General features: G+C 39.3%; 60 protein-coding genes, 1 pseudogene and 1 riboswitch (1 of these 62 cut by a window edge). Of the genes and pseudogenes, 4 read left to right on the top strand and 57 right to left on the bottom strand.

Features of this window, described 5'->3' with window-relative positions; translation table 11 throughout:
- Positions 1-100: 100 nt before the first annotated feature.
- The 30 genes from aroA to CEF19_RS17215 all read right to left on the bottom strand — a co-directional run bounded on the left by aroA (position 101) and on the right by CEF19_RS17215 (position 27,376).
- Positions 101-1,390: a 3-phosphoshikimate 1-carboxyvinyltransferase gene (aroA, locus tag CEF19_RS17360; RefSeq protein WP_100407222.1), complete on the bottom strand. Its 1,290-nt coding sequence runs from the start codon at positions 1,388-1,390 to the stop codon at positions 101-103.
- Positions 1,391-1,399: 9 nt separating this feature from the next.
- Positions 1,400-2,497: a prephenate dehydrogenase gene (locus CEF19_RS17355; protein ID WP_100407221.1), complete on the bottom strand. Its 1,098-nt coding sequence runs from the start codon at positions 2,495-2,497 to the stop codon at positions 1,400-1,402.
- Between the two features lie 67 nt (positions 2,498-2,564).
- On the bottom strand, positions 2,565-3,668 hold the full coding sequence (hisC, locus tag CEF19_RS17350; RefSeq protein ID WP_100407220.1) for a histidinol-phosphate transaminase: 1,104 nt from the start codon (positions 3,666-3,668) through the stop codon (positions 2,565-2,567).
- 39 nt (positions 3,669-3,707) lie between these two features.
- Positions 3,708-4,511: a tryptophan synthase subunit alpha gene (gene trpA / locus CEF19_RS17345; RefSeq protein WP_198510311.1), complete on the bottom strand. Its 804-nt coding sequence runs from the start codon at positions 4,509-4,511 to the stop codon at positions 3,708-3,710.
- Entirely contained in the window at positions 4,501-5,703 is a 1,203-nt protein-coding gene (trpB, locus tag CEF19_RS17340; RefSeq protein ID WP_100407219.1) for a tryptophan synthase subunit beta, read from the bottom strand. The genes trpA and trpB overlap by 11 nt, the downstream gene beginning before the upstream one ends.
- The gene (locus tag CEF19_RS17335; protein ID WP_319830082.1) at positions 5,684-6,340 is read right to left on the bottom strand and encodes a phosphoribosylanthranilate isomerase; all 657 of its coding nucleotides are present in this window, start codon (positions 6,338-6,340) and stop codon (positions 5,684-5,686) included. Before CEF19_RS17335 ends, trpB begins: the two co-directional genes overlap by 20 nt.
- Complete coding sequence (gene trpC / locus CEF19_RS17330; RefSeq protein ID WP_100407218.1) at positions 6,321-7,094, bottom strand: indole-3-glycerol phosphate synthase TrpC; 774 nt, start codon at positions 7,092-7,094, stop codon at positions 6,321-6,323. The genes CEF19_RS17335 and trpC overlap by 20 nt, the downstream gene beginning before the upstream one ends.
- A complete protein-coding gene (gene trpD / locus CEF19_RS17325) occupies positions 7,095-8,111 on the bottom strand; it encodes an anthranilate phosphoribosyltransferase (RefSeq protein WP_100407217.1) in 1,017 nt (338 codons plus the stop codon). It lies immediately after the preceding gene.
- Positions 8,089-9,615: an anthranilate synthase component I gene (trpE, locus tag CEF19_RS17320; protein WP_100407216.1), complete on the bottom strand. Its 1,527-nt coding sequence runs from the start codon at positions 9,613-9,615 to the stop codon at positions 8,089-8,091. Before trpE ends, trpD begins: the two co-directional genes overlap by 23 nt.
- Positions 9,616-9,829: 214 nt before the next feature.
- A complete protein-coding gene (aroH, locus tag CEF19_RS17315) occupies positions 9,830-10,213 on the bottom strand; it encodes a chorismate mutase (RefSeq protein ID WP_100407215.1) in 384 nt (127 codons plus the stop codon).
- Between the two features lie 4 nt (positions 10,214-10,217).
- Positions 10,218-11,303, bottom strand: coding sequence for a 3-dehydroquinate synthase (aroB, locus tag CEF19_RS17310; RefSeq protein WP_100407214.1), 1,086 nt, complete (start codon positions 11,301-11,303; stop codon positions 10,218-10,220).
- Positions 11,303-12,475 (bottom strand): chorismate synthase, encoded by a 1,173-nt coding sequence (aroC, locus tag CEF19_RS17305; RefSeq protein ID WP_100407213.1) that lies wholly within the window; start codon positions 12,473-12,475, stop codon positions 11,303-11,305. The genes aroB and aroC overlap by 1 nt, the downstream gene beginning before the upstream one ends.
- A 179-nt stretch (positions 12,476-12,654) precedes the next feature.
- Entirely contained in the window at positions 12,655-13,428 is a 774-nt protein-coding gene (locus CEF19_RS17300; protein WP_100407212.1) for a CheR family methyltransferase, read from the bottom strand.
- Between the two features lie 193 nt (positions 13,429-13,621).
- Positions 13,622-14,065 carry a nucleoside-diphosphate kinase gene (ndk, locus tag CEF19_RS17295; RefSeq protein WP_100407211.1) on the bottom strand — a complete coding sequence of 148 codons (444 nt, stop codon included), beginning with the start codon at positions 14,063-14,065 and terminating at the stop codon, positions 13,622-13,624.
- 112 nt (positions 14,066-14,177) lie between these two features.
- On the bottom strand, positions 14,178-15,149 hold the full coding sequence (gene hepT, locus CEF19_RS17290) for a heptaprenyl diphosphate synthase component II (protein WP_100407210.1): 972 nt from the start codon (positions 15,147-15,149) through the stop codon (positions 14,178-14,180).
- 28 nt (positions 15,150-15,177) lie between these two features.
- Positions 15,178-16,023 carry a menaquinone biosynthesis protein gene (locus CEF19_RS17285; protein WP_100407209.1) on the bottom strand — a complete coding sequence of 282 codons (846 nt, stop codon included), beginning with the start codon at positions 16,021-16,023 and terminating at the stop codon, positions 15,178-15,180.
- Entirely contained in the window at positions 16,020-16,628 is a 609-nt protein-coding gene (locus tag CEF19_RS17280; RefSeq protein WP_100407208.1) for a UbiX family flavin prenyltransferase, read from the bottom strand. The genes CEF19_RS17285 and CEF19_RS17280 overlap by 4 nt, the downstream gene beginning before the upstream one ends.
- Positions 16,625-17,488, bottom strand: a complete 864-nt coding sequence (locus tag CEF19_RS17275; RefSeq protein ID WP_100407207.1) for a UbiA-like polyprenyltransferase — start codon at positions 17,486-17,488, stop codon at positions 16,625-16,627. Before CEF19_RS17275 ends, CEF19_RS17280 begins: the two co-directional genes overlap by 4 nt.
- A gap of 31 nt (positions 17,489-17,519) precedes the next feature.
- Positions 17,520-18,224: a demethylmenaquinone methyltransferase gene (locus CEF19_RS17270; protein WP_100407206.1), complete on the bottom strand. Its 705-nt coding sequence runs from the start codon at positions 18,222-18,224 to the stop codon at positions 17,520-17,522.
- A gap of 5 nt (positions 18,225-18,229) precedes the next feature.
- Complete coding sequence (locus tag CEF19_RS17265) at positions 18,230-19,018, bottom strand: heptaprenyl diphosphate synthase component 1 (protein WP_100407205.1); 789 nt, start codon at positions 19,016-19,018, stop codon at positions 18,230-18,232.
- A 185-nt stretch (positions 19,019-19,203) separates the two neighbouring features.
- Positions 19,204-19,422, bottom strand: a complete 219-nt coding sequence (gene mtrB / locus CEF19_RS17260) for a trp RNA-binding attenuation protein MtrB (protein ID WP_100407204.1) — start codon at positions 19,420-19,422, stop codon at positions 19,204-19,206.
- Between the two features lie 20 nt (positions 19,423-19,442).
- Positions 19,443-20,009: a GTP cyclohydrolase I FolE gene (gene folE / locus CEF19_RS17255; RefSeq protein WP_100407203.1), complete on the bottom strand. Its 567-nt coding sequence runs from the start codon at positions 20,007-20,009 to the stop codon at positions 19,443-19,445.
- Between the two features lie 320 nt (positions 20,010-20,329).
- Complete coding sequence (spoIVA, locus tag CEF19_RS17250; protein ID WP_100407202.1) at positions 20,330-21,808, bottom strand: stage IV sporulation protein A; 1,479 nt, start codon at positions 21,806-21,808, stop codon at positions 20,330-20,332.
- A gap of 246 nt (positions 21,809-22,054) precedes the next feature.
- Complete coding sequence (locus tag CEF19_RS17245) at positions 22,055-22,774, bottom strand: hypothetical protein (RefSeq protein ID WP_100407201.1); 720 nt, start codon at positions 22,772-22,774, stop codon at positions 22,055-22,057.
- 33 nt (positions 22,775-22,807) lie between these two features.
- Positions 22,808-23,011, bottom strand: a complete 204-nt coding sequence (locus CEF19_RS17240; protein WP_100407200.1) for a DUF2768 domain-containing protein — start codon at positions 23,009-23,011, stop codon at positions 22,808-22,810.
- Between the two features lie 273 nt (positions 23,012-23,284).
- Complete coding sequence (locus CEF19_RS17235; RefSeq protein WP_100407199.1) at positions 23,285-23,548, bottom strand: stage VI sporulation protein F; 264 nt, start codon at positions 23,546-23,548, stop codon at positions 23,285-23,287.
- Between the two features lie 88 nt (positions 23,549-23,636).
- Positions 23,637-24,659, bottom strand: a complete 1,023-nt coding sequence (locus tag CEF19_RS17230) for an NAD(P)H-dependent glycerol-3-phosphate dehydrogenase (RefSeq protein ID WP_100407198.1) — start codon at positions 24,657-24,659, stop codon at positions 23,637-23,639.
- A 36-nt stretch (positions 24,660-24,695) separates the two neighbouring features.
- Positions 24,696-25,310 (bottom strand): glycerol-3-phosphate 1-O-acyltransferase PlsY, encoded by a 615-nt coding sequence (gene plsY, locus CEF19_RS17225; RefSeq protein WP_100407197.1) that lies wholly within the window; start codon positions 25,308-25,310, stop codon positions 24,696-24,698.
- A gap of 33 nt (positions 25,311-25,343) precedes the next feature.
- Positions 25,344-26,657 carry a ribosome biogenesis GTPase Der gene (gene der, locus CEF19_RS17220; RefSeq protein WP_100407196.1) on the bottom strand — a complete coding sequence of 438 codons (1,314 nt, stop codon included), beginning with the start codon at positions 26,655-26,657 and terminating at the stop codon, positions 25,344-25,346.
- Positions 26,658-26,767: 110 nt separating this feature from the next.
- Positions 26,768-27,376: a YphA family membrane protein gene (locus CEF19_RS17215; RefSeq protein WP_100407195.1), complete on the bottom strand. Its 609-nt coding sequence runs from the start codon at positions 27,374-27,376 to the stop codon at positions 26,768-26,770.
- Positions 27,377-27,479: 103 nt separating this feature from the next.
- On the opposite strand from CEF19_RS17215, the gene CEF19_RS17210 reads away from it, so the two are divergent.
- Positions 27,480-27,614, top strand: coding sequence for a YpzI family protein (locus CEF19_RS17210; RefSeq protein WP_100407194.1), 135 nt, complete (start codon positions 27,480-27,482; stop codon positions 27,612-27,614).
- Between the two features lie 136 nt (positions 27,615-27,750).
- On the opposite strand, the gene fni is transcribed toward CEF19_RS17210, so the two are convergent.
- The 22 genes from fni to CEF19_RS17105 all read right to left on the bottom strand — a co-directional run bounded on the left by fni (position 27,751) and on the right by CEF19_RS17105 (position 52,093).
- Positions 27,751-28,806 carry a type 2 isopentenyl-diphosphate Delta-isomerase gene (fni, locus tag CEF19_RS17205; protein ID WP_100407193.1) on the bottom strand — a complete coding sequence of 352 codons (1,056 nt, stop codon included), beginning with the start codon at positions 28,804-28,806 and terminating at the stop codon, positions 27,751-27,753.
- A gap of 12 nt (positions 28,807-28,818) precedes the next feature.
- Positions 28,819-29,970 (bottom strand): 30S ribosomal protein S1, encoded by a 1,152-nt coding sequence (rpsA, locus tag CEF19_RS17200; protein WP_100407192.1) that lies wholly within the window; start codon positions 29,968-29,970, stop codon positions 28,819-28,821.
- Between the two features lie 98 nt (positions 29,971-30,068).
- Positions 30,069-30,650 carry a lysophospholipid acyltransferase family protein gene (locus CEF19_RS17195; protein ID WP_100407191.1) on the bottom strand — a complete coding sequence of 194 codons (582 nt, stop codon included), beginning with the start codon at positions 30,648-30,650 and terminating at the stop codon, positions 30,069-30,071.
- Complete coding sequence (cmk, locus tag CEF19_RS17190) at positions 30,651-31,325, bottom strand: (d)CMP kinase (protein WP_100407190.1); 675 nt, start codon at positions 31,323-31,325, stop codon at positions 30,651-30,653.
- A gap of 162 nt (positions 31,326-31,487) precedes the next feature.
- Entirely contained in the window at positions 31,488-32,153 is a 666-nt protein-coding gene (locus CEF19_RS17185; protein WP_100407189.1) for a flagellar brake protein, read from the bottom strand.
- A 108-nt stretch (positions 32,154-32,261) separates the two neighbouring features.
- Entirely contained in the window at positions 32,262-33,614 is a 1,353-nt protein-coding gene (gene ypeB / locus CEF19_RS17180; protein ID WP_100407188.1) for a germination protein YpeB, read from the bottom strand.
- A gap of 20 nt (positions 33,615-33,634) precedes the next feature.
- A complete protein-coding gene (sleB, locus tag CEF19_RS17175) occupies positions 33,635-34,567 on the bottom strand; it encodes a spore cortex-lytic enzyme (protein ID WP_406565394.1) in 933 nt (310 codons plus the stop codon).
- 224 nt (positions 34,568-34,791) lie between these two features.
- A complete protein-coding gene (gene metH / locus CEF19_RS17170) occupies positions 34,792-38,235 on the bottom strand; it encodes a methionine synthase (RefSeq protein WP_100407187.1) in 3,444 nt (1,147 codons plus the stop codon).
- 114 nt (positions 38,236-38,349) lie between these two features.
- The gene (locus tag CEF19_RS17165; RefSeq protein ID WP_100407186.1) at positions 38,350-40,179 is read right to left on the bottom strand and encodes a bifunctional homocysteine S-methyltransferase/methylenetetrahydrofolate reductase; all 1,830 of its coding nucleotides are present in this window, start codon (positions 40,177-40,179) and stop codon (positions 38,350-38,352) included.
- Positions 40,180-40,202: 23 nt separating this feature from the next.
- Complete coding sequence (locus CEF19_RS17160; RefSeq protein WP_100407185.1) at positions 40,203-41,318, bottom strand: methionine biosynthesis PLP-dependent protein; 1,116 nt, start codon at positions 41,316-41,318, stop codon at positions 40,203-40,205.
- A gap of 89 nt (positions 41,319-41,407) precedes the next feature.
- Positions 41,408-41,515, bottom strand: a riboswitch (SAM riboswitch).
- A 75-nt stretch (positions 41,516-41,590) separates the two neighbouring features.
- Positions 41,591-41,755, bottom strand: coding sequence for a hypothetical protein (locus tag CEF19_RS23575; RefSeq protein ID WP_198510309.1), 165 nt, complete (start codon positions 41,753-41,755; stop codon positions 41,591-41,593).
- A 14-nt stretch (positions 41,756-41,769) separates the two neighbouring features.
- Complete coding sequence (gene prsW / locus CEF19_RS17155; protein ID WP_100408356.1) at positions 41,770-42,432, bottom strand: glutamic-type intramembrane protease PrsW; 663 nt, start codon at positions 42,430-42,432, stop codon at positions 41,770-41,772.
- Between the two features lie 222 nt (positions 42,433-42,654).
- Positions 42,655-43,857 (bottom strand): MFS transporter, encoded by a 1,203-nt coding sequence (locus tag CEF19_RS17150; RefSeq protein ID WP_227522019.1) that lies wholly within the window; start codon positions 43,855-43,857, stop codon positions 42,655-42,657.
- Between the two features lie 173 nt (positions 43,858-44,030).
- Positions 44,031-44,993 (bottom strand): YpdA family putative bacillithiol disulfide reductase, encoded by a 963-nt coding sequence (locus CEF19_RS17145; protein ID WP_100407184.1) that lies wholly within the window; start codon positions 44,991-44,993, stop codon positions 44,031-44,033.
- A gap of 231 nt (positions 44,994-45,224) precedes the next feature.
- Positions 45,225-46,142, bottom strand: a complete 918-nt coding sequence (locus CEF19_RS17140) for a D-alanine--D-alanine ligase family protein (RefSeq protein WP_100407183.1) — start codon at positions 46,140-46,142, stop codon at positions 45,225-45,227.
- A gap of 118 nt (positions 46,143-46,260) precedes the next feature.
- On the bottom strand, positions 46,261-46,860 hold the full coding sequence (locus CEF19_RS17135) for a genetic competence negative regulator (RefSeq protein ID WP_100407182.1): 600 nt from the start codon (positions 46,858-46,860) through the stop codon (positions 46,261-46,263).
- A 119-nt stretch (positions 46,861-46,979) separates the two neighbouring features.
- On the bottom strand, positions 46,980-47,888 hold the full coding sequence (locus CEF19_RS17130) for a MerR family transcriptional regulator (protein WP_100407181.1): 909 nt from the start codon (positions 47,886-47,888) through the stop codon (positions 46,980-46,982).
- An 89-nt stretch (positions 47,889-47,977) separates the two neighbouring features.
- On the bottom strand, positions 47,978-48,733 hold the full coding sequence (locus CEF19_RS17125; protein ID WP_227522018.1) for a metallophosphoesterase: 756 nt from the start codon (positions 48,731-48,733) through the stop codon (positions 47,978-47,980).
- Between the two features lie 20 nt (positions 48,734-48,753).
- Entirely contained in the window at positions 48,754-49,137 is a 384-nt protein-coding gene (locus CEF19_RS17120; protein WP_100407180.1) for a hypothetical protein, read from the bottom strand.
- 162 nt (positions 49,138-49,299) lie between these two features.
- Positions 49,300-50,247 (bottom strand): hypothetical protein, encoded by a 948-nt coding sequence (locus CEF19_RS17115; protein WP_100407179.1) that lies wholly within the window; start codon positions 50,245-50,247, stop codon positions 49,300-49,302.
- On the bottom strand, positions 50,244-50,774 hold the full coding sequence (locus tag CEF19_RS17110; RefSeq protein ID WP_100407178.1) for an RNA polymerase sigma factor: 531 nt from the start codon (positions 50,772-50,774) through the stop codon (positions 50,244-50,246). Before CEF19_RS17110 ends, CEF19_RS17115 begins: the two co-directional genes overlap by 4 nt.
- A 134-nt stretch (positions 50,775-50,908) precedes the next feature.
- Positions 50,909-52,093 (bottom strand): M20 family metallopeptidase, encoded by a 1,185-nt coding sequence (locus CEF19_RS17105; RefSeq protein ID WP_100407177.1) that lies wholly within the window; start codon positions 52,091-52,093, stop codon positions 50,909-50,911.
- Between the two features lie 692 nt (positions 52,094-52,785).
- Here CEF19_RS17105 and CEF19_RS24325 point away from each other — a divergent pair.
- From CEF19_RS24325 to CEF19_RS17090, 3 genes and pseudogenes are all read left to right on the top strand, one after another.
- Positions 52,786-53,276, top strand: a pseudogene (locus tag CEF19_RS24325) (GTP-binding protein); the annotation flags it as partial.
- Positions 53,277-53,312: 36 nt separating this feature from the next.
- Complete coding sequence (locus CEF19_RS24320; protein WP_227522108.1) at positions 53,313-53,693, top strand: CobW C-terminal domain-containing protein; 381 nt, start codon at positions 53,313-53,315, stop codon at positions 53,691-53,693.
- Positions 53,694-53,912: 219 nt separating this feature from the next.
- Positions 53,913-54,134 (top strand): hypothetical protein, encoded by a 222-nt coding sequence (locus CEF19_RS17090; RefSeq protein WP_100407174.1) that lies wholly within the window; start codon positions 53,913-53,915, stop codon positions 54,132-54,134.
- Between the two features lie 66 nt (positions 54,135-54,200).
- Here CEF19_RS17090 and CEF19_RS17085 read toward each other — a convergent pair whose 3' ends face one another.
- The 5 genes in view from CEF19_RS17085 to CEF19_RS17065 are tightly spaced (at most 56 nt apart) and all read right to left on the bottom strand, a layout consistent with a single transcriptional unit that may run on beyond the window.
- Positions 54,201-54,653 (bottom strand): DUF2663 family protein, encoded by a 453-nt coding sequence (locus CEF19_RS17085; RefSeq protein ID WP_100407173.1) that lies wholly within the window; start codon positions 54,651-54,653, stop codon positions 54,201-54,203.
- A 56-nt stretch (positions 54,654-54,709) separates the two neighbouring features.
- A complete protein-coding gene (locus CEF19_RS17080) occupies positions 54,710-54,940 on the bottom strand; it encodes a hypothetical protein (RefSeq protein WP_100407172.1) in 231 nt (76 codons plus the stop codon).
- A gap of 43 nt (positions 54,941-54,983) precedes the next feature.
- Positions 54,984-55,571, bottom strand: coding sequence for a CPBP family intramembrane glutamic endopeptidase (locus CEF19_RS17075; protein ID WP_100407171.1), 588 nt, complete (start codon positions 55,569-55,571; stop codon positions 54,984-54,986).
- A complete protein-coding gene (locus tag CEF19_RS17070) occupies positions 55,568-57,079 on the bottom strand; it encodes a RecQ family ATP-dependent DNA helicase (protein ID WP_100407170.1) in 1,512 nt (503 codons plus the stop codon). The genes CEF19_RS17075 and CEF19_RS17070 overlap by 4 nt, the downstream gene beginning before the upstream one ends.
- A gap of 1 nt (position 57,080) precedes the next feature.
- Positions 57,081-57,671 carry the 3' portion of a YpbB family protein gene (locus CEF19_RS17065; protein ID WP_100407169.1) on the bottom strand. The gene runs 465 nt beyond the window's last position, so the window shows 591 of its 1,056 coding nt (coding positions 466-1,056); its start codon lies off the right edge, out of view; its stop codon occupies positions 57,081-57,083.

Below are 57,671 nucleotides of genomic sequence, written 5' to 3'. Positions count from 1 at the left end.
TTTGATTTGAGGTCTTTTTTTTGCACTATCCACATATTCTCACCAAAAAAGGTTGCCTTTAAAGGGTTATTTCCACCTTTTGAGACAACCTTTTCAATATTTATTTTTCTTCTAGTAAAGAGATATGTTCAAAAAAGCTCGGGTAGGAGACTGCAATAGCATCACTTCGCTCAATTGTCACATCCCCTTCTGCAATGAGGCCAGCTATTGCCATAGCCATCCCGATCCGATGGTCTCCGTAACTATTAACTGTTGCTCCTTTTAACAAAGCACCGCCATTAATAATCATACCATCCTCCGTTGCCTGAATGGAGACACCTAATTTTGTTAATTCACTTACAACGGTATCAATGCGGTTTGTCTCTTTAACTTTAAGCTCTTCTGCATCTTTAATGATTGTCGTTCCGTTTGCTTGAGAAGCTAATACGGCTATGACTGGAATTTCATCAATTAATCTAGGAATCAAATCACCACTTATTTCAATTCCGTGAAGCTCAGATGTCTTTATCGTCACATCGGCAATCGGTTCCCCACCAACCATTGTTTCATTTGTTAATTTAAGAGATGCCCCCATTAACTTTAGTACATCAATTATGCCGGAACGGGTTGGGTTTAATCCAACTCCTTGTAATGTAATTTCGCTATTTGGAACAATTGCTCCCGCAACTAGGAAAAATGCGGCAGATGATACGTCACCTGGGACAACGATATGCTGTGCCTTTAATGCTTGCCCACCTTCGACTGATACGGTTAGACCCTCACGTGTAACCGTAACACCATATGCCTCAAGCATTCTCTCTGTATGATCTCTTGATAAAGCAGGTTCCGTTACCGAGGTTGTGCCTTCGCTTTGAAGCCCAGCTAAAAGCAAACATGACTTCACTTGCGCACTAGCAACCTTGGACTGATAGGTTATTCCCTTCGTTTGACCACCACGAATAGAAAGTGGGGTAAAATTCCCTTCATTTCGTCCATCAATTTCAGCACCCATTTTACGCAGGGGATTGGTCACTCGTGCCATTGGACGTTTTGCGATTGAATCGTCTCCGATAACAACCGAATGAAACGGTCTTGTCGCTAAAATTCCCAGCATCAATCTTGTTGTCGTACCAGAATTCCCCACATCTAGAATGTCGCTAGGTTCCTCAAGTCCTTCCCACCCTTTACCTTCAATGGTAACACGTTCCCCGTCTTGCTCGATGTTAACGCCTAATTTTTGAAAACAAGCTATTGTACTAAGGCAGTCTTCTCCAGGTAAGAAACCTTCTACTGTCGTTGTACCTTCAGCAATCGCTCCAAACATTACCGCACGATGAGAAATGGATTTATCGCCTGGTACTCGAATCGTACCATTTAAACTTTTTACTTTTTTTACACTATTTACTGTCATGGGCTCCTCCTACATTATATGGGTTTCATACATATTTGATTGCAATTGTAGCTTTGCTTGCTCGCGGTCTTCCTCTGAACGAAAACTTAGCCTTAACACTCCCATAATATCTTCCCGTGTTTCAAGAATTCGAATATTCGTTAAACTAATTTGATTATCTGCTAAAATACTCGTCACATCTGAAATGACACCGGGGTGGTCAGGAACATCCACAAATAAATCATAAAAAGCAGGAATGGCTCCTTTTTCACGCGTAGGTAAACGGTCACGGAACGTTTTTGCTTCCTTAAAATATGTATATATATTGTCTGCGTTCTCTTCTTCAATCATCATTTTGATTTTATCCATCTCAGACGTCCATGCTTCCAGAAGGCTTAATAAACTATCCTTGTTATGAATTAAGATATCACGCCACATCATTGGACTACTTGAAGCAATCCTTGTTATATCGCGGAATCCCCCTGCTGCTAAGCGTGAAACTAACGGATTTGTTTTTTCCATTTTAGAAACCTGATGAACGAGACTAGCCGCAATTATATGAGGGAAATGACTAATTGCACCTGCTATTTGATCATGTTCTTCTGGCTTTAATTCAATAAACGTAGCTTTTGTGCCTTTCAACCAATTTTGCAACTGGATAACTGAACGTGCATCAGCGTCTCCTTCTGGCGTCAAAATATAGAAGGCATTTTCAAATAAATGGGCTCTTGCAGCTTGTACTCCACTTTTATGTGAGCCCGCCATCGGGTGACCACCAATAAACGTGACCCCTTTTTCTTTTAAAAATCGGGACTGTTCAAAGATTCGTTGCTTCGTACTGCCGACATCAGTAATAATTGCGCCGAGTTTCAATTTAAAGGTGGAAATTTCATAAAGCAATTGCTCTGTTTTTGTTACTGGAGTTGCCAAAATGATTAGATCAGCATCTCGCACTCCTTCTTCAATCGAGACAGCCACTTCATCAATAACCTTTAAAGATTGTGCAATTTTCACTTGTTCGACTTGAATATCATAACCCCGAATCGTAACATCATGCTCTCTTTTGATTGCCAAAGCAATCGAGCCACCAATTAATCCGAGACCAATTATAAATGCGGTCCGCTTCATGCTGTTCTCCTTCCCTCTCATATCTTAAAAACCGTCCTTCACTTAGATGAAAGACGGTTTCAACAGCTTATCCTTGCTGAACCGGCTTTGCAGCTAGGAACTTTTCTAGTATGCCAAAGAGCTCATCGTTTTGCTCCTCACTTCCAATTGTGATTCGCGCACATGTTGGAAATCCTAATGCTTCACCTGAACGGATAATAAATCCACGCTCTAATAAGTAGTCAAAAACTTCATTTCCGGAACGTTTGAAATCAATTAACACAAAGTTTGTTTGTGATGGATAAAAATATAAGTCATTCTTTTTACAAAATGCTTCAAATTGCTTCATACCACTATTGTTCTTTTCAACACACTCTTCAATAAACGCATCATCTTCCAAAGCAGCAATGGCCCCAAGATGAGCAAAGGTTGTGTTATTGAAAGGTGGACGCACTGGATCAAGAATGGATATCAATCTCGGATTCGCTATTCCAAATCCAACGCGAAGAGCAGCTAATCCATAAGCTTTTGAAAATGTACGTAAAATCATTAAATTATCATATTTTTTTAGTAATGGTAATGTCTTAGGATAATCCTCGGCTGTTACATATTCTAGATATGCTTCATCCGAGACAACTAGGACATGTTTAGGTACCCTTTCTATAAAACGAAGAAAAGCCTCTTCGCTCACATATGTACCTGAGGGATTATTTGGATTACACACCCAAATAATTCGTGTGTTTTCGTCGATCGCCTCTAACATGGCCTCCAAATCATGCACCCCGTCCTTGGAGGGAACCTCTCGAACTTCTGCACCTTCAATCGTAGCATTTAATTTATATTGAGAAAAAGTCGGGTCGGCTGTAACGGTATTAGTATCTGGTGATAGAAAAGCACGACATAAGAATTGAATGACTTCGTCTGATCCGTTCCCAAAAACTAGTTGATTTTCAGCAACACCGAATTTCCCAGCTACTTTTTCACGCAATACTGCAGCATAACCATCCGGATAAACGGCTGTATGACTAGCTGCCTTTCGAATCGCTTCTGCAACTTTTGGCGACGCTCCGAATGGGTTTTCATTTGAAGCGAGCTTCACAACCTTCGTTAAACCAAATTCTTTCTTTACTTCTTCAATTGGCTTTCCCGGTTTATAGGAAGGAAGACCTTTTAATTGTGGCTTTGCTTGCATCTTTAGCACCTCATCTTGTGAAAGTATCCTGCTTCTATGTTACGATGAAATCAACGAGCTGACAAATGTTTTTATTTGTCCTAACGCTTCTTCCTTCGTTTCTTCCTTTGTTAATTTCTCTTGTAAGCTTCCAATTGTCGAGACAAGAGCACTTCCAACAACCACTCCATCGGCATGTTCCTTCATCACTTGCACTTGGTCATTCGACGATATTCCAAATCCAACGGCAATTGGAACATGACTAGCTTCTCGAACTGTTTTCAAGAAATCATAGACACGAGGATCGAGCTGAGAACGCGCCCCCGTTACACCTAAAGAAGAAACACAATAAAGAAATCCTTGCGCTTTTTCAGCAATTTTAATAATGCGCTGCTTTGATGTTGGTGCTACAAGAGAAATTAATGATAATTGATGTCTTGCACATAATGCAGACAATTCTTCACTTTCCTCAAACGGTAAGTCTGGCACAAGAATACCATCAATCCCAAGCTCTTCTGCCTGTGCCGTAAAACGTTCTTCGCCATATTGCAATAACGGATTATAATAAGTGAAAATGACTACCGGAATTGTTAATCCACGCTCACGCATTTTCGGTACGAGATGAAGTGCTCGTTCAAGTGTCATCCCTTTCGAGAGTGCTCGTTTAGAGGCGGCTTGTATTGTTGGTCCATCTGCAAGAGGGTCAGAATACGGGATTCCTAGCTCTAAAATACTTGCCCCAGCTTCTTGAAGTGTTAGAGCAATATCAACGGTCACGTCTGCAGTTGGGTCCCCTGCCGTGATAAATGGTATAAACAAAGATTCTCCTTTTGACGTTGCTTCCTTCATTCGATTAATCCCCATTGGCTTCACCTCTAAAATGTTTCATAAGTGTATGCATATCTTTATCTCCTCTTCCTGACAAGCAAACAAGGAGGGTCTCACTCGGTGTTAGCTGCTCCGCACGCTCGAACGCCTTAGCTAACGCATGGGCTGATTCAATTGCTGGGATAATACCTTCTGTTACAGAGAGAAGCTTAAGTGCATCAAGTGCTTCCTTGTCGGTTACAGATTCGTATTGAACACGTCCACTGCTTGCAAGATAAGCATGCTCCGGACCAACACCCGGGTAGTCAAGTCCTGCCGAAATTGAGTAAGGCTCGATAATTTGCCCTGCCTCGTCTTGAATTAAATACGTTAATGAACCATGAATGACACCTTTTCTCCCTTTGGTTATCGTCGCAGCATGTTTCTCGGTATCTATACCAAGTCCCCCCGCCTCAACACCAATCATTCGAACATCATCATTCAAAAACGGATAGAACGTTCCAATTGCGTTACTGCCACCACCTACACAAGCAATAACTTCATCTGGTAGCTTTCCTTCAACTTCTAAAAGCTGTCTTCTCGATTCATCACCGATAATTCGTTGGAAATCACGAACCATTTTTGGGTAAGGATGCATCCCCACAACGGAACCGATCAAATAAAACGTATCTTCTGCATTTGCTACCCAATAACGGATCGCCTCGTTCGTCGCATCTTTTAATGTTCTACTGCCTGATTCAGCAGGAACGACCTCTGCTCCCAATAGTTCCATTCGATAGACGTTTAAAGCTTGACGCTCCATATCTTCCACACCCATAAACACTTTACACTCTAATCCAAAACGAGCAGCAATCGTAGCAGATGCAACCCCATGCTGTCCTGCACCAGTTTCAGCAATAATTTTATTTTTTCCCATTCTCTTTGCAAGTAAAGCCTGACCCATTGCATTATTAAGCTTATGCGCCCCAGTATGGAGAAGATCCTCACGTTTTAAATAAATCTTAGCCCCGCCTATTTTTTCAGAGATGTTTTTAGCATAGGTTAACGCTGTTGGGCGCCCTGCATATTCACGTAAATGTTCATGGTATTCTGCAATAAATGCTTCGTCAGCCATCGCTTCATCTAACGCTTGTTCAAGTTCTTCAATCACACTCATTAACGTCTCTGGGATGTATTTTCCACCAAATTCTCCAAAGCGTCCTCTTTTATCAGGATAAGTTGCTGCCACTCTCCATCATCCTTTCCTCTAGGTTTCTAATTAAACTTGCCGACTTGTAACCTTTTAGTTCAATACCACTTGATAGATCAATGCCATCTGGTTTAAAAGCCAACAGTTCACTCACGTTCTCAGGCTTCACGCCACCAGCAATGAAGACTGGTACTTGTTGGCGTTTCCCTTCCTCAACGTAAACAGGAACGTAGGACCAATCAAAAGCTTTTCCGGTCCCTCCCCATTTGCCATCCGCTTTACAGTCAACAACGTAACCGTCTGCGGTATGTTGAAAGGTACGCATCGTTTCGAGTGCATTTTCCTGATGGTGAATAACTTTCCAAACGGGAAGCTTTGTATTCTCTTTGATTGATTGAACGAGCTCTACTGATTCCGTTCCATGACATTGAATGATATCTATTGGTAGACCTTTAATCTCATTTTTTATTGTTTCTTCATCAGCGTTCACAAAAAGAGCGACGATTTTTTTACCATGTGTATCAGCTTTCTCAAGCCAATTTCTCAACTGCTCGTTGTTCACTTGGCGCTTACTCTTGGCAAACACGAACCCAAGATACTCTGCACCACTAGCTGAAGAAACGTGGACGTCACCCTCAGAATGATTGCCACAAAGTTTAAGAAGTGGTCGCAACATTCTCTCCTCCAAACAGACTATCAATCCCAATTTGCGGAGATTCCGCCCTCATTAATGCTTCTCCAACAAGAATTCCAGCAGCGCCTTGATCCTTAACATAATCAATATCTGACCGGTTATGAATTCCACTTTCACTTACAAACAAACTTCCCTCAGGGATAAGCTTACTCATGATCTTAGTTTGTTCAAGCGAGGTTTCAAATGTTTTTAAATTCCGGTTGTTTACACCGATTATTTTCGGCGTGAACGTATCTAGTAATTCTCGTAATTCTTCAATCGCATGAACTTCTACTAAACACTCTAATCCTTTTGCGTAAGCAATTTCATAAAGTTTCTTTAAACGTGTTATAGGCACTGTCCCGACGATTAACAAAATCGCATCAGCACCAATACGAACACTTTCCTCAATTTGCTGTTCATCAATAATAAAGTCTTTACGTAAAATTGGAATACTCACAGTTTGCTTCACTGCCATTAGATACTCCCGATGTCCTTGGAAATAATCAACATCGGTTAAGACAGAAATCGCATCAGCTCCGCCTTGCTCATAACCTTTTGCAATTTCCGTTGGATGAAAGTCTTCGCAAATCACTCCTTTGGAAGGGGAAGCTTTTTTCACTTCTGCTATTAAACCAACTGAACGCTTACTATGCTTAAGAGCCTCATACAATGAATAATGAGTAGCCTCAATTGCCTCTGGGAGCTGTAATGCTTCAATTTCTTTTCTTTTTGTCTCAAGGATTTTATTTAACATTTACCTAACCTCCTTACTCGTTTGCAATGATAGAAAATGTTCGTATACTATTCCACTTTTAAGGGCAGCCACTACTTGTGACACACCTTCCTTAATCGATGTTACTTTATCCGCTGCATAAAGAGTAGCACCAGCATTAAACGCCACAATAGACTGCGCTGACTCATTTGCCTTACCTTGAAGGACGAGTTGAATTAATTCAGCACTCTCCTCAGGTGTATCAACTTGAATATCTTCTAATGAACCGTAACGCAACCCAACATCCAAAGGATTAATTGTGTACTGAGTAATGTCTTTTCCTCTCACCTCAACGACGTTCGTCGGTGAAGTAATCGAACATTCATCCAGTCCTTCTCCACCTGTTACAAACAACGTATGCAAAGTACCAAGACGTGCAAGAGATTCTGCCATTTTCCCTGCATGCTCTTTATTGTACACACCAATAACTTGGTGACTCGCTCTTGCAGGATTTGTGAGAGGCCCTAGTAAATTGAAAATGGTACGAAAACCTATTTCTTTCCGTGGCACAACCGCATGTTTCATAGATTGATGATAAAGCGGTGCAAATAGAAAACAAAGATTCTTTTCTAATAACACTTCGGCTGCCTCTTCAGGAGAGCTTTGAATCTCAATTCTAAGTTTCTCCAACGCATCAGCGCTTCCACTTTTTGAAGATACTGCCCGGTTTCCATGCTTTGCTACTTTTACTCCGATTGCAGATAATGTAATTGCCACAGTCGTCGAAATATTAAATGTACGGAGGTCGTCTCCGCCAGTTCCGCACGTATCAACGACCCCTTCCAATTGATGAGGAATACTAATAGAGTGCTGTCGCATAGCTTTTGCAAAGCCAGTGATTTCGTCAACCGTTTCCCCACGTAATCGCATCATTGTTAACAAACTAGCAATCTGACTAGGCGTTGCTTGGCCAATCATGATTTCATTCATAACTTGCTCTGCTTCGCTTTCGGATAAGGTCTTCCCTTCAATGCACTCAATTAATTGTTGCTTCAGCATCGGACTTTTCCTCCTTTTCACCAAACATCTTTTCCGCCACTTGAACGGCACGGATTAAAGCCTTTGCCTTGTTTCTCGTTTCTTCATATTCATTTTCTGGAACTGAATCTGCAACGACTCCTGCCCCAGCTTGAATATAGGCTGTATTATTTTTAATAGTCATTGTCCGTATCGCAATACACGAGTCAATATTGCCATCATAGCCCAAGTAGCCTATTCCACCTGCATATAAACCACGCTTTGTTGGCTCTAATTCTTGTAATATTTCCATCGCTCTAATTTTAGGAGCTCCAGAAACTGTTCCAGCGGGGAATGATGCCATTAATGCTTCTAACGGATCCGTTCCTTTACGTAAACGACCAGTTACTTTTGAAACGATGTGCATGACGTGAGAAAAGTAGCCAATAGATAGTAGGGTTGGCGTTTCTACAGAACCGTATTCAGCAATTCGTCCAACATCATTCCTTGCTAAGTCTACAAGCATATAATGTTCAGCGCGTTCTTTTTCATCTGATAGTAAATCATCTGCTAATCGCTGGTCCTCTTGTTCATTTTTGCCACGTGGTCTCGTTCCCGCAATTGGATGAATTTCAACATGGCCGTCCTGTACTTGTACTAGTCTTTCTGGAGAGCTTCCAACGACCTCCATCTTGTCATATTTCAAATAAAATAGATAAGGGGATGGATTTACCATTCGTAAAATCCGATAAACTTCGAGGGCCGAAGCCGAAACAGGCATTTCAAACCGTTGAGAAAGGACAGTTTGGAAAACATCTCCTGCTTTAATATATTCTTTTATTTTATAGACATCGTCTAGAAACGATTGCTTATCGTAATTTGATTTGACATGTTCAAAGGAAACCTCTTCATCGAGAGCCGGAGACTCCTTTAATAACAGTCCTTTAGTTGGTGTTTCTAGAAGCCTCGTCACACATTCAACCGTAGTTACAGCAGCCTTATATTGTTCCTCAATCGAAACCTTCTTATCAATCGTAGTATGAACAACAACCGTCAACTCTTTATTTAAATGATTATAGGCAATGAGCGTTTGACAAAATAGGAATTGATAGAGGGGTTCCGTTCGTTCTCCCATTTCAGCAAGAGTAGGTTCAATTGATTCGATCGCATCGTAGCTCATATAACCAACCGCTCCTCCTTTAAAAGGAATCGGTGCATCTGTTGGTTGGACATCTAGATACGTCATCGTTTTATTAAACGTTTCTTGGAAAGAAGATGAATCAACGATTGTCTCACGCTCACTTGAATACGTGCGATAACGTCCACTTTCCTCGACTAATTCATACATTGGATTTAAACCAATAAAAGAAAAGCGAGACCACGCGGATTGATCATCATTACTTTCAAGAAGAAAAGAGACTTGATCTCCTAACTGATGAACGATTTGAATCGGTGTTAACCCATCTGCAAAAAAGCGTTGGACAACAGGAATTGTTTTGTACGTTTTGGCTGCAGCTTGGAAGGCAGCAAAAGAGGTTTCTTTCATTTACAATCACTCCTTTAATAATGGGAATGAATGAAATGAGGAGGCAATATTCGTTTAATGGTATAGAAATACCCTAAGACCCACAGGGCTTAGGGTATGAATCAATACACGTATCCCTAGCTTTGCTCGGCTCTCCTCAACTCAAACTCATTCTCTACTCGGCTAAAAACTCTCTAAACTCTAGGCTATCACTCAACTAATATTCCACTTTAGTTTAACTTGATTGGCTTTCTCTAGTCAAGGATAAATCCGGTCTAAGTTTTTTAGCTTCACGTAAATAAATATGTTTAATGTCAGCCTGTTTTTTATCACTATTTACGGTTAATAAGAATCGAATACAAAGTGGTAAACTTCCCGCAACAGGAATTTCCTGGGCACATGTAACAGGTACATATGACCAACCCGGAAATCGTCTTAAAGCAACGGCCGGAAAAGTGGATGTAATATCATTTGTCACTGTAATTAATGCTTGGGCTACTTGTTCTGCATCAAGCTGATTTTCTTTAATGATTTCGATTAATAGCTCTTCTGTTGCGTCTAGTATCTCGTGTTCACTATCTGACGTAACTGTAATTGCTCCGCGGATTCCACGAATCATGATATCATCCCTCCAATGCCTTTTCTATAGCTTGGAGAAGAGTTGAATCATCGACTTCTTTTACAACAGCTTCCCCTACACATCTCAGCAACACCATCCGTATCGCTCCTGCTTCAACCTTCTTATCCTTCTTCATTACAGTAAGAAGATCCCCTGCAGAAAGCTCTTTAGGTATGTCCGTCTGATACTGAAGCGAATGGAGCCAAGCTTTGAACTGTTCCACCGGTAAGGTTGTTTGCATAACCACTTCACTTAACTTCATCGCAAAAACCATTCCAATCACAACAGCTTCCCCGTGCGTTATTCGCCCATAGCCAAGCTTCGTTTCAATCGCATGACCAAGCGTATGACCGAAATTTAGATATGCACGAATCCCAAGCTCCTTTTCATCCTCTGTTACGATCTCTGCTTTGACAGCAATCGATCGTTCAAGCATTTCATTTACAAGCTCAGTACTAAGCCCATCAAACGAAGTCACTTCATTAACAAGCCATTGATAAAAGTCAGAACGACGAATTAGACCGTGTTTCATGACTTCAGCGAACCCAGATCGCCACTCATGATTTGGAAGTGAAAATAGCGTTTCCGTATCATATAGCACCGCTTCTGGCTGATGAAACGCTCCTACCATGTTTTTTCCAAGAGCGTGGTTGATAGCAACTTTCCCACCGACACTGCTGTCATGAGCAAGGAGAGTCGTTGGAACTTGAATAAAACGAACTCCTCGCATATATGTTGCTGCAACAAATCCGGCAATATCCCCTACGACGCCACCACCGAGCGCAATGATGACAGATTGTCTGTCTAATCCAGATTCTAATGCCTTTGTTAATAACTGTTCATAAACCGAGAACGATTTCGATGCTTCTCCACTCGGAATAACCGCCTCATAAATTTGAATGCTTGATTCAAAGCTATTGATGACATCGGTTAAATAACGTTGGGCTACATTGGAATCAGAAATAATAAACACCGAAGAAGGTGCCTTCACTAAAGTGTCTTGTAAAAAACGACCGACACGATGCCGTAAGCCAGATTCAATAAAAACAGTGTATTTTTTTGAAGCTGTTGGAACAGTTACTTCTTTCATTAGAAAGACCTCGCATCTTCGTTGTGACGATCAATTGTTGCTTGAATGGCTTCAACACGATCCTGGCCAAATGTTTCTAAAAGAACATTCGCAACTTCCCATGCAACAACCGCTTCTGCAACAACTGCTGCAGCTGGCACTGCACAGCTATCAGATCTTTCAATGCTTGCAGCAAACACTTCTTTTGTCTCGATATCTACACTTTGAAGTGGCTTATACAGTGTTGGGATGGGTTTCATCACACCACGGACAACTATTGGCATACCATTTGTCATACCGCCTTCAAATCCACCAAGATTATTTGTTCTTCTTGTGTATCCCTTTTCTTCGTCCCAAATAATTTCATCGTGAACTTGGCTTCCTGGTTTACTAGCAGCTTCAAATCCGATTCCAATTTCTACACCTTTAAACGCGTTAATGCTCATAACTGCCGCGGCAATTTTCGCATCTAATTTGCGGTCGTATTGAACGTGGCTTCCAAGTCCGATCGGAACACCTTCAACAACGACTTCAACCACGCCCCCAATAGAATCCCCGTCGCTTTTCGCTTGGTCAATCGCGGCAATCATTCTCTCACTTGCCTGTTCATCCAAACAACGAACTTGAGATGCTTCTGAGCGTTCCTGTAAATCCTCTATTGATGAGTAAGAGGTATTTTCAGCTTTAACACCACCGATTTCTAAAACATGTCCACCAACTTTAATGCCAAATGTATGTAGAATTTTCTTTGCAACAGCACCAGCAGCGACACGCACAGTCGTCTCACGAGCAGATGAACGCTCCAGAACATTTCTCATATCTCTGTGACCATACTTAATCGCACCGTTTAAATCAGCATGTCCAGGACGCGGACGAGTTAGCTTTCGTTTTACGTCAGCTTCTTCTTCTTCAGATAACGGTTCTGCACCCATGATTTTTGTCCAATGAGTCCAGTCTTTATTTTCAACCACAAGTGCAATTGGAGCCCCGGTTGTTTTTCCATGTCTTACTCCACTTAATATTTGTACACGGTCCTTTTCAATTTGCATTCGGCGCCCACGACCATACCCACCTTGACGACGTGCTAAATCACCATTAATGTCTTCAGCCACCAACTCAAGCTGCGCCGGAACCCCTTCAATAATCGTTGTAAGTTGCGGTCCGTGTGATTCACCAGCTGTTAAATATCTCATCTTACTTCCTCCTCCAACCAATCGTTCTCTTTATCGCTTTTATGCGTTAAATTATAACATGGTTTATCTTTTCTGTCTTGATAAAATCAGAACAATTCTTATCTCCTTCATCATTTTATCAAAAAGCACATGCATCGTCTAATAATCCTCGAATAAGGATGCTTAGGATAATACCGTAACTATAACTTTTTATAAAAAAATGTATCTTCTGTTTCTAATTGATAGGTTGACGAGTTGAAAATTTGTTCGGTGCTTCCAACAAACAAAACTCCACCTTTTCGTAGAGAACGACTAAATTTATGATAGAGCTGATTTTTAGCCTCTTCAGTAAAATAAATCATTACATTGCGACAAACAATTAAATCAAATTGCTCTTCAAAGCGGTCCGCTAATAAATTTTGGTGTTTGAATTGAACTGTTTTCTTAATTTCTTCTTTTACCTTATAACCCATTGGATCTTTATCAAAAAACTTTGTTAAAGCTGGTTTTGGTATCTCTTTTAAAGACCGATCAGTATAAAGCCCGATTTTCGCTCTCTCTAAAATTTCGCGATCTAAATCAGTCGCTAAAATTGAAATTTTTGACAGTGGCATGAATTTCGATAAAATCATAGCGAGTGTATATGGCTCTTCACCAGTTGAACAAGCAGCACTCCAAATTTTCAAATGTGAGTTTTCTTTATAGAGTCGTGGTAAGATTTTAGCTTCTAATACTTCCCACCTTTTGTAATTTCTATAAAACTCTGAAACATTAATTGTCATCCTCTCAAGAAACTCATTGAACAGAAGTTCCTCGCTAGACATCGCTTGATAATAGGAAACGAAATCCTGATACCCTCTTTTATCGCGCAATGACTCTAACCGTCGCTTCATTTGGGCTTCTTTGTAAGACGCGAGATCGATACCTGTTTTCTTCTTAACCCGTTCGACAAATTGTGTATAATCCTGACTCATGACTAGGTTCCCCTTTGATTGCATCTTTTAGAGATATCATACGATTAATTAATTCAAATTGCTATCCTCTCTTCATATCGACCACAATCAACGAGTTTTTCACTGCCAACAAATCGCCAAAAAACCCAAGTTATCGTCTATTCAAGAAAAAAAGACCCGTTCATGATGAACAGGTCTTCGTTCTATGTAAAAATTAAATCCATGTACGGATTGTTTTATCATATTCGTTTAATTCATTAGCTTGAAAGAAAATGCCGATTTCCCTCTGTGCACTTTCTGGTGAATCTGAACCATGAATAATGTTTTTATCCATGTTAACGGCAAAATCTGATCGAATCGTTCCAGGTACTGCATCAACAGGATTTGTTCCACCCATCATTTTACGAGCTACGCTAATGACATTTTCACCTTCCCACACCATTGCAAAGACAGGACCAGATGTAATAAAAGATACAAGTTTCCCAAAAAAAGGACGCTCTTTATGCTCAACATAATGTTCTTCAGCCATCTCTTTAGATATGGTCATTAGCTTAGCTCCAACCAATGTAAACCCTTTCTTTTCAAAGCGTGAAACAATCTCTCCGATTAAGTTACGTTGAACCCCGTCAGGTTTGATCATTAAGTATGTACGTTCCATCTTACATTACCTCTCCCTCATTATCTATTATGACACAATATTCAACATATAGTATAACACAGTAGATGATTTTTCACAATCATTACCAAAAAAACTCACCTTATCGGCAAGTTTAAAATTTTCGGGTACCTATGTACTTAGCAATTTCATGAAAATAAATTTTTGCATCTGTGTTTGGAAGGGTTTTTAGTGCCTCGTATCCCTTTTGTAAATACATATCACTAATCTTAAGAGAAAATTTAATTCCCTCCGATTCTTTAATGGAAGTTAGAATGGGATTGATATCCACTTCGTCAGGATATTCATCCGCTAGCAAATCCATAATTTGCTTCTTCACTTTTGGTTGCTCATGCATGACATATAAAGCTGGGAGTGTTACATTGCCTTGGCGCAAATCACCTCCAGCTGGCTTACCAAGCTGATCCTCGGTCCCGACAAAATCTAGAATATCATCGGTGATTTGAAAGGACATTCCCACATTGTAACCAAACTGATACAGTTTCTTTTGAACAACGGGATCCGCATTAGCCGCTAAAGCTCCTAATTCACAACTTACAGCAATAAGTAAAGCCGTTTTTCGTTTAATTCTTCGCAAATAAACACGTAAATTTTGACCCCAATTATACTGGTCGCGAATTTGTTCGACCTCTCCAATACACATCTCAACCATTGTATTAGACAACGTTTGATGAATTTTAGGATTATTAAAAAACGCTGCACATTCTACAGCCTTGCCAAAAATATAATCGCCTGTATACATAGCAACGCGATTATCCCATTGTGATTTTATCGTCTTTTTTCCTCTACGTAATTCCGCATCGTCTATCACATCGTCATGAACGAGAGAGGCCATATGGATTAATTCGAGAGGAACGGCAATATGTTTTAATACGTTTATGTCATATTGACCAAACTTCGCCGCGAGCAGAACAAAAACTGGGCGAATGCGCTTGCCACCCGCTCGTAGCAAATGCACAGACGCATCACGAAGCACCTCATTTTCCGCTTGAACAGTTGCCTCAAGTTCTTGTTCAATCACCGTTATGTCAGATTCAAAATGCATATAAATATCTGCTAGTTTCATGTCGTCCACCTTACTAGTTCAGGTTCACTCATTGATGAACTGAATCCCAAACGTGAATTGTCTCAACGCTTTTTCTTAAGAACCCACATTGATGAGCGAGTTGATAATAATAGCGTAACCCCTCTTGTTCTTTTACACCAAAATCATAACGTAATCCTGAAAAATAAGTTTCCCAGAACTGTTTCCCTCCACCAATTACTGCCATTATTTCTTGAATCATGGGAGCATGTTCAAGCCGAATGCTCTCATTTTTACTATTTAGAAAGGCTTGTTGGAGTCCTGCTATTTTTATAGGTTCATCTATCATTTTTTCGTTTCTCACTGCAAATACTGCATAGGTCATCGAAAGTCCTGTATGTTCATACCAAAGAGCTCCTAAGTCATATTGATAGAGAAACGGTCCTTTCGTCCAACTTGCTCGAATCGCATCATCCCCGATTAACAAACAAGCATCATGACTCTCAAGCATAACATCTATATTGGGATTCATTGTCGAATAATCATTCTCATATTTCAAAAAATGTTGTAAAATAATTTTCAATAAATGAATAGATGTTGCCGAGCTCGATGTTAAGGCTATTCTTTTTCCCGAGAGCTCAGCTAGTGGATAACGTGAAAATAAGAAAATCGAGCCTACTTTCCCTTGAGAAGAAACGGATAAATTAGGAAGAAGTGTATACTTCTCAGGGTTTTCTGCATAAGCAAACGAGGATATCCCTCCAACATCGACTCTTCCAGCAGCCATTTCGGCATTTAATTGCGATGGTACTTGGGGAACGAAACGATATTGCTGTTCCTCTAGCACCTTATGATTTAAGTGAAAGAAAAACGGCAAGATGTTCGTATAGGAAATCTCTCCGATTACAATCGTCATTTTTCTTCCCCCCATCGGGTAAATAAATCATGGTCAACTTCGATGGCATCTAATACTTTTCCAACTAAAAAGTGAACCAAATCATCTAATGTTTCTGGAAGATGATAAAAGCCAGGCATCGCAGGTAAAATCGTTGCTCCTACCTTTGAAGCCTTAAGCATATTTTCAAGGTGAATCTCGTTTAATGGCGTTTCTCTTGGAACAATTACTAGCTTTCGACGTTCTTTTAACATCACATCTGCTGTACGTTCCAAGAGATTCCCAGACGCACCATGCGCAATTCCAGAAAGCGTCCCCATCGAGCATGGAATAATAACCATCCCATCATTTTGATATGACCCGCTAGCAATAGGTGCGGAATAGTCATGGAGATGATGTGTATGTAATTCACCAGAAAGAGTGTTAAATAGCTCATTCAGTGTACGTTCTCGGTCTGATGTATCTAAACGTAATTCTTCTTTAAAGACTTGCCATGCCGCTTCTGTTAGTACGAGATGAACTTTATAGGACTGTTTTAATAGTTCTTGAACGAGGCGAACACCATAGATGGCTCCACTTGCACCTGTAATCCCAACTGTAAAGGTACCGTTTTGACGCGGCTTCATAAAAGAACATCTCCAATCGCAAAGATAAACATAACAAGACTAAGAATACCATTCATTGTAAAAAAAGCGACATTCACTTTTGACAAATCTTCTTTTGAAACAATCGAGTGTTCGTACACCATAATACCACCAGCAATCAAGACCCCGATTAAGTATAGCCATCCTAAAGGAGAGACAAAAAATAAGGACACAAATAATAAAAAGCTGATAATATGAAAAATCTTCGCCAACACTAATGCATGTGCAACCCCAAATCGACTTGGAATGGAGAACAATTTATGTGCTCGGTCGTACTCCGCATCCTGGGTCGCATAAATCACATCAAAACCAGCTGTCCATAATGCAACAGCTAGAAATAGTAATACTGCTTCCCATGTTAATGTTCCTGTAGCCCCCACAAAACCACCCAAAGGAGCAATACCAATTGTCACACCTAAAATAAGATGACAAAACCACGTAAATCGTTTTGTATAGGAATAGATGACAAGAAAGAACACAGCTAAGGGCAACAAATACACAGCAAGCATATTCAGTTGAAACGCTGCAAAAAACAAAAGGAAAAAGGAAATAATAATAAAGATGAGTACCTCTAGCTTCGAAACTAAACCTGCAGGAATAGCCCGCTTTTCTGTTCTTGGGTTCTTTTTATCAATTTGTTCATCAATTACTCGATTTAACGACATCGCCGCACTTCTTGCACCAACCATCGCAACTGTAATCCATATCCATTGCATTAAGGATGGCCATGTACCATCGACAACAAATGAGCCAATGACAGCACCAAAATAAGCAAAGGGTAGTGCAAAAACCGTATGCTCAAATTTAATCATTTCTAGAATAATGCTAATCTTCCTAATCACAATATCTGCTCCAATTCTACTACTCCTATTTTTAAGGTTTAATCCCTAAATGCATCGCAGCAACACCGCCAGAATACGTCTTTACCTCGACATTTGAAAAGCCAGTTTTCTTAAACATCTCTGCTAGTTTTTCACGATTTGGAAATGACATCGTTGATTCTTGTAACCACGAATATTCATCATAACTCTTCGCAAATAGTTTTCCAAATACAGGCATCACTCGACGAAAATAAAAGAAGTACAATTGTTTAAAGACAGGGATTGTCGGTTGTGAAGTTTCAAGACAAACAACCATGCCTCCAGGTTTAACCACGCGATACATTTCGTTCAAAGCCTGCATATAGTCAGGAACATTCCGAAGACCAAAGCCAATCGTGACAAAATCAAATGAATTATCTTGGTAAGGCAAGTCCATCGCATTACCATGCGTTAAAGTCACATGGTTTAATTGCTTTTCTTCTACTTTCTCTTGGCCAATAGAGAGCATATTTTGACTAAAGTCTAGACCATCTATCTTTCCTGTTGGTCCTGTAGCTTCAGCTAGAGCAATCGTCCAATCTGCCGTGCCACAACAGACATCTAACGCCCTACTACCCTTTTCGACGTTCATACGCTTCATCGTATTTTTACGCCATGCTTTATGTCTTTGGAAACTAATAACTGAATTCATGAGATCATATTTTTTATAAATTGATTCAAACACCTGATGAACTCGTTCTTCTTTAGATTGACTCATAGGATTCACCCTTCTTCGGCAACTTTTTCTTTGTAGGCTGATGAACCAATTAGTCTGTCAACGTGCTCAATGAGAAAACCTTCAAAGATGTTAAGATCTCTTCCTGTTTTTAAAAGACGGTCCTTTACATGCTCGATTTTCTCTTCACAGTATTCGAGTACATCATCCACATGACTTGTCTCACGAATGATTGAATGAATAATCGGTAGCTTACGACCTTCAATCCATTCATTTTTTTCAAAAAGGAGACGTTTCAAATAAAAGAAGTCCTTCAACACTTCTTTCCAAACTGGCAACTTGTAGTGCTCTGCAATGTTTTGCATCAATATCGATTCAATCGTCGTAACATGTTCCTGAGTTTCATCATAACTCAAGCTACTTTTTTCATACACATTCATTTTTAACTCATTTATTTGTTGTATTGAATGACTATATACGCGAATCATTGGTATATAGTCGCCCTCTGCAAGTAAATAATAATATAAGCTACTATAATAATCACCAGCAAGTACGGTTAATTGTCTATTTTTCCGAACAGAATCTGTATCGATTTTGTGGAGGGAGACTGATTCATGCACATCAAGAGCAGCGTAAACGAGCAATGCAGCTAGGGAAAAAACCTTTATATCCTTTTTCGGTAACCTATCACCAAGCATCGCATACAAAAAATGAAGTTTATCCTCATCCACTTTTGGCTCTGCTATGTATTTTTGTAAATATGGATGCTTTATTAAGTTATAGAAGCTCTTCTTTACTTCTAACACCTTATCGTTAAATTGATTCATTCTTACCATAATTACGTCCTCCACATCGCACACTTCGTTGTTGTCGTCTTATTCCGTAGATTTAGACATAAGTCGCATACTATTATAGCATAAATTGAAAAGTTCGACTAAATAAAGTTCAATATCATTTGTTTTCTCTAATCAGGGGTGTCTGGATAGTTGTTAACAACTATCCAGACACCCCCGTACCTTCATTATTCCTCTGTATCAACTGTACCATGACTGGTCTGAATTATCGCTTTCCCTCTTACTTTTACAGCAGAAGTGTGTTCAGTAAACTGCGCAATCATAACTTCCCCTTTATCTAGCTTTTCAGAATGGTGGAACCTTGTATCCGATCCCCGGGTAAGCCCAATGACATTAACTCCATTTTCTTTCGCCTTGATGACGAAAAAATCATTCTGACTACTCATTCTCATCTCTCCTTCACTCATCAACCTTGTATAAATGATAATACTTCTGCTCTAGCCGCTGCATCTTTACTAAAACTTCCCCTAACAGCAGAGGTTATTGTTTTCGCACCAGGCTTCTTTACCCCTCTCATTGTCATACACATATGCTCAGCGGAAACAACAACAATCACTCCATGAGGATTTAATGTTTCAACAAGTGAGTCTGCAATTGTTGATGTTATCCGCTCCTGAAGTTGTGGACGACGTGCCACAGCCTCAACAGCGCGTGCCAATTTGCTAAGCCCTGTCACCTTGCCCCCTTTTGGAATATATCCAACATGAGCCTGTCCAAAAAATGGAACAAGATGATGCTCACACATAGAGTAAAACGGGATATCTTTGACTAAAACTAGCTCTTCGTGCTCCTCCCCAAAAACAGTCGCAAAATGTTCCTTTGGATCTTCGTGTAATCCTTGAAATACTTCTGCATACATTTTTGCAACACGTTTTGGAGTATCTAATAATCCTTCTCGATTTGGATCTTCTCCTATTGCTTCTAAAATCATTTTTACTGCTACTTGAATTTTATCATAATTCACTGTGTTCATGCTTGACCTCCACTCATCCAAAGTAACTGATTATCTTAGGATAACCAAATGAATGACTTGTTAAAAGCTTAGCATACTGTCACAGTCAAAAGCAAAAGGGCTGTCTCAAAAGCATAAAAGGATATGACAGGCTCCTCGGAAGGCTATTAAAAAGAGGAGCGACTCCGCACATTGCTTAAGGGGTGTGACATAAGGTCAAAAAAGACCTTATGTCACACCCCTTGTAAATATGAATTAACTTATAGTGGCTGTTAAGAAAGAGATGATTTTCTCTTTTTTGAACGGACACTATAATTAAATATACTTCTTGAAACGCGCTCTTATAGAATAATCGCAATAAGTCCGCCTGAACCTTCATTAATGATACGTTCTAACGTTTCTTTCAGCTTATAGCGAGCATTTTCTGGCATTAGAGAAAGTTTAGCTGAAATCCCTTCACGAACAATGGAATTTAACGAACGACCGAAAATATCAGAATTCCAAATCGATAATGGATTTTCCTCAAAATCTTGCATTAAGTATCGTACAAGCTCTTCGCTTTGTTTCTCTGTGCCGATTATTGGTGCAAATTCTGATTCTACATCCACTTTAATCATATGAATCGAAGGAGCCACAGCTTTTAAACGGACACCAAATCGAGCACCTTGTCTAATAATTTCAGGCTCATCTAAACTCATATCAGATAGTGCCGGTGCAGCAATACCGTATCCTGTTTGTTTCACCATCCGCAGAGCATCTGCTACTTGGTCATACTCTGCTTTTGCATGAGCAAAATCCTGCATAAGTTGAAGGAGATGGTCTTTCCCGCGAATTTCAACACCAACGACTTCTTTTAAAACTTGGTCATAGAGATCATCTGGAGCAAAGAGATCGATTTCTGCGATGCCATGGCCCATTTCAATCCCAGCAAGTCTGGAATCTGCAATAAATTCATATTCCGAAAAATGTCCAACCACACGATCCACATCGCGCAATCGTTTAATATCTTTGACCGTTTCCCTAACAGACTCTTCATAGCTTTGGCGTAGCCAATGATTTTCTTTTAGCACCATTACCCAGCTTGGTAAATTGACGTTGACTTCATGTACTGGGAATTCAAACAGCACTTCTCTTAAAACATTATTAATGTCTGCATCTGTCATGCTTTCAATACTCATTGCTAGAACAGGAATATCATGCTCTGCTTCAAGTGATGAACGAAGTTTTTCTGTATCAGGATGATGCGGGCGTACGCTATTAACAACCATAATAAAAGGTTTACCAACCTCTTTTAATTCTTCTACAACACGAGTTTCAGCATCAACATAGTCATAACGAGGAATTTCTCCAATCGAACCATCCGTTGTCACAAGGACACCAAGTGTTGAATGCTCTTGAATGACCTTTCTTGTACCGATTTCCGAAGCCTCTTGAAATGGAATCGGCTCTTCATACCAAGGCGTATTAATCATACGTGGACCATTTTCATCTTCATAGCCTTTCGCACCAGGTACAGCGTAGCCAACACAATCAACAAGACGAATATTTACATCTAAACCGTCATCCACATGAATCGAAATCGCTTGATTCGGAACAAATTTAGGTTCCGTTGTCATAATCGTTTTTCCTGCTGCACTTTGAGGAAGCTCATCTTGGGCACGAGCTTTCTCTGATTCATTTTCAATGTTCGGGAGTACAACGAGCTCCATAAATTTTTTAATGAAGGTTGACTTCCCTGTGCGTACTGCACCCACCACTCCTAGATAAATATCGCCACCCGTTCTTTCTGCGATATCTTTAAAAATATCAATTTTTTCCACGTGATCCCCTCCCGATCAAGTAAAGATTTGAGATGCGCTTTAGTTCCGTAAACCTTGGACACTATCATATCTATGATGTTGTCCATTAAATATGACAACTCTTTGGAAAGAAGCATCTATTTGCTTTTCTAAAACGCTCTCTTCTATTACCGAGAAGGGGTAAAACAAAAAATGCCCCTTCCTCTGATATGTATATCAAAGGTTAAAGAGCATTAGACCATCTTTTTTAAAAAAATGACAATCCTTTTATTTTAGACGTACATTATAGGTCGGCTCGCCCAGTTCATCAAGTGTATAGGGAACCGATCGCACAGGCACTATCGGAAAATTCTCCACCAAAATTTGCCGAAGATCCTGTCCTTTATCAAAGGAATGGTCAAATTGTTGAAGTGCTAAATTCAAATCGATGCGATAATCAATTATCACCCCATCACCTGAATACAATAAAGGTAGCATCGTATCAAAATACGGACTTCTTATTAAAGGCTCTTCCCGGTAGCCTAACGCTTCATGCTCAAGTTTAAACAACCCCACATCTATCGTTTCAGCAATCGGCAAATACGTATGTTGATTTATATACTGGTTTATACGCTGCTGATATTGTTGAACTTGATTTATCGATGTTAAATCAAGGACCTTTACTTCAGGTGCTTCCTCGACATTTACAAGAACATACTGAAAAACACCTCCATTTTCAAAAGCTGTACCAGGAGGCTGTTGCAAATAACGTGGGATTAATTGGTTAAAGTCAATAACGTATCTTTGAAAAGTAGGGGTTGTCTCATCAAAATTCTTAATTGGTAAAACCCCTGTGTCAGCTTGAAACTGGTTAACTGCCTGCTCAACAGACTGAAGCTGATCCGGATAAGCTAACCGATTTTCAGCTCTACGCTCACCAGGATAAAAGCAACCACTTACAATAGTTAGAGCAATCAAAAGTAAGATGGTTACAAACCATTTATTCATGAGACATTCGCCTTTCTTATTTAAAGTTAACTACTATAATGACGCCGTTGGTCCACCTATAACGATTAAAAAAACTATAATTCCAGCAACCATCAAACATACAAATGAAATCGTTAGAACGATTTTTTGAATAATCCCTTTTAATTTAGTTCGGCTAAAAATCGCCGCCCCCGCTGATACAAACATTAACGCTAATGCAATAAAGGATATCCACATATTTAACATTGCTTGAGACATTCAACATTCCTCCAATCATTCGATATAATTATAGCACAAGGCGATTTCCTTAAAAGAAAAAAAGCTTGTCCATCCCTTGAACAACATAGAAAAAGCCGAGCAACCTGCTCGGGCAACCAATTATGGGTATATTTTTATTAGAGAAGAGCGGGGCACTCTTCTCTAATTATGACTAAAACCCCTTGTTAAGCTCAGCCCTATTTTTAATGTTCGTTCCATAAAGTATATTCAAAATTGGTCAAGTTGCGACTCGATAACCGCCTAAATCTCAACCTATTTTTTATTGAACATTTTTGCAAGAGAAGCGAAGTCCATTGGCATGTTGTTATTTATAATCGCTTGAACAATTTGGTTTTCCTTTTCCTTCGAAACAGGCTTATTTGCAAGCTTCGCTACTTGTCTGATTAATTGTCTTACCGTAGCTTCGTCTTTTAAATTTGCATTACTAACTGAATTGGCAAGCTTAAAAAGTTCATCTGGTTTAACATTTGTTTTCTGTTGAAGTTGATCCATAATATTGTCGTTCTTTTCAAACATGTTACGCCCTCCCTCTTTCATAGTTTCAACATATCGTATGCGAAACGAAGGAGTTTGTGCACGGCTTCGACTGGATTATAACCAAATACTAAAATACTTGAAATGGTTCAACTTCGTGTTTACGAACTCTTCCCATTAACTGTTCAGCAGCATCACGTGGCATTACGCCGTCAAATAATACGGCATGTAGAGCTTCAGTAATCGGCATATCCACTTCTAATTTTTTCGCAAGTTCATATGCGGCTTTGGTCGTTCTAATTCCTTCTACAACCATACCCATATTGTCAAGCACTTCCTCTAACGATTTACCTTGACCAATCATTTGACCCGCTCGCCAATTTCTAGAATGGATACTCGTGCAAGTTACAATTAAATCACCAAGTCCACTTAAACCAGCAAACGTTAATGGATCGGCCCCTAACTTCACACCGACTCTAGTAATTTCAGCGAGACCCCTAGTCATAATGGCCGCCTTCGTATTATCACCTAAACCAAGTCCGTTCGTTAATCCACAGGCGAGAGCAATCGTATTCTTTAAGGCTCCACCAATTTCAACGCCTATTAAATCCATATTCGTATACACGCGAAAATGCTGATTAATAAATAATTCTTGCGCGCGCTCTGCTACTAGTTGTTTTTTTGAAGAAACCGTTACAGTTGTAGGCTGTCTTAAGCTAACTTCCTCAGCGTGGCTTGGCCCTGAAAGAACGACTACATCTTTTATTAGGTGTGATTCTTGACATTCCTCTTCGATCATTTCAGAGATACGTTTATGTGTTCCAGGCTCTATCCCTTTACTTGCATGAACCACTGTCACTGGTTGTTTTAAGGCAAGTAGTAAATCTTGAACAGCTCTTCGAATAGCTTTCGTAGGTACAACCAACAATACCGTTTCAACATCATAAACAGCGTCTTCTAAATTAATAAAGCCTTCTACGTTTTGGGGAAGACTAATATTAGGAAGATATTGTGTATTCGTATGATGTTCGTTGATTTCCTTTATTTGCTCTTCTCTTCTTGCCCATAAACGAACCTCATGGCCATTATCTGCTAGAACAAGGGCTAGGGCTGTGCCCCAGCTCCCAGCTCCCAACACTGCTACTTTTGACACATCACCAGCTCCTTCTAGTAATTATCTACTGTGAATTTACGCTTGTTTCTTCTGACCAACCTTGCTTTCAGAACCTGAGAGCAATCGTCTAATGTTCGTACGATGTCGCCAAAAAGATAGGATAGCAACGATAATTGTTAAGTAAATATAGCTTTCAGGGTAACCAAATGTTGTCAGGAAGCCGACTGTAATTATCGCTGTAAATAATACAAATAAGAGTGACCCAAGTGAAACAAACCTAGTAATAATAATACATATAATAGCAATCACTCCCGCAATTAATGCAGGATAAAAAACAAGACTTGTCAACACTCCTATTGTCGTTGCGACGCCTTTCCCTCCACGAAACCCATAATAAACGGGCCAATTATGACCTAATATCGCTGCAAGACCAGCTAAGGCAGGAATATAGCCACTACCATCTGGAGCTAGCCATAACCCGATCCAGACGGCTATAATTCCTTTGAGAACATCGAGCACTAGTACTGTTACTGCAGGACCCACACCGAGCACCCTTAGTGTATTGGTTGCTCCTGCATTTCCACTACCATGCTGACGAATATCAACTTTTTTTATTTTTTTAGCAATGATGTAACTAAAACTAATTGAACCCAAAAGGTATCCAATTAGCAGCGTTCCAATTAGCAGCATTGAAATCGTACTCTCCTCTCTTCCCCCAGAGTATTAGTCGTTTTTCTTACGCGCAAAGATTTTAATTGGTGTCCCTTCAAATTCAAATGTGGCCCGGAGTCGATTTTCTAGAAAACGCTCATAAGAAAAATGCATTAATTCCGGCTCATTGACAAAGAAAACAAATGTTGGCGGACCAACAGCTACTTGAGTAACATAATTAATTTTAAGTCGCTTACCTTTATCCGTAGGTGTAGGGTTCATGGCAACCGCGTCCATAATCATGTCATTTAATACATGTGTTGCGACGCGTAAATTGTGATTCTCCGAAATTCGATTTACAGTAGGTAACACATGTTGAAGCCGTTGTTTTGTTTTCGCAGAAAGAAATAAAACAGGTGCATACGATAAAAATAAAAATTCAGCTCGAATTTTCTGTTCAAATTCCTTCATCGTATTATCATCCTTTTCGATGATATCCCATTTATTTACGACAATGATGACGGCACGACCAGCTTCATGTGCATATCCCGCGATTTTTTTATCTTGCTCAATAATACCTTCGTCAGCACTAATAACAACAAGTACAACATTGGAACGTTCGATTGCTTTCAAAGAGCGTAAAACGCTGTATTTTTCCGTACTTTCATATACTTTTCCGCGCTTTCTCATTCCTGCCGTATCAATTAATACATATTCTTGTTCATCACGAGTAAACGGTGTATCAATAGCATCTCGTGTCGTTCCAGGAATATTACTAACAATCACTCTTTCTTCTCCAAGCATTGCATTAACAAGCGATGATTTCCCTACATTCGGTCGTCCAATTAATGATATGCGGATTGTTTCTTCATCATAACCGTCTTCTTCTTCATCAGGGAAATGTTTGATGACTTCATCTAACATGTCACCTAAACCTAGTCCATGCGATCCTGAAATTGGAAACGGCTGTCCCATTCCCAAAGAATAAAACTCGTACAATTGTTCGTGCATATCTGGATTATCAATTTTGTTGACAGCCAGCACAATCGGTTTTTTCGAACGAAATAAAAGTTTTGCTACTTCTTGGTCAGCCGAGGTAATCCCTTCTCGACCATTTACAAGAAAAACAATAACATCTGCTTCTGCAATGGCAAGCTCAGCTTGTTCGCGCATTTGGACTAAAAGCGGTTCATCTCCAAGCTCAATACCACCTGTATCGATCAAATTAAACTCTCTGTTTAACCATTCACCTTTACTATATAAACGATCACGTGTCACACCCGGCATATCTTCAACGATGGCAACGCGTTCTCCGACTATACGATTAAAGATTGTTGACTTTCCTACGTTTGGACGTCCGACGATCGCTATAATTGGCTTCGACATATCGTCACACCCTTTCTATGTTCACTTTTATGTGCAAATCTTTCCATCATAACTTATTTATTCTACTAAAACTTCAGGTGCTTGTCGACCCTCAAACTTTTAATCCATTTTTAAGAAGCTTCAATAATAGGTGGTTTCTTTCGTTCCTGAACAAAGTTCGCAAGCTTTCGTATGGTCATTTGAACGCACCAAACGCTTCCGCTAATCATCATCATTACCGAAATGATATCAAAGAAATAGCCCCCTCCTATTTTAGTACTATTAAATAACTCTTTTACGACCATCGCGTACATCCACTCACCTTGAAGCAACCCTACTATAGAGAACAAGATGCGGTTTCGCCAATCAGAAATGGTCAGAATTGAAATCAATACTACTATGGCGCTAATCATTAACCTCGTGTCCATTAATTCAATTACAGGATCATAAATAACAATTAATAAAAAAGAAGCATACGCTGACCCTATAATACACGCCACTACCCCACAATAGACTAAGCTCCACCACTTTTTTCGTCCTAATTCAAAGCAGCAACAAACCCCTAAAAATAAAAAGGATCCGCTAACATCATACCCGAAAATTGTAAGTTCAAAGGATAAAAGAATAAGAACGATAAGCAGGTTTGCTGCGATAACAACACGTTTTCGAGTCTTCTTCGCAAAAAATGTGACCATTACCCACGCCATCCAACCTAACCAGTATGCTAACACCCCATCCATACTTTCACCTCCTTCATAAGTATCGACGTTTTCCTCTAAAACTAATCATTAGAATCATAAACCTTCAAGGAACCGACATACTAAACCGAAAGGAGGGAAAAACATGAGCAAAGACCGTCAAGAAAGGAAACAAAAAGCGATAGATCAATTAGAAGGGGATCGCGATCAAAGCCTAACCTACCCCGGTTCAGCAAAATTACAAAGTCCCAAACAAGCACGGAAGCAGCAACGCACCTAAGGGAAGGAAGTTCCCCTATACTTAAAAGCATTGGTGGATCTTCTTACCCAGGTTTCGTTACGAACTGCATAGAAAAACAACCATCATTTCATAAAAAAGAACAGACTGCTGAGTCACACCTCACAGTCTGTTCTTTTTAAAATATTCTTTTTCCATACACATCTATTTCCAGACCCCGTTGTTTACACCAATGGTGTGTATCTCCTGATATAACAAGCGGCACATCTTGGAGCTTTTTAATAGTATCCGTACCGAGTGCTGTCATGATGAAGCGAATATCATCTTTAATGCAATCAATCTCTTCTATTAATGCTTCTTGACCTTTTTCAACAAGGATTTTCAAGAAATATCCAGCAAATCCTGCAGCGGAGGCTCCTAACGCAAGAGCCTTGGCTACGTCCAACCCTGTCTGCATTCCCCCAGAAGCAAAAATTTGTAAGCTTCCACTACTTTGGGATACCTCAATTATTGAACTTGTTGTTTTTATGCCCCATTCGTTAAAAAATGATAATGAACGAGCACGACGTTCATTTTCTATTTTTGAAAAATTGGTCCCACCAAATCCTCCTACATCTATAATACTTACTCCAACTTCAGTAAGTACCTTGGCGGTTTCTTTACTCATACCGTAGCCTACTTCTTTCACAATAACAGGAACATTTATTTCAGCAACAATTCGCTCGATTCTTTTTAACATTCCTTTAAAATCGCGATCTCCCTCAGGCATAACCAATTCTTGTATGACATTAAGGTGTATTTGTAAAGCATTTGCTTCTAGCATTGTCACAGCTCGTTGCGCCTGTTCAACGGTAGCTTCACTTCCAAGATTAGCAAAAATGATCCCGTTTGGATTTACAGCGCGAGCAATTTTAAAAGAGTCTTTTTGGTCTGAGTTCTTGATGGCAGACATTTGCGAACCAACAGCTAATCCAATCTTACAGACGGATGCAACTTCAGAGAGTTGACGATTAATGTCTTCTGTTTTCTTTCCGCCTCCACCAGTCATTGCATTGATAAAAATCGGCGAACCTAAAAATAGTTCGCCGATTCTTGTCGAGATATTCACTTGATCTACCTTCATTTCAGGTACGCTATTATGAACAAAACGAATATCATCAAAGCCGTGGGTTCGCAGCTGTCCAGTTGTTAACGCATGGTTAATATGGTCCAATTTTCTTGCAGCTCGACTCACGTTTATCACCTTTTATTTGTATTTTTTTAATTGGTCACCAATCATATCTCCGAGTGAAAAACCTTTTGGCTCATCAGTTCTAGATGCTTCGTACTGTTGATAATCGGCATCACCATTATCTTCTTGTAGTAACTCACGAATACTTAAAGAGATTCGCTTGTCAGCAACGTTAACATCAAGAACTTTCGCTTCGACCTTTTCCCCTTCCGAGAGAACCTCTGAAGGTGTTCCGATGTGACGATTAGCTATTTGTGAGATGTGTACAAGTCCTTCAACACCTGGCGCCACTTCAATAAACGCCCCAAATGAAACTAGTCGCCTTACTACACCTTCAATGACATCACCAGTTTGAATCTTACCTTGTACTTCTTCCCATGGTCCAGGTAGTGTATCTTTTATTGATAAAGATACCCGTTCACTTTCCGTGTCAACAGATAAGACCTTCACCTTAACCGTTTCACCTTCTTTAACAATTTCTGAGGGTGAGTCTACACGGTGATGCGCCAATTGAGAAATATGTACAAGTCCGTCAACTCCGCCTACATCAACAAACACACCAAAAGTTGTCAGCCGTTGTACCGTTCCTTCAACAATATCCCCAGATTGGAGAGAATCAAGAATATCTTTTTTATGTTGAAGAATCTCTTCATCAAGGACAGCTCGCTGCGATAAAATCAACTTATTATTTTCTTTATCAAGTTCTGTAACCTTTAAACGTAATGTTTTCCCTTTATAATTAGAAAAATCTTCAACAAAATGACGCTCTACAAGAGAGGCAGGAATAAAGCCTCGTACACCAACATCAACGACAAGGCCACCTTTTACAACATCAGCCACTTCCGCTTCAATAATGTTTCCTAAATCATACGTTTGCTGAAGTTCTTCCCAGGCTTTCTCTGCTTGAACTGCACGTTTTGAGAGAACAAGTTCATCGTCTTCACTTTTAAGAACCTTTAACTCTAATTCATCACCGACAGAAATAACATCACTAACTTTCTCAATGTGTAGGCTTGATAACTCGCTGATTGGAACAATACCATCCACCTTAAAACCAACATCAACAAACGCCTGTTTATCTTCGACCTTTGTTACTTTTCCAGAAACAACGTCCCCTACAGAAAATGACTTCATCCCTGCCAATTCATTGTTCATTTCTTCGACCATTGACTTTTGCCTCCTTCAATCCCGCAGAACAGTCGCGGTAGCTAACAATTTTTATAAACATCCTTCACTCGACGTGAAAGAGATTTAACGATTATTGCTTACAAATGTGAGTCAATTAATGTTTGAATCTCGTTCATAATAATTTGTGTCGCCTCATCTGCTGACAGCTTTTTTTCTCGGATTAATTGAAAATCAATCGGTTTTCCATATACTAACTTTAATGTTTCTCCCCGTTTGTAGGGTCCAATTATCGCACACGGTAAGACTTGCGCTTCTGATCTTAAAGCGAAAAAACCCGCTCCAGCTAAGCCTTTACCCAATGTTCCATTTTTACTTCTTGTTCCTTCAGGAAAAAGACCAATCATGCCGCCTTCTTTTAAGATATTCATCCCATTTCTTAACGCTTGCTTATCACTCATTCCTCGTCTAACAGGAAATGCGCCAACCTTAGGGAGGATGGTCTTTAATATTGGCTTCTCAAATAGCTCCTGCTTTGCCATATAATGAATATTTCTCTTTATATAGGCTCCAAGTAAAGGTGGGTCTAAATTGCTGATATGATTGCAACATAGCAACACCCCACCTTCAGTAGGAATATTTTCTTTCCCAATCACTTCAACTTTAAACATTGTAGAAAGGTACATTCGAGATAAACCTTGTCCGACTTGATATATATTCATTTAAGAAATTCGCTCCTTTACAAGATTGACGATCGACTCTGCAACTTCCGAAATTGATAGAGTAGTCGAATCAATTTCAATTGCATCATCCGCCTTCTTAAGAGGAGCAATCTCCCTTGTAGAATCAAGCTGATCTCGTCTCGCTATATCATTTTTTAAAACATCAAGATTCGAAGGTAATCCTTTCTTCAATTCCTCTTGATGGCGACGTAGAGCCCTTTCTTCGACAGATGCAGTCAAAAAAACTTTTAGTTCTGCATTTGGTAGTACACAAGTTCCAATATCGCGTCCGTCTAAAACAGCAGGCCCAGATTGAGCAAGTAACCGTTGTCTTTCTACCATTTCGTTTCGGACAAGCTCATGACTAGCTACTTTAGAGACATGTTGATTAATCTCTGCTGTCCGAATGACTAGTGAAACATCTTGACCATTCAAGAGAACAGTTGTTTCTTCTTGTTGTTTATTAACTAATCGAATATCAAGCTTATCTAATAGCTCTCTTAAAGCTTTACCATCTGCTAAATTTCTTTTTTCCTGCAGAGCCGCATATGTGAGCGTCCGATACATTGCACCAGTGTCAATATATAAAAATGAAAGACGCTCCGCTACTAGCTTCGCAACAGTACTTTTACCAGCCCCTGCTGGTCCATCAATAGCAATATTCATCGCATTCATCCTTACACCTCAATTACATCAACAACTAGAAACTAGGTCAATTTATAAAGGAAACGTTACTCACTTCACCCAAATAAAGCCCAAGTTTTTCAAGTTATTCATTATTCATTTTATCACACTCTTAATAGACGGTCTAACAATTGACACAGAAAAGGGTATTTATTACTTTTTTCTCTTTAGAGCCAGTTGTCTCTCAAAACAGTATTTAATAATTTTTTGACGGTCTCGTTCACCAATTTCTAGGAACTGAAGTGACACTCGTTCTCTTGCAGATTTTAGGGATTTATAGACTCGAATTATTTTACATTTTGCTTTGACGTACTCAATTTGCCCTGTCTGCATATGGAGAACAACCCAAAGTATCACTTCGCCTCTACTTGGTAATGTGTTGTTATTTGGGATCATGACTGCACTTCCCCCTCCGCTTAAATCGAGCGTTACCGAGGTAAAAGGCGCAAATTCATTATTTATCGGATGAACCGCCACATCCGCTGAAGTTTCGACTCTAACATAATTACGCCTTTGAATTCTTTGATAATTTTCCTTTCCAGGGTCTTTAAGCAACAACACTGGTATATTGCCTTTTTTTCTTCCCGTTATTTCCGTATCAAACGCATACATTGCCCCATCCTTACCAATAAACCACGCACGAAATTGAGTACCATCAAAAAAGAAATTTGGCTTATTCGTAACTTGATTAATAGGGTAATCAATGACGAAGCTTTTCGTCGTTTGATCCACTAATCGACAACGAAGGTTAAGGACTTTTGATTCTCCCTCTTTGAATTCTTGTAGCTCTAAGAAGATGGTCGACCCAATATCAATCACTTCCGCTTTTCCTCCCCATACAAACATTCACTAAAATTAGTTAATTTGGGTCTATTATCTCATGAATCAAGAAAAAGAAGAAGCAGCAAATGCTTCTTCTTAAGAAAATCACGAAAAATTGTAAACAGGTTGTGCTTGATCAAGCCGATCCACACGAACTTCACTACCGTCCTCTGCGTTGATAAAGACTTGGAACGTATCATCTTTTATTACGCCAATGAACTCATAACATAATACTTCTTCCCCTAAGTTATTTTCGGTTAGCGCTAGATGATCCTCCATAACCTCAAGCCGTGGATTTAACTTTTCACGTGCTTCCTCAATCGTTAAATTGGGTTCTGGTATCTCTCGTTTTTTATGGTTAATGATGTAGTTCTTTGCTTCATAACTAACAATATCACCATCATCTAAAGCAACCTCAACATTAATTAAATCTGTATAGGCACGAACGTTTCCTTCTAAATGAACAAATTCAAAGCTACCAATTGAATCATATTGTTTACTGTTTACTAACTGCATATTGTTTTTATCATGTTCCTCTAAAAAAACCTGGGCTTTTTCTAACGCTTCATTCAAGCTGATCGCTTGTTCTTTGACTTGACGGTTTTGCAAAAACCAAATTGGATGACCACCTTGGACGCTCATGTCCATATAGTAGTTTGTATCGTGTTCAGGGTCATCAACTACAATGCTATACGCTTTATAGGCTAACCCATTTCCAGTCTCCGCAACTTCTACTACGGCATTATCATTGACGTTTAGATATTCTCTTGCAATTTGCTCGGCTTCAACCTCGTTAATTTCTTTACCATCCTTAAATGCTTTTTTCAACTCGCCATTTAAATCGTCGATAGCTGCCATCCCAGCTCCCCAGTCCACTTCGCTAAAACCCTCCACAGAACGGTTCATTAGTTCAAAATTATCGGTGATTAAATTATCCATAGGCTGATTTTGAGCAGCTATTTCTTTCTCGATATCAACCCAACGCATACCGTTACTTAGCATGTATGCTTGTGCCTTTCTAACTTCATCTCGAATTTCTTTTGAATAGCCATATAATTGTTCCAGAGTTTTGTATTCTTTATCGTTTAGTGGCTCTTTATCCAAATCACGAACTGACGTCTTATATGAAAACTTACCTAACTTATATAGAAATTCTTCTGTTTTCCCTAATTCAAGTGAATTTAAAGGAAGCTGACCTAAATCTTCCTGTGCTAAGCTTGTTACTCGCCACGCTTCTGCTAAGGCCGGACTCAGCTGACTTCTAGAATTCATTGCAAGGGTTCCACCTAAATTATCTTCAATTTGATCAATATGATACGCTAACTCATGAAAAGCTCTTTGATAATTACTTTCTGTACTTAACATTAGTGTTTGTTTCTCTTCTTGCTCTTGAAATCCCCAATATCCTGTTGCAATAACAGCTACGGCAAGTAAACCAATAATTATATTACGAATCACATGTATCACCTCCGGAATTATTAATGACAGAAAATATGTTTTCCGATTCGCTTAATTTGTGGTCTTGACCAAATCCATCCAGATGTCGCCGTATCCGGATTAAAATAATATAATGCATTACCGGTCGGATCCTGACCATTTAGTGCATCTACTACTGCACGACGCGCAGTTTCATTTGGCTGCATGTAAATCTGTCCATCAGCTACGGCTGTAAACGCACGTGGTTCAAAAATAACGCCAGACACGGTATTGGGAAATGTTGGACTATTTAATCTGTTAATAATGACCGCTGCAATCGCGACTTGACCTACATATGATTCTCCTCGCGCTTCGCCATAAACTGCCTGGGCCATTATTTGAATGTCATTGTCTGAATACCCTGCTGGAACGTTTGTCGCTTTTTCGATGTTTGCCTCGTTATCCTGCGCTTCTGGCTCCTCGTCATATGGTACTGGTTGTTCAGCCGGTGGTTGCTGCGCTACCTCTCCTCCTTGTTCCTGTGGTGGTTGCTGTGCCGTCTCTCCTCCACCTTGTTGTCCAGGCTGCGGTTGTTGCGCTACTGATCCTCCTCCTTGCTTTTTGGCACTTCCTTGTGGTCCCTTTTGTATACTCTTGGGCGTTTTTCCGTAATGAGTAAAAGAACGTCCTTCATTTAATGCTTTTAAAACAAAAGCTTCATCATAATCAGTTGAACGTGATAACATATCCTTCATCTGAGGTCCTACAAGACCATCAACCTCTATTCCAAACTCATTTTGATAGTTCCGTACTGCCCAATATGTGCTCCAACCGTAAACCCCGTCAATTTTTTTATTGTAAAATCCAATATATTGAAGTCTTGATTGAAGCTCTACAACATCATCGCCTGTCGCCCCTTGTTGAATTACCTGATCACTAAAAGCATGTGAAGGCGTCGCAAATGAAAGGATTATGCAAAGGGAAGCCATAATCATGACAAGAGGAAGTTTGTTAGACAGATTTTTTTTCATGCTGTTCGTTACCTCCTTATATGCTAATCTGTTTCATGACTAAACAATCATGATTGATAGGGATAGTGTTTGTTTGAGACCTTTTTTTATACAAAGTTGGAAAAAAAACTTCTCTTCTCCCATGGAAAGTAGACACCAAAAAAGCCGAGCACAGACCGCTCGGCTTTCGTTGTGGTTACTTACATCTTCTATAACACATTAAAATATCTGCCTTCTGGGTGAGCAAAAACCATCGCAGTAACTGATGCTTCCGGTTCCATCATAAAGCCCTCTGTTAATTGGATGCCAATTTTTTCAGGCTTTAATAGTTTAAATAGCTTTTCTTGGTCTTCTAGATTTGGACATGCAGGGTATCCAAATGAAACACGGACCCCTTTGTATTTTGCTGCAAATCGTTGTTCCATCGTAAAGTCTGCAGAATCGGGGAATCCCCATCGATCTCGCATTTGCTGATGGACACGCTCAGCAAATCCTTCTGCGGTTTCAAGAGCTGTTGCTTGAATGAGGTGGCTGAATAAGTAGTCCCCATCATTTTTCGCTTTCTCAGCCATTTCTCTAATTCCTTGTCCGGCTGTGACTGCTAAAAACCCAACATAGTCCATCTCCCCACTAGATACCGGTCGTAAGTAATCAGCTAAACATAAAAAAGGTTCATGCTGCTGACGCGGGAAGGAAAAACGTTCAATGACTTCTTGTTGATTTTCTGGATGGTAAATTAACACATCATTTCCCTCAGACTGTGCTGGGAAGAATTGATACATTCCATGCGCTTGAATAAGTTGTTCCTTTTTCGCTCTAGCTATGACAGTATCTACTTTATCTTTTAAGTCTAAAGCTCTCTCGTCTTCTTCTGCCAATAAACGACTTACTTTTCCTTGTAAACCAAGATGCTTTCCAAGGAGCATCTGCATATTAATATAAGGTTCTAAATGGGAAAGCTTATAATCCCTTAAAATATGCGGCTCTACATCAGTTGGCACTTCGACTGGAACCTCAAGAGAGACATTAGATCGACTCGGTACTTCGACCACTTCTTCTTGCTTCGGCTTTTCAGCTTTCAATTCATCCCGACGAACGCTTGCTTCTTTAAGCTCAGTTGCAATTTTCTCTCGCTCCCCTGGTTTAATAATGCGGTTTGCAAGGTCTAGACCATTCATTGCATCCTTCGCGTAAAGAACAAGACCATCATATTCAGCGGCTATTTTGGTATTGGTGAACTTTCTCGTTAAGGCTGCACCTCCAACTAAAATTGGAATCGAGATTTGCTGTTGTTTTAAATCTTGAGCGGTTAATACCATTTGCTGAGCAGATTTCACAAGTAAACCAGATAAACCAATTGCCATTGGATTCTCTCTATTTATCGCTTCAATAATTTCATTTGACGTGACTTTAATACCTAGATTAACAATTTTAAATCCGTTATTACCTAAAATAATTTCAACAAGGTTTTTACCAATGTCATGAACATCGCCTTTAACAGTAGCCAAAAGGATTTTCCCTTTTCCATTGTCATCTTCTTTCTTTTCCATGTGAGGCTCTAAATGAGCAACTGACGCCTTCATCACCTCAGCGCTTTGCAAAACTTCAGCAACAATTAACTCGTTATTATTGAAAAGTTTCCCAACCTCATCCATTCCTGTCATAAGTGGACCATTAATAATATCAAGTGGATCCTCATATGTGGCTAGCGCCTTATCTAAATCAGTGATAAGCCCTTCTTTAGACCCTTCAACAATGTAAGAAGCAAGACGTTCTTCCAATGTTAAGTTCGATATTTCAATTTTTTTCTCGACCTTTTTCACTCGATAAAACGCTGTAAACTCAGCTAAGTTTTCATCTGTTGTTTCAAATAATAGTTTTGTCGACATTTCCTTCTCAGCATCCGGTATCGAAGCATAACGTTCAAGCTTTTCTGTATTAACAATTGCGTAATCAAGGCCTGCTTGAGTACAGTGATATAAGTACACCGCATTTAGAACTTCGCGTCCAACTGGAGGAAGACCAAATGAAACATTACTAACTCCTAGAATGGTTAAACAATCTGGTAGCGCCTCTTTAATGAGACGAATTCCTTCAACTGTCGCATTTGCTGAACCAATATATTGTGCGTCCCCCGTTCCAACAGGAAAAACAAGGGGATCAAAAATAATATCCTTTGGATTTAATCCATATTTATTAACAAGCAAATCATGAGAACGAATGGCAACCTCTAATTTCCGTTCTGCTGAAACAGCCATCCCTTCCTCATCAATTGTTCCAACGACCACTGCTGCTCCGTAGCGCTTGACGATCGGGATAACGGCTTCAAACCGTTCTTCTCCATCCTCAAGGTTAATGGAATTAATAATGGCCTTTCCTTGAGAAAAAGTAAGTGCTTTTTCAATGACCTTCTCATCCGTTGAATCGATCATCAGGGGTACCTTTACTTTGTTAACGACATAGTGGAGAAATTCCTCTACGTCTTCAATTTCTTCACGGTCAGGGTCTGCTAAACAGACATCAATCACATGGGCTCCACGCTTCACTTGTCCTCTTGCAATTTCAGATGCTTCTTCAAATTTACCTTCCGCAATCAACCGCTTAAACTTTCTTGAGCCGATAACATTTGTCCGTTCTCCGACGAAAAGTGGACGCATGCTATCATCATAAATGAGTGGTTCAATACCCGAAACCGCATGCGGATGGTCGGCATTAATGCATCTTGGGTCATAATCCTTTACTCGCTCAACGATAACTTTAATGTGTTCAGGGGTTGTCCCACAACAGCCACCAACTAGGTTTAACCAACCCTTTTCTGCAAATGCCATCAGTTTTTTCGCTAATGAATCTGGAGACTCGTGATAATTTCCTTCTTCATCAGGTAAACCAGCGTTTGGATAACAGTGAACATATGTCGTCGCAAGTTCAGATAAAGAACGAATATGGTCACGCATGAATTCTGGACCTGTCGCACAGTTTAACCCTACAACGGTCGGTTTCATATGCTCAAGCGATAAATAAAAGGCTTCAATGTTTTGCCCAGCCAGTGTGGTTCCCATCGGTTCAATTGTTCCTGACACAATTAATGGTAATTTTACATTCATTTCCTCCGAGGCACGTTGAATCCCAATATATCCCGCTTTTACATTACGCATATCCTGACTCGTTTCAAGAAGAAGAACATCCACTCCTCCTTTAATCATACCTCGAGCCTGCTCATGATAAGAATCTATCAATTGTTCAAAAGTCGCTCCACCGGTAACGGATAATGATTTCGTCGTCGGACCCATAGCACCAGCAACAAAGCGCGGCCATTCAGGTGTTGAAAATTCATCAGTCACCTTACGGGCAATTTCTACAGCCAATCGGCTTAGTTCCTCTGCTTTATGACCGAGGTCGTAATCATCTAGAACAATGTTTGTAGAACCAAAGGTGTTTGTAGCAACAATATCCGCACCTGCTTCAAGATAGGCACGGTGAATGTTTTCAATTACGTGCGGAGCCGTTTCATTTAGATATTCGTTACACCCTTCATACTCTTCTCCGCCAAAATCATCAGCTGTTAAATTAGCTTGTTGGAGCATTGTTCCCATTGCTCCGTCCATCACAATAATCTTCTTTTCTAGTTGAGTTTCAAATAAAGACTTTGACATATTTTCCGTCCCTTCTTCTTCCGTTCCACTATCTTAATCGTACCCTATGAGAAGAAACAAAACTAGGCTTTTTGAAAAGATGCACTGTCAAAAGCCCTTGTTATTTGTTTCCACTTACTTTTTTTGTAATTCCTTTGATTCAATATAGTGGGTTAGTTCAACTGTCATCTCATAGCGCAAGAATGGGGTAATTAAATAAACTCCATTAAAATATTCTAACGTTGTATCAATTAAAGACTTAGCAATTTGTATACCTTCTTTTGTCGCTGCCTTTTGGTCGTCGCCACATGCTGCCATTACTTGACGAATCGAATCAGTTAACTTAATCCCTGGCACTTCATTATGAAGGAATTCGGCATTTCGAGTTCCTGTTAGTGGCATGATTCCAATATAAATTGGTTTATCAATATGTTTTGTTTCATGGTAGAGCGCTTCAATCTGTTCTTGACTATAAATCGGTTGAGTCATAAAGTAATCAGCGCCACTTTCAATCTTTTTCTCCATACGCTGAACGGCTCGGTCTAGATGTCTCACATTCGGATTAAATGCTGCTGCAATTGAGAAATTCGCTTTTTGACCGAGTTCTTTGCCTGAAAATGAAATACCTTCATTTAGTTGCTTAATCATTGAAATAAGCTGGAAGGATGAAACATCATAGACGGACGTTGCGCCTGGAAAGTCTCCAATTTTAGTTGGATCTCCAGTAATGGCAAGAACATCATCAATTCCTAAAGCATGTAGTCCCATTAAATGTGATTGCAACCCTATCATATTTCGGTCGCGACATGTAATGTGAACAAGTGGACGAGCGCCAATTTGATCCTTAACCATAGCGCCCAAAGCAAGATTATCAACTCGAGGAGAGGCTAAAGAGTTGTCTGCCATCGTAATTGCATCCACACCAGCATCTTTTAACGCTTTGGCTCCAAGCATAAACTTGTTTGTATTTAACTTCTTCGGCGGATCTAATTCAACAATGACTGATTTACGTGTTTTTACGAGTTCAGGAAGAGGCTTACGCTTACGTTGGACTTGAATCATTTGTCTCCCTTGCACGGTAATCGGTCGAACGACTTTTTCTTCAACTAACTTTGTTCTCTTTGCCACGTCAGAAAATGCCCGTATATGAGCAGGCGTTGTTCCACAGCATCCACCAAGTAGTCGAACTCCCTGATTAATAAATTTTTCACCCATATCAGTAAAATAGTCCGGATTAGATTGATAGAAAAAACGACCATCGCGGTAGTCTGGTAGACTCGCATTTGGATATGCAGAAAAATAGGCTTGGTCCATTAAAGGTACCGACTCAAAAGAGCGAAGCATATGAAATGGCCCCATTCGGCAATTCAAGCCAACGACATCTGCGCCGACTGCTGCTAATTGTGAAAATGCATCTGAAACAGGTATTGCTCCGTTTAACACACCAACTTCTCCAAGTGACACATTGGCGATTATTGGCAAGTTTGTTAACTTCCGAGCAAGGCCAACAGCCATTTTCGCTTCTTCTAAGTCATAGAATGTTTCTAGGAGTAAACCATCTACCCCTTCTTCAAGCAAGACATTCATTTGTTCTGAAAAAGCACATTCGACCTCACGTAAATTTTCTTCTTCCATTTGAAACCGACGAATCCCACCAACAGTTCCGACAACATAAGCTTTTTTCTCTGCTGCCTGTCTTGCCAAATAAACAGCTGAACGGTTTATTTCTGTTATCCGCTTTGCTAAACCGTATTTATCCATTTTTAAACGATTTGCGGCATACGTATTAGTTTGAATTACATTTGCTCCAGCTTCAACATAAGCACGGTGGGCGTCAATGATTCGATTCGGGTCAGTTATATTGACTTCTTCAAAGCATTGATCGATCCCTTGCTCATACAAAAGCGTCCCCATAGCCCCGTCTCCAACAAGTGTTTCTTTTTTTAGTTTCTCAAGTAAATTCAAGTCCACCCCTCCTTTTGTTGACTCTATTGATCTAGTTCCTTTACGTGTCGAAATGCTTGATCAAGATCTGCTATTAAGTCTTCAGCGCGCTCAATTCCAACTGAGAATCGTAATAAGCGATTACACACACCATTTGCAAGACGTATTTCTTCAGGAATATCCATATGGGTTTGCGTGGTCGGGTATGTCATTAAACTTTCAACCCCCCCTAAGCTTTCTGCGAATGAAACTAGCTTAAGCTGTTTTAAAAATGGATTGACCCAAGATTCTGACTGTACTCGAAATGACATCATACCGCCACGACCAGGATAAAGAACATCCGTTACCCCGTCATGCTCTTCTAAAAAGGCAACAAGTTTCTTCGCGTTTTCTTCATGCTTTTCCATTCGTAAAGCTAATGTCTTCATTCCGCGAATTAATAGCCAAGAATCAAAAGCTGATAACGTCCCGCCAATTCCATTATGGTAATAGGCAAGTTGTTCACAAAGGTCATGCCCTTTACCCACGACCAATCCTGCAATAACGTCATTGTGACCACCTAAGTACTTTGAAGCACTATGAATAACAATATGTGCTCCGTCAACAATTGGTTGCTGAAGAAGTGGCGTGTAAAATGTATTATCAACGATTAATAATAGATTGTGTTTCTCAGCTATTTTTGCAAGATCTGGTATTGATGCTTCTTGCATTAATGGATTTGTAGGCGTTTCAATGAAAAGTGCTTTGGTTTTATTATTAATCGCCGCTTCAAATGCTTCTAAATTTCTAGGGTCTGCATAGGCAAAGGACAACCCCCAACGATTCCAACCCTTTTCAAACAACCTGTATGTACCCCCATATAAGTCTTGTGAAGCAAGAATTTCATCTCCTTGCTCAAACAACGATAACACAGTTTGAATCGCTGCCATCCCGGAGCTACAAGCAAACCCACGGTCTCCTTCCTCTAATGTGGCAATTGCCTGTTCAACAACCTCTCTAGTCGGATTACCTGTTCTAGCATAATCATAGCCAGTGGATTCGCCTATTCCTGCGTGGCGATATGCCGTTGATAAATATATTGGTGAACTTATCGCACCTGCACGCTCATCAATTCTGTTTCCAATTTGTACTAAAATCGTTTCTAATTTGTCTCTATTCATATCATACCCTCCATTACTTCAACAATCTTCATTCATAAAAAACACCTTCTTCAAGGTAAGAAGAAGGTGTTTGTTTTATCATCAGCTTCTTCTTATCTTCCAAGTCTAACAGGACTTGATGGATTTAGCACCTGACCACTTATTGGCTGGTTGCTGAGACTTCGTCGGGCCATTCCCTCCGTCTCTCTTGATAAGAATAAATATATAGTTAATCTGTTTTTTTTGCATTGACCTAAAATTACAACATTTCAAGGTGATTTGCAAGTATATTTTTATGATTCAGGTGTTGCATCAATATGAAGCTGGTGAACATTTCCACAAACACATTGTTTAAACCCAGTCTCATACTCACCATTTTCATTTTGTCTACCACGTAAAATATACTTTTCACCACACTCTGTGCAACGAATTACGATACGATAACGTGAATCAGTCATTTCTCTCCCCTCCCCTAGGAAGTCTTTTTAAAACCATCAAATTGATGAGCAAGCTTTACTTTCTTTAATGCTACCCACCAAAGCAGAAACATAAACGGTACCATCCCAAATAAAAAATACATGTTTAAAGTTAATAAAATGAAATCATACAAACCATGAAAAATAACAGAGATGCTCAGTGAAAATAATAGAAAACTTAATGCTTTTTCCTTTTCACTTTTCGCGCGACCAAGGTAATAACCCATAATCACTCCAAAAAGAGCATGACTTGATACAGGTAATAAAGCTCTACCTAAGGCATTTTCAACACCATGTGCAAATAAATAAAAGACATTTTCCATCGTCGCAAACCCTAATGATATTGATACACCATAGATAATACCGTCATAATGCTTTTTAAATCGTCCATGTTGAAAAGCAAAAAAGAAAAGAAAAAACCATTTAAAAAATTCTTCAAAAAAGCCATATAAAATAAAAGCTTTAATGATATCGTGCTGAAAATAGCCTTCAACGGTAAACGCATATTGCAGGACCATAACTGGAAATACTAGCAGCATTCCAATGATAAAGGTACGTAAAACAAGTGCACTTGTCCCTGCTTCATACTGATGACGTAAATAAAAATAGGACAACAGCGCCATTCCTGGAGCGATTGCCGCGGTTAATATCGCAAACAAAGCTGTCCCTACCTTTCTCTTTAAAACATTTACGGTCACTTTTAAAATAGCAAAGGATCTTAAGAAATAAACTTGTTTTACAACCCAACAAACAGTAAGCCCATTATATTCCACAATCGAGTCTCTTTCAAGCCTCTCACCTTTTTAGGTAATTATCGTACTCTGGTATGCCCGTAATAAGAACAATGAAAAGGACCCAAGACCTAAAAAAAGAGAAAACAATTACTGTAAAGAATGACTCTTTTCTTTACTTTCACCAATCTTCGTTCGCTTTTGAATAAACCGGTAAAACATGAAGATTGACACCGCTGCAATAAGTGTCATAAGAGACATAAGTAAATACAAAACTTGAGACCCGAATTGGCCAAGAATATACCCACCGCCTGTACCACCTATCGCTCCACCAATCCCAAAACAAACGGAGGCTAGAAGTGCTTGACCCGTACTTCGTAAATGTTCCGGAACGGTTTTGACAGCCATTTGCATTGCAATTAGCCAAAAGAGACCAAAGGTTACACCTTGCAACACTTGTAAGAATGTAATGAGATAAGGTGAACTAATCACGCCATAAAGGCCCCAGCGTACAGTATAAATAATAGCTACTAAAGCTAAAAGAAGTAACTCATTGGAATCCTTGATTTTCTTGCTTAAATAATAAAAGACTGGTACCTCACTAAGCGCAGCAATCCCCCACGCTAATCCGATAAGAAAGGTTGTTCCACCGAGTCCCTCTAAATGGAGAACAATCATCGTGTCATTCACTCGATGAGGAATAATGACTATTAAACAAAGCAACAAAAACGTCATAAAAATACGATTTTTAAATAATGCACCTGCCGTTTTAAGGTTTACCGGTTTATTAGGACTCTCTTGATCCTTTAAAAATAGTAAAGCAACCATTGTCAGTAAAGTGGTCACGATAAATGGAAGATACAGCTGTTCAATTCCTATTTTTTCTAAAATTGGTCCTGAAATAACTGCAATTAGGAAAAAACCGACAGAACCCCATAATCTTATTTTTCCATACTCGTGTTTTTTATCTCCCAAACTTTTCAAACTCATGCTATCAATTAAGGGTGTGCATGGAGAGAGGGCAAAGTGCATTAACATGAACGAAAGAAATACAATCCAAAAGCTCCCTGCGAAAAACACACCAAAACTCACGGCAATAACACCTACGTAAAGAAGTAACAAAATTCCTTTAATCGTCTTATATTTATCACTAATGAAGCCTACAATCGGCTGTGCAATAATACTAATAAGAGGAGCGACACCCATAATTGTTCCTATTTCAACTGCACTAAACCCCTTAGCATACAAAAAAAGTGGCAGAAATGGGAGAAATACAGCCTTTCCTCCAAGATGTAGAAATGTTAGCCCTTTCAAAAATGTTATTTGTTTTTGCTGTTGTATCGAATCCTCCATGCAAATCAATCCAATCTTTTATATCTTTATATTTAATAAATAATTATATTAATCTATTTTTCTCTTTACGACAACTAAAAAGGGCTGGACTTAACAGGATAAGAAAATAACTATCAGAAAGCTGGACAAAAGAAAAGGAAAAAGTCTACTCTTAAACTTTTCCCCTGGCTTATTTATCGATTTGAAATTTCTGAGGCGATTAATTCTCCATGAAATCGTCCATTTTCAATGAAAATTTCATTTGCATTATTTCCAGCAGCAATGACTCCAGCAATAAATAATCCTTTTACATTCGTTTCCATTGTTTCTTCATTAAATTGCGGACGCCCAGTTTCGGCATCAACATCAACTCCTATTTTCCGTAAAAAAGAGTGATCAGGATGATACCCCGTCATGGCAAATACTGCTTGCGCCCGTACAGAGCACTCTACGTCTTCTTGGATGTAAGTAAGTTCTTCTTCGTGTATTTCTTTTACAGTAGAGTCGAACTCCATCTTTATTTTCCCATGGTTAACAAGTGATTCAAACTCAGGCAATATCCATGGCTTAATACTTGAGGAATATTCATGACCGCGATATAAAACCGTCACTCTTGCTCCTGCTTTTTCAAGCTCGAGAGCTGCATCAATTGCTGAGTTTTTCCCACCGATAACCACAACATCCCTATCAAAAAAGGGATGAGCCTCTTTAAAGTAATGATAGACATGTGGCTGGTCCTCTCCAGGAACATTCATCATATTTGGAGAATCATAATAGCCTGTCGCGATAATAATATAGTCCGAAACGTAGGTCTCCTTCTCTGTTTTAACAATAAATTTATCTTTTCCATCCGGCTGAACCGAAGATACTTTCTCGTATGCGTGCACCCTTATTTTTTTCCGTTTTACAACATCACGGTAATACACAAGAGCTTGATTTCGTCTTGGTTTTCTTTCCTCCGTCATAAACGCAACATCGCCTATTTCTAATTTCTCACTCGTACTAAAAAATGTTTGATGTGTGGGGTAGCGGTAAATCGCACTAACGACCTGGTCCTTTTCAATGACCAAAGGATGATAACCTTTATCCATGCAAGCAATTGCTGCTGCTAATCCGCAAGGGCCTCCCCCTATAATAATGATATCTTCCTGTTTCAATCTGTTCACCTCTATTACATGCTGTTTGAAAAAGCACTAGTATGTAGTTTTATATTTAGTATAGCAGAATCTAAAAACTGAAGAAAATAAGTACTCCTAGTAAGTTCTAGTAAGTGTTACAACCATGATAACGCAGCTATCGAAGAGAGTAGCAATGGCTCCGTTCGCTACATTGTAAAGAGGTTGTGTCATAAGATTAAAACCGCCCTTATGACACAACCTCCTTTTTGATTATTTATTTAAAGACAACTTAAGAAGTTCTTCTATCATATCTTCATAAGACATCCCAATTTCTCTTGCTGCATCCGGATACAAGCTTGTTGGTGTCATTCCAGGAAGAGTATTAACCTCAAGTATTACCGGATCCCCATCATCCTCTGGAACAATAAAATCGACACGAGAATAAATATTACAGCCTAATGCTTGATGTGCTAGCACCGCATGTTTTTGAACATAATTAGTCTGTTCATCCGTTAATCTTGCCGGAACAAAATGCTCACTTCCACCTGCTGCATATTTTGCTTCATAGTCATAATATTTACTTTTTGGAACTATCTCAACAACAGGTAAAGCTTTTTCAGACCCACGGTTCCCCATCACCGCAACTGTGACTTCTTTTCCAGAAATGAATTCTTCAAGGAGAACCGTTTCGTCATAGCGAAAGGCTTCATCAATTCCGTTCAATAACGTTTCTTCCTCTTCAGCAATTGTTATTCCAATGGTGGAGCCCTCTTGATTGGGCTTTACGACAACCGGAAACGAAATCGTCGTCTCAAAAGTTTCACGCGAATATTGATGCTTATAAAGAACTTGTTCTTTCGCAACACGTGTACCTTCTCGCGCGAAAAACAGCTTTGATCTGGCTTTATCCATTGCCAAAGCAGAACCTTGAACACCTGATCCAACATAAGGGATTTCAAGCATGTCGAGCAATGCCTGCACCTTGCCGTCTTCACCAAAACGTCCATGAAGCCCAATATAAACCAAATCTACATCAAGTGTTAAAATTTCATTAAGTTGTTGCGGCTGAAAGTCAATTCCTATAACTTCATGCCCCTTTTTTTTCAAAGCAGCAATAATACCCTTACCTGAGGAAAGAGATACTTCTCTCTCTGCAGAGACTCCTCCGTATAATACGGCAATTTTCATAGCTGGTTCACTCCTACAATGCAGTATGTATTACTAGTATATTCGCCTATGCAATAAATGGAACTAGTCTAAAATATTATACCATAAACATCAAAAAAGCTGATGAACAGTTCATCAGCTATTTTGCAATAAATGTATGGTATAGCCGATAGACAGCTTCAAGCTCCATTAAGCTTTTTCCATATTCCTCTACACGGTATATTGTAATAGTCGATGGTGAACCGAATTCCGATAACAATGCGATGAAGGCTTCTTCCTCAATTCCTTCTAAATCATAGTCCTCAAATTTCAAATAATAGGCCTGTTCAAAGGAATACAATGTTCCTCCAACAACACCGAATGGATAAAGTCTCGATGCTAATCCAATTACATCTTCAAACTCTTTAAATTCATAGAAGACTTCATCGATTTCATCCAAGGTTACTTGCATTTCAATATAACCTTCTTCAAACCCATCTTCATCAAATGAATCGTCAGGAAGTCCTTTGGTTACGATAAACACCATACCTTGAGCGGGCATTGCAAATACTTCAACTGCAATTGGCCCATCTACTTTAAATCCTAATTCATCATCGGCCTCGAGCATCATATCTCGAAACAAATCATGAACCTTTGGTACATCTTGCCACAAATCTTCTTTTGTAATCCCACGTTCTTTCATATCATCAAACGTTAAAAACACTTTAAATTTATCCATGGCCAAACGTTCAAGACGCATCGATGACCCTCCCTTTTGACGAGCAATGTGTCAGCTCGTTCCGTCAAAAAACGATTCTTACTTTACTTTATGTGAGGAGTCATAAGAAGGTTCGTAAACATAGAGCGTTACATGCGCTTTTATGAACGAAAATGTTCAACTATCCATTGTTCCCACTCACTTTTAGACTGACCCACAAGGTAAGATTGATAGACCTCTTTCTTTTCATGTGGCATTTTATCAACAGCAAAGCCACCTACCCCAATTTTCAAAGAAGGGAACGTCTTCGCCAAATCATGAATAAGCTGTAACGTTGCCTCTAAATTAGCTTCCATTGTACAAGATGTAAAAAATAATTTCGCCTCAACTTCTCGTAAAACAAGTTCTACATCCCCATTTGGTATTCCTGCTCCTAGATAAATAACTTCAAAACCTTTACGGCGTAAAAAAAGCGTATAGATTAATAAGCCAAGCTCATGTGTTTCATTTGGTCCACAAACTGCGACAACCTTAGGCAAAAATCCATCAATGGGTAGACCGTGAAAAACTGAACCGATTTTTGTTCTTAAAAACGATGTGACAAAGTGCTCGTGAGCTGTAGAAATTTCATGTTCTTCCCACATATACCCAACTTTCACAAGCAAGGTTCCTAATATATCCACAGTTACTTTATCAATACTAAACAAACTGAAAGCCTGATTCAACAACTGATTTGCTTCATTTTCATTAAATGAAAGTAACGCCTTTAGAATATCCTCAGATAGTTGAATCGAAAAATCTTCATTCTGTGACCTTTCTGATGTATGGAGAGTAATGTTACCCTTTTCATACAGACCTACCGCTTGTCCAATTGTAAAACCTTTATTTACTTTATCAATTAACCACCTAAGAATAAAAACATGCTCCTCAGAATACAAACGATGACCAGCCGTGTTTCGGATAGGTTCAATAATTTGATAACGTCTCTCCCAAGCACGCAATGTACCAGCTTGTATCCCTAACATGGTTGAAATTGCTTTAATATTATATTTCCCTTCTTGTGAAACCATATTCTTCTTCCCCCTACTAAGGTCACTGCTCATTTTCACTATAAATTCCTATTTAAGTATAACGAAGGACGCAAAAGGTGTAAAATCTCTTACGTTCTGCGGAGAGTGATGACATGAGTTTCTGCGGGAGCACATAATCTAAGAGGAACACCCGTTGTCCCGTACCCATTACTAATCAAGTGCATCATTCCTTTTTTGAATTTCAATCCGCCTCTTTCAGCTAGACCCCAGCCAAATAAGCGAATTTGTCCTCCATGGGTATGACCGCTAAGACATAGTGAAAAAGGATGTTCCAAAGGGAGAGACGTAACGATTTCAGGGAAATGGCAAAGTAATATAGAACAGTCATATTGTTTTGTAGCTTCTAAGAGAGGTAAATGCTGATTTCTATACCCTTCTTCATCCACTCCTACAAAAGATAACGTTTGTGAGGAACGCTCTTGTACTATGAGATTATTTTTTAATTCTGTTATTCCATTTTTCTCCAAACAGACTTTAAGTTTGCTACTGCTAATTTCTCGGTCGTTATTTCCCCAAATAAAATACGTTGGTGCGATTAACCGTAAATTCTTCAAGTTTTCTTCAACTTGTTCAATACGGACCCCACGTTCAAGTAGGTCTCCTCCGATCACAACCAAATCACATTTAACTTTCCCTAGTAACTGTGGTGATATGACCCTCCGGTGGATATCAGAGATAAAGAAGATTCGGAAACCTTCAAATGATGGGGGTAATGATTCTAAGGATATTGAATGCTCTCGGACTCGATTTCGATGGGCTTCAATCCACATATAGATGATTAACAATATGCTTAGTCCGCTCAATCCCAATAATAAAAGTTTCACATTTATAACTCCAATCTCTCTTACTTATCCCTTTTTCTTAAATCGACATCCATTATACCATAAACGAATGCTAAACTTAGAGCGACAAGCGCTATCAACCAGCTTTTCAGAAATAAGTCAAACCAAGATGAGCACGCCAGTACTAGAAATAGGACGACCGTTTTATTTCGTTTAATGGAATAAACAAAACGAAGAGCGTCTTGGATAAAAAGCGAGTACGCAAGAAAGCCTATCATAAATCCAAGACAAGCTGTTAATAATTTAAATGGAGAAAAGATAAACTCAGCAATGATTCCAGATAACGTCCATTCAGGCAATGGGGGCAGGATATTTATTGCAACGACCGTCCCCCCGTACGCTGCTATTAACAGAAGGGTTTTACCATATACGTAATAGGAATACACATAGCATCTCCTTTGTTTTTTAATACATCCTATGACGAAAGAAGAGTTTTCATGTACATGGCTATTAGATTGTCCGAGTCGTCAAACAAGTTGCCGACTATAAAAAAATGTCTTAGAAGGGAAATCTTCTAAGACATCTTTGAGACAGTTTATTCCATCTAGTTATGATTGTGTCCAGTCGAATTCAGGTAGAATAATGTTCTCAAGATGGTTGTAAAATGCTTCCCTGGTCTCGCCGCTTACTTTGAACGTCATTACTACATAACGACCTTCTCGTTCAACGATTCCAACATAGGTGTATTCGTCTCCTCCTTGGGTGAACGTCATTTCCTTCATGAACCCTAAATGACTATGGTTTGTGAAGACACGTTCCTCTGTTTCAACATAGTCTTCATACATGCCTCTAACTAAATCAGCCACATCTTCAACCGATTCAATTCCATTCGACTCTGTGAAGGTGATAGAGAGTAAAGGATGGTCTATTTTCCCTTGACCAAAGTTCGCAAAAATTTGAAACACATAGGCTTCTCCCTTTTCAACTACCTCGGTTTCAAACCGGTCATCGATATACGTAGAAAATCCTAAATATTCATCGCTTACTCGCTTGACGGTTATTTCTTCTTCTATGCCTTCTTGTGAAAATAGGACTGTTTTGGTTTCTGCCTGTTCAGCTTCAGAGACAGAGATTTCTGAGTCGGACGGGTTGTAAAATTCCTTTACTGTTTCACTTTCCTTATTTACCGTAGCCGAATGGTTGTCTGCTTCGCTTTCTTCCCTTACCGTAGCCGTATCATCGCTTAATTGGTCTTGCTCTTCATTAGGTTCAACCATCATGGTCTTCCTGTCAGCTTCTCCAGCTTCCATGCTCAAACTGGTGCTAGTGTCATTAGCACCTTGCTGGCCCAATTGGTTAAGGGTCAACACGGAACCAATTCCAATTGCAGCAATGATCATTGCTACCGCTTGCCAATGTCGACGAAAAAAGACCATGCGCTTTGGCTTCTCTTCTTTTTTTATTTTACTCATAATATTATCAGCAGAAGAGGTTGTAGGGAAATCGTCGTACTGTTTTTTTAACCTTCCCATTATCTCATCTATATTATTGCTCATAGCTGCTCACCCACTCTTTCATACTGCGTTTTTAACTGTTGCTTTGCTCGCAGCATTCTTGTTTTAATTGCGCCTTCTGTGATACCGAGCACTTCGGCAATTTCTTGATAGCTTTGGTCATGAAAATAGTGTAGGATAATTGGGATTTTATATTTATCATCTAACGTTTGAATATGCTCATGTAGTGCACGGGTCTCCTCGTCAAAGCCATGCTCGATGAACATTTTTTCTGGAATTTGCTTTTTTAGTTCTGATGTTTTTCTTTTTTGCCGTTGTTCATGGCGATACATATCACGAACCACATTTAAAGTAATCGAATACAACCAAGTGGTAAATTTCCCTCGGTCATGCCGATTTAAAAAACGATACACTTTAATAAATACCTCTTGTGTGACGTCTTCTACATTTGCATGATTAACACCAAGCTGAAATGCAAACTTTTCAACCGTTTTTAAATGCATTTCTATTAACTGCCCAAAAGCAGCATCGTCTCCTTTTTTTGCGCGCAAAATTAACTTTTCTTCCATCGTAGCTACCCCCGATATTGGTGTACACCTTCCTGCACGATGCGTCAGGTTCTTATCTATCTGACTGTGAAACGACCTATCTTACAGAAAGGTTTCACTTAAAATGATCCAAAAATAGCCGAGTCATTTCTCGGCTATTGTTCTCGCTGTGATAAATACTGAACCGCCACACCTACTAATAATTTTGCTGAAATTAGCATGGCTCGTTCATCAAAATTGAATTTGGGATGATGATGAGGGTAAACAATCCCCGCATCGATGTTTCCAGCTCCAGTGAAGAAAAATGTTCCCGGTACACGCTCTAAGTAATAAGCAAAATCCTCTCCACCCATGATCGGTTCCATTTCATACACCCTTGTACCTGGGTGAACTCCTTGCGCAAAAGAAGCGAATTCTCCCGTTTCTAAAGGGTGATTGACAACAGCCGGGTAGCCTTTCTCATAATTCAATGTGAAGCTTGCGCCCATTGCATCACATATGCCCTTTGTTATTTGCTCCATTTTTTTAATGACGAGATCTTGAATTTCTGGGTCAAAGCTGCGAACAGTACCAATCAATGTGGCAGTATCAGCAATAACATTAAATGCTCCCCCTGCATGAAAAGACCCAACACTAACAACGGCAGATTTTAAAGGATTCACTTGTCGACTCACGATTTGCTGTAAGCTTTGTACAAGGCTAGAGGCCACCGCAATTGCATCGACGGTTTCATGAGGTGATGCGCCATGTCCTCCTCGACCAATAACTTTAATTTCAAAACGATCGGCTGCAGCCATAATTGGTCCTGGATTGTATCCAATATCACCAAGTGGCAGCATTGACCAAAGATGCGTTCCAAAGATGGCATCTACCCCATCGAGGCACCCATCATTTATCATCTCAATCGCTCCACCAGGTGCCAACTCTTCCGCAAATTGATGAATAAGAACGATCGTTCCGGACAACTCCTCCCGATGCTCCATCAACACTTTTGCGACTACAAGCAATGAGGCTGTATGACCATCATGACCACACGCATGCATGACTCCTGGAACATTTGAAGAGAAGGGTAAGCCCGTTTCTTCTTGGATGGGAAGAGCATCAAAGTCTGCACGGAGCGCGACTGTTTTTCCTGGTTTGCCACCCTTAATATAACCAACGACCCCTCTTCCACCAACACCTCGCTTTACCTCGACTCCAAGTTTTTCTAAGTAATCTGCTATCATGGCAGGGGTTTTTTCTTCTAGAAACGATAATTCTGGTTCTTGGTGCAAATATCGCCTAAGATCGACCATTTCACTAAAACACTCTTCTAATCGTTTATAAACCGTTGCAATCATTACCTATCCCCCAAGTCTTTATTTCTATTTTACCTTTCTATGAATAAAAAGAAAATATAGTTTTTTAAAACACATGTAAAAAAAGGTTGTTTTCCCTTTTTTTACATGTGTTTTAAGCGATGAGCGAAGCCGCTGCCTCTTTTAAAGCCCTACTATGAGTGCTTTTCTCATAGTAGGGCGCGCAGCCGGCGGATCCATTGCCTTCTATTTTACTAACTTATTAGAGTCTGTAAAAAAGAGTTTTTCCTTTTAACCTATCTAGGGCGGCGACTGTCCACCTCTCCTCTCCTACATTCGGAGAAACAGGTTTCAATCTTTGTAGTGTAATTAAGACATGAAACTTTCGAACAGCTTAAAAGTAAAACAGCTGGTATCCAATTTGGAAACCAGCCGTTAAAATATTTATTCTGAAGCCTCAGAGATTTTCATTAATCCAATAGCCATAGTAACAGCTAATACCATTGCCATAAATCCAAATCCTAAAATTGCAGAAAGTTGTACTAACGTCATCGTCCACACTCCTTGCTCACAAAGTATGTTTTTACTATTGCCATAGTATCATAGGTACTAATAAGGCAACCTTATAAATTGTGACAAAATGTAGAACATCCAAAGCGACGTCTAACTTGCTAACATTGACTTTTTCTATTAAAATTCTCATAAATCAATCGAGTTAAATTTGAGGTGATGTTGTGAAAAAAACAAAGCTTTTTCTCCTTTCAGGGTTTCTTGGAAGTGGAAAAACATCCTTACTAAAAACACTAATTAGTGATTCCCTTAAAAAAACGGAACAGATCGCTGTTCTTATGAATGAGGCGGGTTCTCTTAATTTTGATAGTGAACAACTACCCTCTCATATACCGAAAAGAGACATTTTAAATGGCTGTATGTGTTGTTCCGTTCAAGGACTGGTTGCACCGACATTACTAGCACTTCTTCAAGAACGATTTTTTGACGTAATATTTATTGAAGCATCTGGACTAGCTATCCCTTAGATGTTGTTGACGCTTGTATGAGTCCTGACATTGCCGCCTTAGCCGAAGCACCGATTATCGTAAACGTTGTTGATAGTAAGCGAGTGGCTGCACAACAACCAAAAGCAATTAAACTAAGGAAACTTCTTCAAGCACAAATACAATTCGCTCACGTCAATGTGGTGAATAAGCAGGATGAACTAACAAATAACGAAAAAGACTTCGTCAACGGATACATTTCAAAAATGAATTCTACTAGTCCAATTATCCAAGCAGCTTTTGGAAGATTAGAGAACGAGTTATCATTTAATAAAAAACATGAGGTGCAAATACATCGTCAATCTGCTCATGCAAAGAATGATTTCCATATTCATACGTTCGTTTACCATTTCAAGCGTCCTATAAATCGTACCGCTTTTAATCATTGGCTAGAATCTATACGCTCCACTATTTACCGAATTAAAGGCTATGTCCCGTTTGATGACCAAGAAGCCTTAACAGAAATACAAGTTTCCTTTGGTATACCTGACTACTGTCCAATAACTGGAAAGCATGAACCGTTACTCGTTTTTATTGGACAAGACCTTAATACGGAGCAATTAAAGCGACAATTATCCGAACTTTAATAACATTAATTCGTATTTGTCACCTTTTTTAGAATCTTACATAAACTATTTTAAGTACTGTATTTGTACATACTTGGTGTATCAAAACGAGAAATCCTACGTAAGATACTCCTACTAAATAATTGAAAATTCAGCAAAAAGAAGTTAGAATGAAAATATATACCAATCGTAAACGCTTTCAAATATAGAATGAACGATTATATTAAAGGAGTGACAACTATGTTCCTAACGAAATTAACCGATAAAACACTCACAACCAATCAAGATTTATCCTTTAATCAACAAATCGGATTACCCATTGAGGTTTATTGTTCTAAACGTTATGAAACAGTTGCTTTTGGTCAAATTGAGACGTATTGTGAATCCTTTATAATCATTAATGGACAGCGATATTGTCGGAGCTCCTACCTTTTTTTCGGCCATCCCTTTCTCTCCGCATAATCTTATAGCGCAACATTATAAAATAAGACACCTCATTCACGGTTTTCCCGTTTGCGAGGTGTCTTTTCACTTATAAAATAAATTAATATCAAACTCTTTTTTCATATAATCATAGACGTCTTGTCTGTCACGCCACTCATAATCTTCATTCCAAAGCTCCGAAGAACGCTCCATTAATTCTTCTCGCAAACCTTCAAATTCTTTTTCTGCTTTTTTAGATTTCTTTTCAAAGTGACGAACTTGTGTAAGTCCTACAGATAATATCAACACCAGGAGTAGCAAATGAGCATTTGCCAATAATGAAGATAATAGATTTGTTCCAAAAGCATATTCGGATTTCGATAAAGTATCATAACCAAAAAACAAAAAAACAGCTAAACAGAACATTACTGCAAGTGACCATATCATTTTTGCTCGTTCAAATTTAGCTAACTTTTCTTTTCTTACTACAAGCTCTTCTAACATCACTTCGACAATACCTGTGACTTTATTGAGTTTCCAAGGCTTGATTGCTCCCATTACACACACCTCCCCACATGTTCACTCTATGTAGACAAGGGGTAGAATAGAACGAATTAATTAAGCCACGATGGTGAGGTCACCGCCAAAATAACTAACAAAAGAAACAACATTAGAAGTAGTCGAATTACCGGAAAAGTAATTTTAACTTTCATGCGTTTTGAACGGCGATTTCTATGATATTCGCCTCTAGGCGGAAGCGATACCTTTTTAATACTCTCTTCTTTCTTAAATTGTTTCATTTGTTTTCGAAGGCTCCTTGCTTGGTCCTGTGATTCACCTGCCATCCTCCACACCTCCACTCTTAATATCGGCATATGCGGACAAAAGCTAAAGTTCAAAGCGTACTCGTTTGGACTTCTTTTTTAAATCAAGTCCTAATAAAAAGTCAATGAGAAAATGTGCGACAATCGTTACAACTATATTTCCTGTCCATTCAAAAAGAATTCCTAAAAAAAAGCTAACCATTACAACAGATAAAAAAAGGACTGGCTTTTTCATATATCGAAAATGAATGAATGCAAAGAATGAACTCGCTATAACAAGGCCAAATGCACTTTGAAGCACGGCACGAAATAGTATCTCTTCACAGACTGAGACCACTATACAAAGGAGAACTAAATGGGGAATTGAAATCGAGCCGAATATTTTCTTATTTATACCTCCATCTTCTAACATGCGAGCAGGGACCCATTTAGCTAATACCATATCGATACTGACAACTATAAGCGCAAGCGTTCCTCCAAACAAGAGGATATTTACGTCATTCCAATTCCACAACTTAGAAAACTCTGCCCATTCATCAAAAAGGAATAGTCCGGCTATTAGTGCAATGACAAGCATCAGAGCTTGAGATCCATACACATTTAAATATAAAATTCGCTTTGACATGTTTGCTAAAACATCTTGTTTCTTCATGTTTCATTCCTTTCATATTGAAGGAAAATTGTTGCCAGCATTTCCTCCCACGAACGAATATCTTTCGTTTGAGCAGGGAGATCGTCTTGATACTTCTGAATATTAAAACCACAAACATGACAACAGGCAACTGGTTTCGATTTAAGCTCTTCTGAAAAATAAGCTAATAGTTTTTCACGCTTACATGTCGCTGAGTGAATCCAAGCTTCAAAGGTATAGAGTTTCTTTTGTCTATCCAACGCCCTTAAATCTTGCTCATATTTTACATCCTTACTTAAAGATTCAAGGGAAAAGGGCCTAATTTTATTTGATTGTAGAACGCCCCGGCTTTCTAATTGATAACGAAGTGTTTGCCATGCATTTTCTGAACAACCAGTCAATTCGCTTAGATGTCGTTCCTTCTCTATCGATAAGTAGTCGCTTGTAGAGAGCTCTGTTAACAACACGCGAATTTGCTCATCGCTCAGTAGTTCACCAGTGCTTAAAGCTTTAGCTAACTTTTGGTCCTCTTTGCAATATAGAAGGACGGCCAAACTATTTTCTCCATCTCTTCCCGCTCTGCCAATCTCCTGTACATAACTTTCAAGTTGAAGCGGGTAATGAAAATGAATGACATAGCGAATATCTTTTTTGTTAATTCCCATTCCAAACGCACTGGTACAACAAATAAGTTGTAATTGTCCACTCATAAATTGTTGCTGAATTAGTAACCGGTCCTCAGTAGTCATCCCCCCGTGATAGTAACTAACTCCTTCAATTCCTTCATTTTGAAGCATAAGAGCTGTACTTTCTGTCCAAGCTCGACTAGAAAAGTAGACCATTCCATTTCCTTTTAAGGTTTTGATTAAGGATTTTAAACGTTTTAGTTTGTCATGTAGGTTTTCAAATGACTCAACAGACAAACATAGGTTTGAGCGGTCAACAGAATATAGAAATGTTCGAGCCTTCATGTTCATTATGCGCAGGATATCGTGTTGAACTTCTTCGGTTGCCGTTGCAGTAATGGCCAAACATGGAGGGGAGTCCAAAGCTTGTCTTACTTCAGCCAAGCGTAAATAATCTGTTCGAAAATCATGGCCCCATTGGGAAAGACAGTGAGCTTCATCAATAACAAATAACGACACAGAGCATTTTTTTAACTTCTGCTGAAAGTAGGGGGATTGTAGCATCTCAGGAGAGGTATAAATTAGATTATATTCCTGTAGTCGGCTCATTACTTCATCACGTTCACGTTTTTCGGTAAAGCTATTTATCGCTGCAACAGATTTAATACCCGTACTTTTCAATTCCTGAACTTGGTCTTCCATTAATGAAAGTAATGGAGAGACAACTAGCGTTAACCCCTTACTAATTAGAGCAGGCAGCTGATAACAAATTGATTTTCCTGTTCCAGTTGGGAGTACAGCCAAAACATCACGACCAGTTAAAACTTCTTTGATAATTTCTTTTTGTCCCGGGCGAAACGTGGAGTAACCAAACCATGTTTTCAAGGCTTTCTCAAGAACCACATTAAAGCCTCCTTTTTGCTAATGTTAAACGAATCATAAAATAGCTGATTTGTTCATTCACAAGTAGTTTTATTTCCCGAAGTTTGTGAGTATTTAATTGTTCTGCAGCCTGTAAAATTTCTTCTTGTTCGTTCAAACCCACATAATGATCAATAGAGAATTTCTCCTCTTCTAATGCAAGCTCGACAATATGATCTTCAATTGTTGCTTTTTTTAGTTTTCGTTTAGCTGCAATTTGATCAACTGTGAGTCCCCTTTTCAAATAATCCAATGTCGCTTTTGTTGATTCAGTAAGCGTCGCCGCTTTAGTTAAATCCTTCGTAAACATTGAAAGTCTTGGGAATTTGTCCTCTTCTTCCGTAACAGTTGCTAAAAGCTGATGAATGCACGCAATATGCATAATACGAACTTCATCAAATGGTCGGTTAAGAATTCGTGCCACTTGCAAAAGCGTATGACCAATTTGGGTTACTCCACTTAACTGAAGAACAAAGCTTTGTGCCTGTTCTTTATAACACGTTAATAAAAATGTTTCACATTCCTTATACAATTCAACAAGTTGCTCAGCTCTCTCACCTTTTGTCGATGGAAG

This window comes from Bacillus solitudinis (assembly GCF_002797395.1).
Taxonomy (GTDB): Bacteria; Bacillota; Bacilli; order Bacillales; family Bacillaceae_D; genus Halalkalibacter_A; species Halalkalibacter_A solitudinis.
This window is presented reverse-complemented; position numbering and strand designations above follow the sequence as displayed.

Bases quoted from the DNA above. Each gene is read 5' to 3' on its own strand.
- aroA (WP_100407222.1), bottom strand. From the start codon at position 1,390: ATGACAGTAAATAGTGTAAAAAAAGTAAAAAGTTTAAATGGTACGATT.
- CEF19_RS17355 (WP_100407221.1), bottom strand. From the start codon at position 2,497: ATGAAGCGGACCGCATTTATAATTGGTCTCGGATTAATTGGTGGCTCG.
- hisC (WP_100407220.1), bottom strand. From the start codon at position 3,668: ATGCAAGCAAAGCCACAATTAAAAGGTCTTCCTTCCTATAAACCGGGA.
- trpA (WP_198510311.1), bottom strand. From the start codon at position 4,511: ATGGGGATTAATCGAATGAAGGAAGCAACGTCAAAAGGAGAATCTTTG.
- CEF19_RS17335 (WP_319830082.1), bottom strand. From the start codon at position 6,340: ATGTTGCGACCACTTCTTAAACTTTGTGGCAATCATTCTGAGGGTGAC.
- trpC (WP_100407218.1), bottom strand. From the start codon at position 7,094: ATGTTAAATAAAATCCTTGAGACAAAAAGAAAAGAAATTGAAGCATTA.
- trpD (WP_100407217.1), bottom strand. From the start codon at position 8,111: ATGCTGAAGCAACAATTAATTGAGTGCATTGAAGGGAAGACCTTATCC.
- trpE (WP_100407216.1), bottom strand. From the start codon at position 9,615: ATGAAAGAAACCTCTTTTGCTGCCTTCCAAGCTGCAGCCAAAACGTAC.
- aroH (WP_100407215.1), bottom strand. From the start codon at position 10,213: ATGATTCGTGGAATCCGCGGAGCAATTACAGTTACGTCAGATAGTGAA.
- aroB (WP_100407214.1), bottom strand. From the start codon at position 11,303: ATGAAAGAAGTAACTGTTCCAACAGCTTCAAAAAAATACACTGTTTTT.
- aroC (WP_100407213.1), bottom strand. From the start codon at position 12,475: ATGAGATATTTAACAGCTGGTGAATCACACGGACCGCAACTTACAACG.
- CEF19_RS17300 (WP_100407212.1), bottom strand. From the start codon at position 13,428: ATGAGTCAGGATTATACACAATTTGTCGAACGGGTTAAGAAGAAAACA.
- ndk (WP_100407211.1), bottom strand. From the start codon at position 14,065: ATGGAACGTACATACTTAATGATCAAACCTGACGGGGTTCAACGTAAC.
- hepT (WP_100407210.1), bottom strand. From the start codon at position 15,149: ATGAAACTAGCAGATATTTATATGCATTTTGAATCTGACATAACGGTG.
- CEF19_RS17285 (WP_100407209.1), bottom strand. From the start codon at position 16,023: ATGACGATTGTAATCGGAGAGATTTCCTATACGAACATCTTGCCGTTT.
- CEF19_RS17280 (WP_100407208.1), bottom strand. From the start codon at position 16,628: ATGAAGCCGCGTCAAAACGGTACCTTTACAGTTGGGATTACAGGTGCA.
- CEF19_RS17270 (WP_100407206.1), bottom strand. From the start codon at position 18,224: ATGAGTCAATCTAAAGAAGAACGAGTTCATCAGGTGTTTGAATCAATT.
- CEF19_RS17265 (WP_100407205.1), bottom strand. From the start codon at position 19,018: ATGGTAAGAATGAATCAATTTAACGATAAGGTGTTAGAAGTAAAGAAG.
- mtrB (WP_100407204.1), bottom strand. From the start codon at position 19,422: ATGAGTAGTCAGAATGATTTTTTCGTCATCAAGGCGAAAGAAAATGGA.
- folE (WP_100407203.1), bottom strand. From the start codon at position 20,009: ATGAACACAGTGAATTATGATAAAATTCAAGTAGCAGTAAAAATGATT.
- CEF19_RS17245 (WP_100407201.1), bottom strand. From the start codon at position 22,774: ATGAATAAATGGTTTGTAACCATCTTACTTTTGATTGCTCTAACTATT.
- CEF19_RS17240 (WP_100407200.1), bottom strand. From the start codon at position 23,011: ATGTCTCAAGCAATGTTAAATATGTGGATATCCTTTATTGCATTAGCG.
- CEF19_RS17235 (WP_100407199.1), bottom strand. From the start codon at position 23,548: ATGTTTGAAAAGAACGACAATATTATGGATCAACTTCAACAGAAAACA.
- plsY (WP_100407197.1), bottom strand. From the start codon at position 25,310: ATGCTGCTAATTGGAACGCTGCTAATTGGATACCTTTTGGGTTCAATT.
- der (WP_100407196.1), bottom strand. From the start codon at position 26,657: ATGTCGAAGCCAATTATAGCGATCGTCGGACGTCCAAACGTAGGAAAG.
- CEF19_RS17215 (WP_100407195.1), bottom strand. From the start codon at position 27,376: ATGGATGGGGTGTTAGCATACTGGTTAGGTTGGATGGCGTGGGTAATG.
- CEF19_RS17210 (WP_100407194.1), top strand. From the start codon at position 27,480: ATGAGCAAAGACCGTCAAGAAAGGAAACAAAAAGCGATAGATCAATTA.
- rpsA (WP_100407192.1), bottom strand. From the start codon at position 29,970: ATGGTCGAAGAAATGAACAATGAATTGGCAGGGATGAAGTCATTTTCT.
- CEF19_RS17195 (WP_100407191.1), bottom strand. From the start codon at position 30,650: ATGAATATATATCAAGTCGGACAAGGTTTATCTCGAATGTACCTTTCT.
- cmk (WP_100407190.1), bottom strand. From the start codon at position 31,325: ATGAATGCGATGAATATTGCTATTGATGGACCAGCAGGGGCTGGTAAA.
- sleB (WP_406565394.1), bottom strand. From the start codon at position 34,567: ATGATTATGGCTTCCCTTTGCATAATCCTTTCATTTGCGACGCCTTCA.
- metH (WP_100407187.1), bottom strand. From the start codon at position 38,235: ATGTCAAAGTCTTTATTTGAAACTCAACTAGAAAAGAAGATTATTGTG.
- CEF19_RS17160 (WP_100407185.1), bottom strand. From the start codon at position 41,318: ATGAATAGAGACAAATTAGAAACGATTTTAGTACAAATTGGAAACAGA.
- CEF19_RS23575 (WP_198510309.1), bottom strand. From the start codon at position 41,755: ATGACTGATTCACGTTATCGTATCGTAATTCGTTGCACAGAGTGTGGT.
- CEF19_RS17150 (WP_227522019.1), bottom strand. From the start codon at position 43,857: ATGGAGGATTCGATACAACAGCAAAAACAAATAACATTTTTGAAAGGG.
- CEF19_RS17140 (WP_100407183.1), bottom strand. From the start codon at position 46,142: ATGAAAATTGCCGTATTATACGGAGGAGTCTCTGCAGAGAGAGAAGTA.
- CEF19_RS17135 (WP_100407182.1), bottom strand. From the start codon at position 46,860: ATGCGTCTTGAACGTTTGGCCATGGATAAATTTAAAGTGTTTTTAACG.
- CEF19_RS17130 (WP_100407181.1), bottom strand. From the start codon at position 47,888: ATGGTTTCACAAGAAGGGAAATATAATATTAAAGCAATTTCAACCATG.
- CEF19_RS17115 (WP_100407179.1), bottom strand. From the start codon at position 50,247: ATGAGCAATAATATAGATGAGATAATGGGAAGGTTAAAAAAACAGTAC.
- CEF19_RS17110 (WP_100407178.1), bottom strand. From the start codon at position 50,774: ATGGAAGAAAAGTTAATTTTGCGCGCAAAAAAAGGAGACGATGCTGCT.
- CEF19_RS17105 (WP_100407177.1), bottom strand. From the start codon at position 52,093: ATGATTGCAACGGTTTATAAACGATTAGAAGAGTGTTTTAGTGAAATG.
- CEF19_RS24320 (WP_227522108.1), top strand. From the start codon at position 53,313: ATGAATTCTACTAGTCCAATTATCCAAGCAGCTTTTGGAAGATTAGAG.
- CEF19_RS17090 (WP_100407174.1), top strand. From the start codon at position 53,913: ATGTTCCTAACGAAATTAACCGATAAAACACTCACAACCAATCAAGAT.
- CEF19_RS17085 (WP_100407173.1), bottom strand. From the start codon at position 54,653: ATGGGAGCAATCAAGCCTTGGAAACTCAATAAAGTCACAGGTATTGTC.
- CEF19_RS17080 (WP_100407172.1), bottom strand. From the start codon at position 54,940: ATGGCAGGTGAATCACAGGACCAAGCAAGGAGCCTTCGAAAACAAATG.
- CEF19_RS17075 (WP_100407171.1), bottom strand. From the start codon at position 55,571: ATGAAGAAACAAGATGTTTTAGCAAACATGTCAAAGCGAATTTTATAT.